General features: G+C 49.5%; 52 protein-coding genes (1 of these 52 running past the window's edge). 20 read left to right on the forward strand and 32 right to left on the reverse strand.

Translation table 11 applies throughout. The features are described 5' to 3' along the window. From AC6R1A_RS05880 to AC6R1A_RS05895, 4 genes are all read left to right on the forward strand, one after another. Positions 1-1,407: ABC transporter substrate-binding protein (locus tag AC6R1A_RS05880; protein WP_500646157.1), on the forward strand; the 1,407-nt coding region annotated here is incomplete at its 5' end. A gap of 202 nt (positions 1,408-1,609) precedes the next feature. Further along, complete coding sequence (locus AC6R1A_RS05885) at positions 1,610-2,599, forward strand: ABC transporter substrate-binding protein (RefSeq protein ID WP_500630231.1); 990 nt, start codon at positions 1,610-1,612, stop codon at positions 2,597-2,599. Between the two features lie 80 nt (positions 2,600-2,679). After that, complete coding sequence (locus AC6R1A_RS05890) at positions 2,680-3,579, forward strand: ABC transporter permease (protein WP_500630232.1); 900 nt, start codon at positions 2,680-2,682, stop codon at positions 3,577-3,579. Beyond that, the gene (locus AC6R1A_RS05895; protein ID WP_500630233.1) at positions 3,572-4,804 is read left to right on the forward strand and encodes a quaternary amine ABC transporter ATP-binding protein; all 1,233 of its coding nucleotides are present in this window, start codon (positions 3,572-3,574) and stop codon (positions 4,802-4,804) included. The genes AC6R1A_RS05890 and AC6R1A_RS05895 overlap by 8 nt, the downstream gene beginning before the upstream one ends. 132 nt (positions 4,805-4,936) lie before the next feature. On the opposite strand, the gene AC6R1A_RS05900 is transcribed toward AC6R1A_RS05895, so the two are convergent. The 3 genes from AC6R1A_RS05900 to AC6R1A_RS05910 are packed head-to-tail and all read right to left on the reverse strand — an operon-like array spanning position 4,937 to position 6,680. Then, positions 4,937-5,773 (reverse strand): CsgG/HfaB family protein, encoded by an 837-nt coding sequence (locus AC6R1A_RS05900; RefSeq protein ID WP_334552853.1) that lies wholly within the window; start codon positions 5,771-5,773, stop codon positions 4,937-4,939. Between the two features lie 14 nt (positions 5,774-5,787). Further along, positions 5,788-6,192 (reverse strand): curli assembly protein CsgF, encoded by a 405-nt coding sequence (locus tag AC6R1A_RS05905; RefSeq protein ID WP_500632417.1) that lies wholly within the window; start codon positions 6,190-6,192, stop codon positions 5,788-5,790. Positions 6,193-6,215: 23 nt separating this feature from the next. Next, on the reverse strand, positions 6,216-6,680 hold the full coding sequence (locus AC6R1A_RS05910; RefSeq protein ID WP_500632415.1) for a curli production assembly/transport protein CsgE: 465 nt from the start codon (positions 6,678-6,680) through the stop codon (positions 6,216-6,218). Positions 6,681-7,089: 409 nt separating this feature from the next. On the opposite strand from AC6R1A_RS05910, the gene AC6R1A_RS05915 reads away from it, so the two are divergent. Both AC6R1A_RS05915 and AC6R1A_RS05920 read left to right on the forward strand, forming a co-directional pair. Continuing rightward, positions 7,090-7,707: a curlin subunit CsgB gene (locus AC6R1A_RS05915; protein WP_500632414.1), complete on the forward strand. Its 618-nt coding sequence runs from the start codon at positions 7,090-7,092 to the stop codon at positions 7,705-7,707. A 54-nt stretch (positions 7,708-7,761) separates the two neighbouring features. Continuing rightward, entirely contained in the window at positions 7,762-8,475 is a 714-nt protein-coding gene (locus AC6R1A_RS05920) for a hypothetical protein (RefSeq protein ID WP_500632413.1), read from the forward strand. A gap of 527 nt (positions 8,476-9,002) precedes the next feature. On the opposite strand, the gene pstB is transcribed toward AC6R1A_RS05920, so the two are convergent. From pstB to AC6R1A_RS05940, 4 genes are all read right to left on the reverse strand, one after another. Continuing rightward, complete coding sequence (pstB, locus tag AC6R1A_RS05925; RefSeq protein ID WP_334552864.1) at positions 9,003-9,752, reverse strand: phosphate ABC transporter ATP-binding protein PstB; 750 nt, start codon at positions 9,750-9,752, stop codon at positions 9,003-9,005. A 33-nt stretch (positions 9,753-9,785) separates the two neighbouring features. Continuing rightward, positions 9,786-10,649 carry a phosphate ABC transporter permease PstA gene (gene pstA / locus AC6R1A_RS05930; RefSeq protein ID WP_500632412.1) on the reverse strand — a complete coding sequence of 288 codons (864 nt, stop codon included), beginning with the start codon at positions 10,647-10,649 and terminating at the stop codon, positions 9,786-9,788. A gap of 16 nt (positions 10,650-10,665) precedes the next feature. Continuing rightward, positions 10,666-11,598: a phosphate ABC transporter permease subunit PstC gene (pstC, locus tag AC6R1A_RS05935; protein WP_500632411.1), complete on the reverse strand. Its 933-nt coding sequence runs from the start codon at positions 11,596-11,598 to the stop codon at positions 10,666-10,668. Positions 11,599-11,690: 92 nt separating this feature from the next. After that, entirely contained in the window at positions 11,691-12,512 is an 822-nt protein-coding gene (locus AC6R1A_RS05940) for a phosphate ABC transporter substrate-binding protein (protein ID WP_487902909.1), read from the reverse strand. A 375-nt stretch (positions 12,513-12,887) separates the two neighbouring features. On the opposite strand from AC6R1A_RS05940, the gene AC6R1A_RS05945 reads away from it, so the two are divergent. After that, positions 12,888-14,531, forward strand: coding sequence for a methyl-accepting chemotaxis protein (locus tag AC6R1A_RS05945; protein WP_500628884.1), 1,644 nt, complete (start codon positions 12,888-12,890; stop codon positions 14,529-14,531). Positions 14,532-14,595: 64 nt separating this feature from the next. Here AC6R1A_RS05945 and AC6R1A_RS05950 read toward each other — a convergent pair whose 3' ends face one another. Then, positions 14,596-15,939 (reverse strand): DEAD/DEAH box helicase, encoded by a 1,344-nt coding sequence (locus AC6R1A_RS05950; RefSeq protein WP_500626249.1) that lies wholly within the window; start codon positions 15,937-15,939, stop codon positions 14,596-14,598. Between the two features lie 394 nt (positions 15,940-16,333). Here AC6R1A_RS05950 and AC6R1A_RS05955 point away from each other — a divergent pair, with 394 nt between their 5' ends. Continuing rightward, complete coding sequence (locus AC6R1A_RS05955) at positions 16,334-16,582, forward strand: Lpp/OprI family alanine-zipper lipoprotein (protein ID WP_334552872.1); 249 nt, start codon at positions 16,334-16,336, stop codon at positions 16,580-16,582. 140 nt (positions 16,583-16,722) lie between these two features. Here the strand turns inward: AC6R1A_RS05955 and AC6R1A_RS05960 are convergent, their stop codons facing one another. Genes AC6R1A_RS05960 through AC6R1A_RS05975 form a run of 4 tightly spaced genes read right to left on the reverse strand, consistent with a single transcriptional unit; the run spans position 16,723 to position 20,772 of the window. After that, a complete protein-coding gene (locus AC6R1A_RS05960; protein ID WP_500632410.1) occupies positions 16,723-17,628 on the reverse strand; it encodes a L,D-transpeptidase family protein in 906 nt (301 codons plus the stop codon). Next, a complete protein-coding gene (gene phrB / locus AC6R1A_RS05965; RefSeq protein ID WP_500632409.1) occupies positions 17,629-19,044 on the reverse strand; it encodes a deoxyribodipyrimidine photo-lyase in 1,416 nt (471 codons plus the stop codon). After that, positions 19,041-19,832, reverse strand: coding sequence for a MerR family transcriptional regulator (locus tag AC6R1A_RS05970; protein ID WP_500632408.1), 792 nt, complete (start codon positions 19,830-19,832; stop codon positions 19,041-19,043). The genes phrB and AC6R1A_RS05970 overlap by 4 nt, the downstream gene beginning before the upstream one ends. After that, positions 19,822-20,772: a YbgA family protein gene (locus AC6R1A_RS05975; RefSeq protein WP_500626213.1), complete on the reverse strand. Its 951-nt coding sequence runs from the start codon at positions 20,770-20,772 to the stop codon at positions 19,822-19,824. Before AC6R1A_RS05975 ends, AC6R1A_RS05970 begins: the two co-directional genes overlap by 11 nt. A gap of 355 nt (positions 20,773-21,127) precedes the next feature. Between AC6R1A_RS05975 and deoD the strand changes: the two genes are divergently transcribed. The 6 genes from deoD (at position 21,128) to AC6R1A_RS06005 (ending at position 28,260) form a co-directional block, all read left to right on the forward strand. Next, a complete protein-coding gene (gene deoD / locus AC6R1A_RS05980; RefSeq protein WP_334552881.1) occupies positions 21,128-21,838 on the forward strand; it encodes a purine-nucleoside phosphorylase in 711 nt (236 codons plus the stop codon). A gap of 55 nt (positions 21,839-21,893) precedes the next feature. After that, on the forward strand, positions 21,894-23,363 hold the full coding sequence (locus AC6R1A_RS05985) for a transposase (protein WP_500632407.1): 1,470 nt from the start codon (positions 21,894-21,896) through the stop codon (positions 23,361-23,363). A 139-nt stretch (positions 23,364-23,502) separates the two neighbouring features. Further along, entirely contained in the window at positions 23,503-24,957 is a 1,455-nt protein-coding gene (locus AC6R1A_RS05990; RefSeq protein WP_500626215.1) for a hypothetical protein, read from the forward strand. 12 nt (positions 24,958-24,969) lie between these two features. Next, on the forward strand, positions 24,970-26,550 hold the full coding sequence (locus AC6R1A_RS05995; RefSeq protein ID WP_500632406.1) for a diguanylate cyclase: 1,581 nt from the start codon (positions 24,970-24,972) through the stop codon (positions 26,548-26,550). Between the two features lie 205 nt (positions 26,551-26,755). Then, positions 26,756-27,130 (forward strand): DUF3302 domain-containing protein, encoded by a 375-nt coding sequence (locus tag AC6R1A_RS06000; protein WP_334552889.1) that lies wholly within the window; start codon positions 26,756-26,758, stop codon positions 27,128-27,130. Then, on the forward strand, positions 27,130-28,260 hold the full coding sequence (locus AC6R1A_RS06005; protein WP_334552891.1) for an HlyD family secretion protein: 1,131 nt from the start codon (positions 27,130-27,132) through the stop codon (positions 28,258-28,260). The genes AC6R1A_RS06000 and AC6R1A_RS06005 overlap by 1 nt, the downstream gene beginning before the upstream one ends. A 79-nt stretch (positions 28,261-28,339) precedes the next feature. Here the strand turns inward: AC6R1A_RS06005 and AC6R1A_RS06010 are convergent, their stop codons facing one another. After that, positions 28,340-28,696, reverse strand: coding sequence for an acyl-CoA synthetase (locus AC6R1A_RS06010; protein ID WP_334552893.1), 357 nt, complete (start codon positions 28,694-28,696; stop codon positions 28,340-28,342). A gap of 183 nt (positions 28,697-28,879) precedes the next feature. Here AC6R1A_RS06010 and AC6R1A_RS06015 point away from each other — a divergent pair, with 183 nt between their 5' ends. Then, a complete protein-coding gene (locus AC6R1A_RS06015; RefSeq protein ID WP_500632405.1) occupies positions 28,880-29,809 on the forward strand; it encodes a DMT family transporter in 930 nt (309 codons plus the stop codon). A gap of 22 nt (positions 29,810-29,831) precedes the next feature. Here the strand turns inward: AC6R1A_RS06015 and AC6R1A_RS06020 are convergent, their stop codons facing one another. Continuing rightward, positions 29,832-30,287: a GNAT family N-acetyltransferase gene (locus AC6R1A_RS06020; protein WP_500626218.1), complete on the reverse strand. Its 456-nt coding sequence runs from the start codon at positions 30,285-30,287 to the stop codon at positions 29,832-29,834. Positions 30,288-30,633: 346 nt separating this feature from the next. Here AC6R1A_RS06020 and AC6R1A_RS06025 point away from each other — a divergent pair, with 346 nt between their 5' ends. Next, positions 30,634-32,067: a methyl-accepting chemotaxis protein gene (locus tag AC6R1A_RS06025; RefSeq protein WP_500632404.1), complete on the forward strand. Its 1,434-nt coding sequence runs from the start codon at positions 30,634-30,636 to the stop codon at positions 32,065-32,067. A 101-nt stretch (positions 32,068-32,168) separates the two neighbouring features. Here AC6R1A_RS06025 and AC6R1A_RS06030 read toward each other — a convergent pair whose 3' ends face one another. Further along, complete coding sequence (locus AC6R1A_RS06030; RefSeq protein ID WP_500632403.1) at positions 32,169-32,933, reverse strand: ferredoxin--NADP reductase; 765 nt, start codon at positions 32,931-32,933, stop codon at positions 32,169-32,171. 173 nt (positions 32,934-33,106) lie between these two features. Between AC6R1A_RS06030 and AC6R1A_RS06035 the strand changes: the two genes are divergently transcribed. Next, positions 33,107-33,547, forward strand: a complete 441-nt coding sequence (locus AC6R1A_RS06035; protein WP_500632402.1) for an acyl-CoA thioesterase — start codon at positions 33,107-33,109, stop codon at positions 33,545-33,547. An 81-nt stretch (positions 33,548-33,628) separates the two neighbouring features. On the opposite strand, the gene glgB is transcribed toward AC6R1A_RS06035, so the two are convergent. The 3 genes from glgB to AC6R1A_RS06050 all read right to left on the reverse strand — a co-directional run bounded on the left by glgB (position 33,629) and on the right by AC6R1A_RS06050 (position 40,746). Continuing rightward, the gene (gene glgB, locus AC6R1A_RS06040) at positions 33,629-35,812 is read right to left on the reverse strand and encodes a 1,4-alpha-glucan branching protein GlgB (protein WP_500632401.1); all 2,184 of its coding nucleotides are present in this window, start codon (positions 35,810-35,812) and stop codon (positions 33,629-33,631) included. Between the two features lie 199 nt (positions 35,813-36,011). Then, positions 36,012-38,192: a 4-alpha-glucanotransferase gene (gene malQ / locus AC6R1A_RS06045; RefSeq protein WP_500626223.1), complete on the reverse strand. Its 2,181-nt coding sequence runs from the start codon at positions 38,190-38,192 to the stop codon at positions 36,012-36,014. A gap of 100 nt (positions 38,193-38,292) precedes the next feature. Continuing rightward, positions 38,293-40,746: a glycogen/starch/alpha-glucan phosphorylase gene (locus AC6R1A_RS06050; protein ID WP_500632400.1), complete on the reverse strand. Its 2,454-nt coding sequence runs from the start codon at positions 40,744-40,746 to the stop codon at positions 38,293-38,295. Positions 40,747-41,302: 556 nt separating this feature from the next. Here AC6R1A_RS06050 and malT point away from each other — a divergent pair. Continuing rightward, complete coding sequence (gene malT / locus AC6R1A_RS06055; RefSeq protein ID WP_500630250.1) at positions 41,303-44,011, forward strand: HTH-type transcriptional regulator MalT; 2,709 nt, start codon at positions 41,303-41,305, stop codon at positions 44,009-44,011. A 120-nt stretch (positions 44,012-44,131) separates the two neighbouring features. On the opposite strand, the gene AC6R1A_RS06060 is transcribed toward malT, so the two are convergent. Beyond that, positions 44,132-44,488, reverse strand: a complete 357-nt coding sequence (locus AC6R1A_RS06060; RefSeq protein WP_334552909.1) for a YibL family ribosome-associated protein — start codon at positions 44,486-44,488, stop codon at positions 44,132-44,134. Between the two features lie 370 nt (positions 44,489-44,858). Here AC6R1A_RS06060 and AC6R1A_RS06065 point away from each other — a divergent pair, with 370 nt between their 5' ends. Then, complete coding sequence (locus AC6R1A_RS06065; RefSeq protein ID WP_500632399.1) at positions 44,859-46,520, forward strand: methyl-accepting chemotaxis protein; 1,662 nt, start codon at positions 44,859-44,861, stop codon at positions 46,518-46,520. Between the two features lie 81 nt (positions 46,521-46,601). Here AC6R1A_RS06065 and AC6R1A_RS06070 read toward each other — a convergent pair whose 3' ends face one another. After that, positions 46,602-48,215: an NAD(P)/FAD-dependent oxidoreductase gene (locus AC6R1A_RS06070; protein ID WP_500632398.1), complete on the reverse strand. Its 1,614-nt coding sequence runs from the start codon at positions 48,213-48,215 to the stop codon at positions 46,602-46,604. Between the two features lie 190 nt (positions 48,216-48,405). On the opposite strand from AC6R1A_RS06070, the gene fdxA reads away from it, so the two are divergent. Beyond that, positions 48,406-48,729 (forward strand): ferredoxin FdxA, encoded by a 324-nt coding sequence (fdxA, locus tag AC6R1A_RS06075; protein ID WP_334553421.1) that lies wholly within the window; start codon positions 48,406-48,408, stop codon positions 48,727-48,729. A gap of 13 nt (positions 48,730-48,742) precedes the next feature. Here the strand turns inward: fdxA and AC6R1A_RS06080 are convergent, their stop codons facing one another. The 12 genes from AC6R1A_RS06080 to urtC all read right to left on the reverse strand — a co-directional run. Then, a complete protein-coding gene (locus AC6R1A_RS06080; RefSeq protein WP_500632397.1) occupies positions 48,743-49,477 on the reverse strand; it encodes a TrmH family RNA methyltransferase in 735 nt (244 codons plus the stop codon). Between the two features lie 98 nt (positions 49,478-49,575). Further along, positions 49,576-50,208 carry an urease accessory protein UreG gene (gene ureG, locus AC6R1A_RS06085; RefSeq protein ID WP_500628902.1) on the reverse strand — a complete coding sequence of 211 codons (633 nt, stop codon included), beginning with the start codon at positions 50,206-50,208 and terminating at the stop codon, positions 49,576-49,578. Between the two features lie 41 nt (positions 50,209-50,249). Next, positions 50,250-50,924 (reverse strand): urease accessory protein UreF, encoded by a 675-nt coding sequence (locus AC6R1A_RS06090; protein ID WP_500632396.1) that lies wholly within the window; start codon positions 50,922-50,924, stop codon positions 50,250-50,252. Between the two features lie 15 nt (positions 50,925-50,939). Continuing rightward, a complete protein-coding gene (locus tag AC6R1A_RS06095; RefSeq protein ID WP_500632395.1) occupies positions 50,940-51,509 on the reverse strand; it encodes a HupE/UreJ family protein in 570 nt (189 codons plus the stop codon). A 101-nt stretch (positions 51,510-51,610) separates the two neighbouring features. Continuing rightward, entirely contained in the window at positions 51,611-52,066 is a 456-nt protein-coding gene (gene ureE, locus AC6R1A_RS06100; protein ID WP_334552921.1) for an urease accessory protein UreE, read from the reverse strand. Positions 52,067-52,076: 10 nt separating this feature from the next. After that, positions 52,077-53,780, reverse strand: a complete 1,704-nt coding sequence (gene ureC / locus AC6R1A_RS06105; protein WP_500632394.1) for an urease subunit alpha — start codon at positions 53,778-53,780, stop codon at positions 52,077-52,079. Between the two features lie 95 nt (positions 53,781-53,875). Continuing rightward, the gene (locus tag AC6R1A_RS06110; protein WP_500630256.1) at positions 53,876-54,208 is read right to left on the reverse strand and encodes an urease subunit beta; all 333 of its coding nucleotides are present in this window, start codon (positions 54,206-54,208) and stop codon (positions 53,876-53,878) included. 46 nt (positions 54,209-54,254) lie between these two features. After that, positions 54,255-54,557 carry an urease subunit gamma gene (gene ureA / locus AC6R1A_RS06115; protein ID WP_487903048.1) on the reverse strand — a complete coding sequence of 101 codons (303 nt, stop codon included), beginning with the start codon at positions 54,555-54,557 and terminating at the stop codon, positions 54,255-54,257. Between the two features lie 113 nt (positions 54,558-54,670). After that, positions 54,671-55,585, reverse strand: coding sequence for an urease accessory protein UreD (locus AC6R1A_RS06120; RefSeq protein ID WP_500646158.1), 915 nt, complete (start codon positions 55,583-55,585; stop codon positions 54,671-54,673). Next, on the reverse strand, positions 55,582-56,277 hold the full coding sequence (gene urtE / locus AC6R1A_RS06125) for an urea ABC transporter ATP-binding subunit UrtE (protein ID WP_500628908.1): 696 nt from the start codon (positions 56,275-56,277) through the stop codon (positions 55,582-55,584). The genes AC6R1A_RS06120 and urtE overlap by 4 nt, the downstream gene beginning before the upstream one ends. 1 nt (position 56,278) lies before the next feature. After that, positions 56,279-57,118: an urea ABC transporter ATP-binding protein UrtD gene (gene urtD / locus AC6R1A_RS06130; protein WP_500630266.1), complete on the reverse strand. Its 840-nt coding sequence runs from the start codon at positions 57,116-57,118 to the stop codon at positions 56,279-56,281. Between the two features lie 2 nt (positions 57,119-57,120). Continuing rightward, positions 57,121-57,671, reverse strand: partial view of an urea ABC transporter permease subunit UrtC gene (gene urtC, locus AC6R1A_RS06135; RefSeq protein WP_500632343.1) — the end only. Its footprint extends 613 nt past the window's final position; the window shows 551 of its 1,164 coding nt (coding positions 614-1,164); its start codon lies beyond the right edge, outside the window — the gene reads right to left on this strand; its stop codon occupies positions 57,121-57,123.

Below are 57,671 nucleotides of genomic sequence, written 5' to 3' on the forward strand. Positions count from 1 at the left end.
GCGACGCTACGTGAAGGAAGGCTGCATATACAGTTAACTTACAAACGTGCTTTTGAGCGGTTAGTACCCCATCAATTGCAACGCTCAAGTGAGCGCTATCTGATTCGCCAGATCTACTGTTGCCTGGTTGGTTGTACCAATGACGGTATGCTCACTCCTCAACTGGCTCATCATTGGCACTATGATGAAGACGCGTTGACATGGACGTTTTATTTACGTCCTGGGCTAACGTTTCACAATGGTGCGCCAATCGACGCAAACAGTGTCGTGGCACTGTTTGAGCGATTGCGTGAGCTTGGTCATTACCGCAGTGAATTGTCCCATTTAAAATCCGTGCACTCGCCCGGGCACAATAAAGTGATGTTCGAACTCTCTCTTCCCGACCAAGGATTTGGTGGCTTACTCTCTGGCGTGAAGTATTCCATTCAACCGCCGAGCCAAGTCCACGACACGAAACAATCACAAGTTATCGGGTCGGGCCCCTTCGAAGTAAGCGAACATTCCAGTGCCAAACTGAACCTGCAAGCGTTCGAGCGCTTCTATGCCTGCCGAGCGCTTACCGACCAAGTGACCATCTGGCAAATTGAAGAGCCCACTGCCCACAAAAAACAAATCGAGACAAACCAACCGGGTGCGCAATATCCCTGTCATCACTATCTCTCACATGCGGTGAGTCATGAACCGCACACCGACATCAAGCGCTCTCGGGTTGAAGATGGCTGTATGTTTGTCCTATTTAATCAAACGGCGTGCAATACGCTCAACGATGCTCAACGCCGTTTTCTTTCGACCTTTATCACCCCTCTGCGAGTGCTCAAGCAGTTACAAGAGAGCGGACGTGCGTTCGGTTGTGAGGTCGCGCAAAACTTACTGCCGATGTGGCATAAAGTGATTCGACCCACGATGCCTCGTGTACCGCTGCCCAATCACATCAGCATTGCCGTTTACGACTACACCGCGCTGCAAAGCTGCGCACTCGCTATTCAGTCGTTACTCGAAACCCTTGGCGTTGAAGTCACGGTTCACTCCTATTCTTATCGTGAGCTGACTGCGCTCGCTGAAAGTGGTCAGTTACAAGCGTCTCTGATCGTCACCAATATCAACCTCGATGACAATCGCCACGCCTCAGCGTTCAACAGCCTCTACCACAACCCAATTGTCCAAGCTTGCATTGGCGAAGACTCCAAACGCTGGCTGCTGCGCACGCTAGATGATCTACGCAGCACGACACCACTGGCGAACTACTTAGAGGCGCTAGAGCCCATCGCCTCCGCGCTCATCAATCAGTTTTGGCTGTCGCCACTGTTCCATCATCGGCAAACACTCAGATTTGAGGGTGTGCTCAAAGACGTCGAGCTCACCAACTGGGGCTGGCCAGACATTAAAAACGTTTGGTCCACGGACTAATTCATTTGAACTCAAACCAAAACAAGACATTCATCACACTAGCTTTATGCAAATTTAATGGGCAACATGCATACAAATGCGATTTCTCTCACGTTAACGAGCGAAAAATTACTAACGACAAGCACACTGCGTGCCACTTTTATTTGAACTCTAACCATTAATTCACTATTCTATTGATGGATTCATTTAGAAGGGAATTATAATGAAACTCAAATCCGCGACTCTAATTGCGCTTTCCGCCGCCACATTTCACACACAGGCAAGTGAATGTGGCTCTGTTACCATCGCTGATATGAACTGGAACTCAGCCAGTTTGATGGCCAACATCGACAAATTTATTTTAGAACATGGTTACGGCTGCGATGCCGAACTTATCCCAGGGGACACCATGCCTACTGGCACCTCAATGATTGAAAAAGGTCAACCTGATGTGGCTCCAGAGCTTTGGAGTAACGCGCTAAAAGATGCGCTAGACAAAGGGGTTGAGGAAAAACGTCTGCGCTACGCAGGTAAATCCCTCGTTGATGGCGGTGAAGAAGGTTTTTGGGTACCTGCGTACTTGGTGGAACAGCATCCAGAACTTGCAACAATCGAAGGGGTGAAAAAACACGCGAAGCTGTTTGAGCACCCTGAAGATGACGAATTAGGCGCTTTTTACAGCTGTCCTGCGGGCTGGAACTGTCAAATCAGCGCTGGGAACCTATTCCGCGCACTGAAATTAGAAGAAGCGGGATTTGCCATCATTGATCCAGGCTCAAGTGCCGGTCTATCTGGCTCTATCGCCAAAGCCTATGAGCGTGAACAAGGTTGGTTCGGTTACTACTGGGCCCCGACGGCCGTTTTGGGTAAATACAACATGGTCAAAGTCGATTTTGGTAGTGGTGTTGACTTAGATGAGTTCGTCAACTGTACTTCGCAACCGGAATGTGCGGAGCCTAAAGCGACGATGTACCCACCTTCACCCGTCCACACCATCACGACAGAAGAGTTCGCTACTCGCTCACCTGAAGCGTATGACTACTTCACAAAGCGTGGCTTTACTAACGCTGACATGAACCAGTTGCTCGCTTGGATGGAAGACAACCAAGCAGACAGTGAGGAAGCTATGTTCCACTTCTTAGAGTCCTACCCACAGATCTGGCAAGCTTGGGTACCTGCAGACGTTGCGGACAAAGTGACCAAAGCACTCTAACCCCCCTCCTCCCTTAACTCTGTTATAAGTTGTACTCCTTCACGCGCGACGCGTGAAGGAGAATAAAAGGAATAAACACGATGTCTAGTGATAGTTGGTTTAGCAGCTTTCCAGAAATGGAACGCTCAGATTTGCGAGCGATTCGCAAAACACTCGATGGTGCCTACCGCGAGTTTTCTCGCGAATACGGTGAAATGATCGAGTCTTTCTTTGACCCACTGCTCTCATTTTTAATTTGGTTTGAAAAACTGCTCCTCTCCACGCCTTGGGTTATTGTTCTTGCGGTCTGTACCGCGCTTGTTTATCTGGCCAGTCGCTCTTGGAAATTGGGTGTCGGGTGTTTTATCTCACTGATTTTCATTGGCTATTTTGGTATGTGGGAAGATACTATGCGAACGCTGAGTATCATCACTGTCTGCACCATGCTATCTATTGTGCTTGGTATCCCTATTGGTATTGCGATGGCGCGTTCAAATCGAGTCCAATCGATCGTCACGCCGATGTTGGACATCATGCAAACCATGCCCGCGTTTGTGTATCTCATTCCGGTCGTAATGCTACTCGGCATCGGTAAAATACCGGGGCTCATTGCCGTGGTGATTTATGCGATCCCTCCGGTTATTCGCCTAACCAACCTCGGTATCCGCTTGGTCGACAAAGAGGTGCTCGAAGCCGCGACGGCCTTTGGCGCTAGCGCCAAACAACGCCTGTTTGGCGTGCAACTCCCACTGGCGATGCCCACCATCATGGCAGGCATCAACCAAACCATCATGATGGCGCTATCGATGGTGGTGATTGCCTCTATGATTGGTGTAAAAGGCCTAGGGCAACCCGTGCTTAAATCCATCACCAACCAATACTTTACGTTAGGCCTACTTAACGGATTTGCCATCGTCGTGCTGGCTATTTTGTTTGACCGAGCCTCACAAGCGTATGCAAAGCGCACCCAAGCTCATCTAGGAGATCTGAAACATGACTAAACCACTTATCGAGATCAGTGGCTTGTACAAGGTCTTCGGTGCCAAGCCACACTCTGTCATGGAGCGTGTTAAGCAGGGTCAAAGCAAAGACGATGTACTCGCCGAAACTGGCCACACTGTCGGGCTTAAAGAGATCAATCTCCAAATTAATAAAGGGGAGATTTTTGTCATCATGGGCCTGTCAGGCTCTGGAAAATCCACCTTGATTCGACACTTTAATCGACTCATCGACCCTACCGAAGGCCAGATTTTGGTCGAAGGGACGGATGTGATGAAGCTCAGTCAAAGTGAGCTTGAAGAGTTCCGCCGCCACAAAATGTCGATGGTATTTCAGCGCTTTGGCCTGCTGCCTCATCGTACGGTTGTCGACAATGTCGCGTACGGGTTAGAAATTCAGGGCATCGCAAAACCAGAGCGCTTAAAAAAAGCCAATGAGTGGCTCGATACCGTCGGGCTGTCAGGCTATCAAAACCAGTACCCTTCTCAGCTTTCTGGGGGACAGCAGCAACGTGTCGGTTTAGCACGTGCCCTGTGTACGGATGCCGAAATCCTGCTTATGGATGAAGCGTTCTCGGCGCTCGACCCTCTCATCCGCAGTGAAATGCAAGATCAGCTTATCGAGCTGCAAGAAAAGCTGCACAAAACCATCGTGTTTATTACTCACGATCTGGATGAAGCTCTGAGATTGGGTGACAGAATTGCCATCCTCAAAGATGGCGAGTTAGTTCAGCAAGGCACACCGGACGATATCCTCTTGAACCCTGCTGATGATTACGTTGAGGCGTTTGTCAAAGACGTCAATCGTGCTCGCGCGCTCACGGTGGAAACCGTGATGAACCCACCCGCGTATCGCATTACCGCCACCACAATTCAAGACGCCATCAAACAGATGAAAGGCTTCAAACAGGATTACGCCTATCATGTCACTGAAGAGGGGTATCAGGGCGTGTTGACCAAAGAGGGTCTGATGGATGCCGCCAAAGAACATGGCGAAGATGCAATCAATCAGGAAATCTATGAAGAAGTGCCGACGGTCTCTGCCGATTCTGCCATCGAAGAGGTGTTGGTCGACACCATGTCGTACGACTACTCTCTACCCGTCGTTGATGACGAAGGGAATCTGCAAGGCGAGTTAGAGCGCAGCGCAGTAGCGGAGATATTTGCCGACACGGGCGAGGACGCCTCTCAGGATGACAAGGATAAACCCGCCAACACTCCCTCCTAGGTGATAGTAAACACCACTCGCCCTCAATCACGATTCAGCACTTAAGTGATACGAGCAGACAGAAAAACGCCTATACGATCTGTATAGGCGTGACTTTTCTGAATAGACAGGCTTTTGGCCTTAGATTTGCTTTTATAAAATCTGATGTGTCTGTTTGGCGTATTTTTGTAGCAACGCGTTATTTCTGTCTTCTGGGTTAGCCGGTTGCCAAAGTCCTTGACTGATACCTCGAACAATGACGTGAATGACCGCCGCATCTATCGCAGACATCACAGCGACGTTCACTGGCTCGTTGTTCGTGTACCCCGCTTCGACTTCAAGTAAATCTTGGTAGTCAATAAAACGAAACGCCCCTGCCGTCAGTTCATGGGAAAATATCGTCTTGCTCGTGGTGACACTAAGCAGAATCTGCCCCGTACGAACATTCACCGCACGCAAGTTCACTGTGACTTGGTCTGTTCGGTATGTCCCCGATGAGCCAATACCAAGATAGCGTGCTCCCGCACCGCCGGTTTTAATGTTTGAGTCATAGGCGACAATACCGCCCTCAATCACGACGTTAGCAGAGCTCAGTGCACTCAAATCATCACCGTGGTTTTCTGCACCTGAGCCCTTATTTTGTGCTGCTCGAATGATCTTTCTCTCGGTCAACAAGTTTTGTAGACCTTCACGCTCAAGCGGCACAAACCATTTGGAGTCAAGCAAAGACGCAGTCAACAGCGCCGTACCACCTTGGGGGACCGCGGTCGAGAAGTTACTGTTAGGTTGAGGCTTATATTGACCGGTTTGATCGCGGAAGTCGTAGACAGAAACCAAAATCTTACCTCGAGGTTCAGGTAGGTTGACCAAGTCTTGGTAAGTTGCCCCGCGTGGCATCAAAGTGGGTGCTTCGTCAGTATCAGGCATATCCATAGAAATGGCACAACCGGATAATAAGCCACAGAGTAAAGTGAGAGTGATCAGGCGCATGGGCAGTCTCCGTTCTAATTATTATCCGGGTTTAAGCCCGCAACTTTTATCTCGGTGGATTCACCGGAGATTTTATCCACAATTTGCACCGACAATGTGCCACCGTTGTCGACAATATTGAGATAAAAGTCGTCCGTCTCTAACTGACCCGTATTCCCATTCCCTACGTCTGATAACAGTTGGCTAATCAAGCGTGATTCTAAGCTATTCGCTAGTCGATCGAGCGCCGATTCCTCTTCAAAATCTAGCCCGTTGTCTGGACCTTCATAACCATTGATCGCATTCGCCACACCAAACAAATGTGAACTGTTGAGCGGGTTACCACCAAAGCTAGGATTCACTGGCGTATACACCAGTTCCGTTGCGTAAAGACTGCCAGTAAAGAGGCAGGCTAACGTTACACACTGCCGAAACATCATCTTTATTTTCATCATTATTCCCTTCAGAACTCATCACGTTCGAGATCAAAAGTATCTTGATACTCACGCTGAGCTTTCCATCTCAATAAATAGTTAGTGACTGCACTAAGTGCATCTTTGGCTTTGTCCTGTGCTGTTTTTCTTCCCGGGGACAACGCCGTACGATAAATAACTTTGTCTCGATGAAGAACGCTGATAATACTGCCAGACAACGCAGTAGGGCGCTCCTTGACTACTAAGTTTTCTTGTAATGAACCATGGCGATCATTCATGTACTGAGTGAAGAAAAAATAAAAATCATCTCCTAGCCGCGTCATTGTTCTATCCACGATCAGCCCTTCAACCTCATCATAAAATTTGTTGCTTTCTATATGTTGACTGCCACTCGAATTCTTCACATCTTCTATCTCTTCTGCAAAGCCCAAGTGGTTAACTAAGCAAAGAAAAAAACCAATACACATAGACGTAAAGGTGTTTATTCGATTCATTCTAATTGTCCACTTTTGCATGAGAAGTATGATCATGTTTAAAACTTATATGATCTTTAAAAAAGATAAAAGGATACTATTCAAACAATCTTAGCCATCTCAATATTGAGACTAAACCAGCCATCTATGTAGAAGACAATCGCCAGCCCTCTAACTCATAGCCTATTGGGCATCAATTAAATTTATTAAATATCAATGGTTTAAATAGAAAATAAACGAAACAACTAATTATAAAACAAGTTTAATTAAACTTTAGATTGCCCATTACAAGAAACCGTCTCATTAAAAAGAAAATTGATCTGATTAATTTTCAATTTTAAGTTCATTGTATTTAGTGGTAGTGCGAGCATAATTAATCGTGAGTTATGGAGACAGCAACTCGCTGAACACCTAAATAACGGAGGTTAAGGTGCAAAATCTCAACTATATCAAGAAAGGTTTTGTCGTCTTATCTTTATTATCCATGGCTCATGCATATGGTGGTACACGACATGATTTCGACGAAATGTCGAAGGTCTTTGGAGAGTTTAATAATTCAGATAGCTTTATTGAATTTGATGAATTAAACACCTCTCCAGGTAATTATGCAGAGGTCATTCTGAATAACAGTGTTGATTCAAATGTTTTTATTAACCAACATCACATTGGGAACGGAAAAAATAAGGCCAAGGTAATACAAGATAAAACTGATTCGAGTACAGCAATTGTATCTCAGACAGGCTCAGGTAACACCGGGATGGTGGAGCAATCTGGACGAAAAAATGTCGCCGTACTTGTACAAACTGGTCAAGACCATACTGGTTATATCAAACAAGATGGGGATTTCAACCTGGCTTATCTAGCACAATGCAGCGGTCGAAAATGCTTGTCTAGTTATGGCAGTGACATCAGCATTTCACAAGTCAATGATAATAACATTGCCGTTGTGATTGATAAAAGTAATGCCAGTTATGGAATTAATCAGGATGGAGATGACTTTATCTTCATAAAGAACTCAATGCATCGCAGTATTTACGTTGAGCAATGACGCACAACGTAAAGGATAACATCACTATAAATGGACAAAAGTAAGGATCTATTCATGAAAAAGTTAGCAATCACAATCACAGCTATTTTGGCATCATCGGCTGTTTATGCCGAAAATGATGCAACTGTAAACATGCAAAATGCTCAGAGAGACGAGGTAACCATTTACCAAGAATCACCTAACACTAGCAACACTCGTGACGAAGGTAACATGGCCACTGCGACATTAAAAAATACCTACAGTAATGAACTTTATGTAAGACAAGTCGGTCGATTCAATGAGTCTACTCTATACCTCGATAACGCTGATGATAACGTGATCAAAACCAGACAATTTGGTTCAGACAGTACGTCTCTAGTCAGCGTTAAAGGGAATTCAAATCGAAACAAAGTTAACGTAACTCAATACGATACTGTACCAGCAGATAATGACTCAAAGGTTTACTTGTCTACCGGTTCAGACTCGAACCTTATTGATGTCACACAAAAATCTGATGCAGGCAACAATTCAACAATAAGCGTTTACTGGGGTGATCATAATGATATTGACTTGGTTCAAGAAACAGACAACGACGCAACCATCTCTGTAAGGGGCAGCGATAAAAACAGAATCAAAGTCGATCAAGTTTCATTTGACTCAGAAACGAAAGTTTATTTGAACGCAGGTTCGGATCACAACAGAATATACGTTACTCAAACGGCTTGGGATATGGCTACAGTCAACGCGTCTGGCTCATCGAACAACTATATTAGTATCACGCAATACTAACTTTTGTTATGAGCTTATTGCGAATAGTAGTTTTTAAAGCGATACCTTCGGGTATCGCTTTCCTCTTATCTTTCAATGCACTGGCGGCGATCCCCACCCTTCACTCTCTTCCTCCATATGTGACACTCCACTGTGAGCACAATAGTCCTACCTCTATCCATCTCACTATCACTGCGCTGCCCACAACCCCCTCTGGCAGCAAGATTAAACTGCAAGGTACAAACACGATTCAAAGCTCGTTGAGCCCAGGTTCGCGCGTCACGGTTTCCCTCGATACGCTTCCCGTCACACTGTTACTGAGCGCCCCTCAAGTGGCACCGCTTCATTTGTCCTTACATCAAGACTGCACATTGTCAGAAAACCAATCACGTTAGTTTAAAAATCTCAATCTTCACTAATGCCATGAGCAAAAGACTGTCATGAGTAAAAGACGGGCACAAAAAAGCCCCTCTAAAAGAGGGGCAAAGTACCATCGCATATTATTATAGTGATATTGCCAGTAAATTCTGTTAGTTAGCCGCTAAGAATTAACCAAAGTCGCCGTTCACGTAACCTTTGGTGCGATCGTCTTTAGGGTCGCTGAAGATAACTTGTGTATCGTCATGCTCAACTAACTCACCCATTAAGAAAAACGCCGTGCGATCCGAGATGCGACGTGCTTGTTGCATGGAGTGCGTCACAATCACGATCGTGTAGTTCTTTTTCAGCTCTTCCATCAGTTCTTCGATTTTGTGAGTCGCGATTGGGTCAAGCGCGGACGTCGGTTCATCCATCAAGATCACATCCGGTTCCATCGCAATCGTACGCGCGATACATAAACGCTGCTGCTGACCACCCGACAAGCCAAAAGCATGGGATTTCAGGCGATCTTTGACTTCATCCCACAGAGCTGCGCCACGCAGTGAACGCTCTACCACTTCATCGATGTGCTTTTTATCTTTGATACCCTGAGCGCGCAAACCGTAAGCCACGTTTTCATAAATGCTCATAGGGAAAGGGTTAGGCTTTTGGAACACCATCCCAACACGAATGCGCAAATCCGCCACGTCAATGTTGCCGTAGATGTCTGTGCCGTCCATCTCAAGCGAGCCTTTGATAGTCACACCTTCAATCAAGTCATTCATGCGGTTTAAGCAGCGCAACAGCGTCGATTTACCACAGCCTGAAGGCCCAATCAACGCCGTCACCTGACGGGTTGGGATCGGAAGGTTGATCGATTTAAGGGCTTGGTTCTCACCGTAAAACAGGTCTAGATTTTCAATGTTGAATTTGTTCATGGTCTTAATCTCTTAAATTTGGTCAGTCAGCGATCAGTAAGTCGCGGTATTGAAGCGGCGAGCAATCAGTTTAGTGATCATGTTGATCAATAGAACAACCACAATCAGCACTGTCGCAGTTCCATAGGCCTGATTCCACTCATCTATCGTGAAGAGCTCTGTAGTGAGCTTGTACAGGTGTACCGTCAGCGTTCTGCCTGAATCGAATAACGAATCAGGAATACGCGCGACCATACCTGCGGTGAGAAATACAGGGGCAGACTCACCAATCACACGACCAATACTTAGAATGACCGAGGTTAAGATACCTGGCATTGCGCTTGGCAAAATTAGGCGCCAGATAGTGTAAATTTTCGATGCGCCAAGGCCATATGAGCCTTCGCGGTATGTTTGTGGTACGGACATCAACGCCTCTTCCGTGGTACGGATGATCACGGGAAGAATTAAGATACTCAGCGTCAATGCACCCGACAGGATAGAGAAGCCCAGTCCCAAAATCGCCACAAAGAATGTCATACCAAACAGACCAAAGATGATCGACGGGATACCCGCCAGTGACTCAGTACAGAAACGGATAACTTTTACCAGTTTACTGCCCACTTGGGCGTATTCTGTTAGGTAGATGGCGGTCATGATGCCCATTGGGGCCGCAACCGCAATTGATGCGATTACCATGTAAATGGTCGATACAATCATCGGAAAGATACCTTGCTCATCACCGGTTCGAGTGTAATCGCCAGAGATAAATTTCCAATCAACATGCTGTAGGCCATTCGAAAGAATGTACCAGATAATCCAAAATAGGAAGCCAACTGTCAGCGCAGCAGACAACCAAACAAACGCATTGAGGATCTGATCCTTACGCTCTCGAGACTGTTTTAATTTCACGCGGTCCATAATCTTCACCTATCGCTTATTTCGCTTTTTCGCGGTTTAAGTACAACAATGCACCGTTTAACATCATGATAAACGCCAGCAGTACCACGCCCGTTGCGTAGAGAGCGTTCGCATGAACACCGCTTGCGTAGGACATTTCAATCGCAATATTAGCGGTCAACGTACGCGCGGAATCTAAAATGCCTTGTGGCATCGCTGGTGCGTTACCCATGACCATAATGATCGCCATCGTTTCGCCCAATGCGCGACCAATACCTAAGATAACCCCAGTCATGATGCCGCTTCGCGCCGCTGGAACGAGAAGCTTAAATATGGTGTAGATTTTTGACGCCCCCAGCGCTAACGACCCTTCTTTGTAGGAACGAGGCACAGCGCGAATAGAGGTTTCAGACACAGTAATGACCGTAGGAAGGATCATCACCCCAAGTACAATGATACCGGCCAAAATGGTGTTACCCGCAGGCACATTGAAAATGTTTTGAATCAGCGGAACGATGATGACGAGGCCAAAGAAGCCGTAGACGACCGAAGGGATACCCGCTAACAGCTCAACCGCTGGGCGAATCACATCCGCTAAACGTTTAGGCGCGATTTCCGCAATAAAGATGGCAGTCAATACACCAATCGGCACACCGACAATCACTGCGCCAAAGGTGGACACAATCGAAGCGACAATCATGGTAGCCACACCATACAGTGCCGGTGGCAACCAGTCTTGGCCTAGAACAATGCCGCTAATCCCCGCTTCTTGAAAGGCAGGAATGGACTCTTTAAAAATGAAGTAAGCAATGATGGCGAGAGAAACAATGCCGATAATAGCACTGGTTAAGAATAAGCCATGGAAGATCCGCTCTTTCCAATCAACGCGCTTTTTGGCACGAAGACTTGGCTTAGATACTTGAGTCGCTTGAGTATTCATAAGCTTTTCACTACTTGTTGCGATGGTCATAAAATCTTACCGAGATAACGAGTGAAACACTCGTTTCAGAGTGAGAAAAGGCTCAGCCCAAAGGGGGCTGAGCAATTAATATCTTACTGGCGTTACTTAACTGAGATGTAACCTTTTTGGTCAACAAGCGCTTGTGCGTCGTCAGACACCATCCAGTCTAGGAACTTCTGTGTTGCCGCAGTAGGTTGACCTTCACGGTAAAGAACTAGGAAAGGACGCGCAACTTTGTAAGAACCGCCTTTCACGTTGTCAACTGTTGCATCGACACCATCAATCGCTAGTGCGTGAACCGACTCGTCAACGGTACCTAGAGAGATGTAACCAATCGCGTATGGGTTAGAGGCAACCATGGTTTTAAGAGCACCGTTACCATTGGCCACTTGAGCACGCTGAGAAATCGCTGACACAGTTTTGCCCGAGATCTTCTTCTTGAGGCTCATGATGTCTTCGAACGCGCCACGTGTACCTGATGCAGTATCGCGAGTGATCGCTACGATAGGCTTGTCTGCGCCGCCTACGTCTTTCCAGTTCGTCACTTCACCCGTGTAGATAGCCGTTACTTGCTCAGCAGTTAGACCTTTAAGATCGTTCTTAGGGTTCACCACAACAGCGATACCGTCGAGTGCAACTGTTAGCTCTTTCAATGTTGGCTCTTTCTCAGACTCTTTCAGGTTACGAGAAGACATGCCAAGGTCAGCACTGCCGTTCTTCGCCGCTTTCACGCCCGCAGAAGAACCTGGTCCTTGAACTTCGATAAACACATCAGAGTTTGACTTCATGTATGTTTCAGAGAAAACTTCCATCAGTGGAGTTACGCTGCTAGAACCTACAGCAGAGATTGTTTCTTTAGCAGAAACAGGAGTCACTGCCATGGCGCCTAGAAGTGCGATTGCACCGATTACTGTCTTTTTCATCACAATTTCCTTAAGTTGGCTTTATTGCCGTTGTGTTTCACTTGAACGCTGCTCACTTTAGGACTCAAATGTGACAGTTGTGTTTCACTTCGTTGAAGCCTATATGACACATTGGTCTTATTTCTCAACGTCAGCACATTACTGACGCCCTTACCACTTTAGCCGCTCTCGGTGTGCCCTTCTCTTTATCATCAATCTAGTGGGCAAGAATTAACCAGCTGATATTAATGCAAATATAAGTTGCATAACGTGGGGTCAAACTTATCTATGTAAGATAAATTTGATTATTGAAATAAATCAGAGACAAATTAGAATCATTCTCCTTAACTATAAAAACAACATATCTTATTCAGTTTCGTATGTAGAGGACCACTAATGCGCCAGTTACTCAGTAACCTTTCTATCAAGGTACAAGTTGTTGTACCTGTGATATTCACTCTGATCTTGCTCATCGCAGGCATCACTTATAGCTCAAATAGCCTGACTCACGCGTTTGGCACCGTCAAAAGCTCCACTGAACATCTCGTCAATCACAAAGAAGAACTCACTGACATTATCGACAACACCTACGGTATGCGTATCAAAGCTATCTACAGCTTGTTTCGAGCAGAAGATGTTGATGGACTCGCCAGCACCTTGTTAGAAAAACAGAGCGAAAATCAACGTCTGCTGGACTCACTCAATACAGTAGAGGGCTTGCAAAAAGAAGTCTCGGCTATGAAAGAGGCCATCGAGCACTACGTTCGCTACTCCATCAATACTATGGTGCCGCTCCTCAATCAGAAACATCAACAGACCCAATCCAGTGCGGCGTTTGACCAACGTTTTGAGCAAGCTTCGGCAGTCTACCGCCAGGCCGGGCAAGAGATGGTATCAGCCATTGACCACCTCTCCACTAAGCTCAATGAACTGGCATTGGATGACCTGCATCGCAGTGAGGCAACCCACTCTTCGGTGATGAACAGCAGTATCATCGGTCTTGTCGCTGTGCTCGCCATCGCGTTGATATTAAGTTGGTTGCTAGCCGGAATCATCGTCACGCCGATTCAGCGCCTACAACAAGCCATGACACAATTGGCGCACGGCAATCTACTCGTTAGCGTGCAAGAAGAAGGCAACAACGAGATCACTGCACTCTCTAAAGACTTCAACAGTACCGTGAGCAAACTCCAGCAAACCGTCGACTCATTGGTTCGAATCAGTGTGGATGTCGCGTCCGCCTCTACGGAGTTAGCGGCAGTGATGACACAATCGAGCGTCAACTCCGACCAAGAGAAGAACGAAGTGGAGCAAGTGGCGTCGGCGATCAACCAGATGGAGGGCACGGCAACCGAAGTGACGCAAAACGCCAATCTGGCCGACTCTGCAGCGCTTAAAGCAGATAAACTGGCAAAAGAGAGTTTGGCAGTCTTTGATGAGAATACTCGTGAGAGCGAGAAAATGGCGCGTCAATTATCGGATGCTGCGCAAGTGGTTCACTCACTCAAAGATCAATCTGAGCAAATCGGCAAAGTGATTGAAGTGATTGAGAGCATTTCTGAGCAAACCAACTTGCTTGCCCTAAACGCAGCGATTGAAGCGGCGCGTGCAGGTGAAAGTGGTCGTGGTTTTGCTGTAGTCGCCGATGAAGTTCGCATGCTGGCTGCACGCACACAGGAGTCGACAAAAGAGATCCAGACTATTATCGAAGAGTTGCAAAAACAGTCGGGCAGTGCCAATGACAGCGTGAATTCAAGCCTTGAGATGATCACTCGCAGTCAAGAGCAAGCAAAGTTGGTCAGTGTCTCGCTGCGTGATATTTCCACATCGATTTCCGACCTGTCGAGCATTAACGCTCAAGTCGCTATCGCGTCTGAAGAGCAAGGGCAAGTTACCTCGGACGTCAACAACAACCTCAGCAACATCTATGAGTTAGTGAGCCAAAACGTCACTGGTATCACTCAAGCCGCCGCCGCCAGCCAAGAGCTCTCGGCACTGGCTGAAAATCAAAAGCAGCAGCTTGGATTCTTTAAAGTCTAAAGCGTGAGATAGACAAAGGGACTGCCTCGGCAGTCCCTAATTATTTTGTGCGTTTTCGCTAAGATTATTCGTCGTCGCTACTCGGCGCGACTTTCTTCTTAGGAATAAACACTGAATCGCCCACCGCCACGTTTTGGTAGAAACCTTTATCACGCTTGACAGGCTTAGTTGACGCCTTTTTCTTAGTCGTGGTGGCTTTCTTGTTCGGTTTGGGTTTGTTACGAAAATCGGGCTTACGCGGCTTCAAACCTTTGAACTTGCCTTTCAAACCTTCCAGCTCAGAAAAGGCAATGTCTTGCTGCAGATAAGCTTCCACACGCTTAAAGCTGTCCCAATCTTTTGGTCCTACTAGCGAAATGGCATCACCCTTGTTACCCGCTCGACCCGTGCGGCCCACTCGGTGCACATACTCTTCAGTATGCTTAGGCATATCAAAGTTGACCACGTGGGTCACGTTGGCAATATCAAGACCACGTGACGCCACATCGGTGGTCACTAGAATCTTAAACACGGCACGTTCAAACTGACTCATGATGGTGTTGCGTTGAGTTTGATTCAGATTCCCGCTCAGCGCTACCGCTTTGAGCTTGCGCTCGTTCAGCTTGTCAGTCAAACGCTCAGTGTCGACACGTGTTGCAGTGAAGATGATCAGCTGCTTGTACTGCGCCTCTTCAAGAATGCGATCTAAAATCGCTTCTTTATGATCAAGATGGTCACACAGGTAGAACTTCTGTGTGATGTCCTTGTGCTCTTCATTGGCCACGCCTACAGCGATCCGCTTAGGCGCATTAAGCATTTCAAAAGCGATGTTGTTGACTTCTGCGTGATCTAACGTGGCCGAGAACATCAAGGTTTGACGACGACGATGCTTGGCTGCATTGTGGATACGACGTAGCTCAGGCGCGAAACCCAAGTCCAACATACGATCCGCTTCATCCAGTACCAAGGTTTCCAAGCCATCAAGGAACAAGGATTTGTGTTGCAAGTGGTCGGCTAAACGCCCTGGTGTCGCCACAATGAATTTAGGGTAGCGCTTAAGCGCTTTGACTTGGTCGTTAAAGTTTTCACCGCCTAAAATCAGGGTGGCGTCGTACGTTAAACCGCCCAACATAGAACGCAATTCACCGTACACCTGCTTCGCCAATTCACGGGTCGGCGCTAGAATCAATGCGCGTGGGTCTTTGGCGGAAAACGATTTATTTTTTAGAGACTTGTGCAAAATCGGCAGAACAAACGCCAGTGTCTTTCCTGAACCAGTCTTCGAGGAGGCGAGTAAATCCTTACCAGCAATCGCCACGGGGATCGCTTGCTTTTGAATGTCAGTCGCCTTGGTAAAATTAAAATGGTTCAAGTTTTTTAATAAGCGATTATCTAAACCTAAATCTTTGAACTGCAATGTTGTCTCCAATAAATCCACATTGAACGGTAAACAGTGACGCCCGCTACATCGAGCGACGAAATCAAAACGGTACATGATACCTAGAATAGACGGTGATGGGTAGAGTATGGTCAAAATATCGATCAAACCCTCTTGACTCTCAATCGCAAGCGTACTTTCTCACTGGATGAGTTTCAGCAGCCCTACTATTGATAGATGCTCATTATTGACTTCACTTGCATTATTTACTCTCACGAATGAGACATTCGTCAACAAATTCGATAATTACCTAAATTCTTGGGTTTTTTTGACTTTTCTCTACTTTTGGAAGTTAATATTTAGCACTACACTGTGGAATGTCACTATATGATGAAGAATGTATAGGGCAATCTAAATGATACTCATATAAGCAAGGAGTTCTAATATGAACAAAATGTTGATCGCAGCTGCAGCCTCTTCTGTTCTTCTACTAGCAGGTTGTGCTTCTGGTCCAGACGAAGCAACAACAGCGAAACTGGACGAGCTAAGCAATCAAGTTAGCCAGCTAAGCCAAGACGTTTCAGCACTGCAAGCAGACGTTCGTAAGTCAGGCGACGCAGCAATGGCAGCGCAAGAAGAAGCCGCTCGTGCAAACGAACGCATCGACAACATTGCTCAGTCTTACACTAAGTAATTCAGTCAAGTTTTAAAGAAAGGGTCTGCATATGCAGACCCTTTCTCTTTTCTCATCGTTGAGCGTATCAGCACGTTGACAATCCTGCTCTCACGCTGACCATTCTAGCTACCGTTCATTCTCGATAAGCAAGTCATTACCTACAAATAATCTGGCGCGACGATTTCTACCGGCACACCATTTTGCGCAAGGATCGCTGCTTTCGCTTTGGAATCAGAATGCTGAAACTCATCGAGCCACCAAGTGAGCTCTTGCGGAACAGTCAGCACCGTCTTGCTGCCATCACTTCGTGTCAGGGGCTCATGCGCTTCAATAAAGACGCTTCTGTCTGGCTCCAACGCCACTTTCACTGGGTCATTGATGACTTGCACCTTAGTGCCCACATTGACTTGAGAGAAAAGCCACTCAATATCTTTGGGCTCCATTCGAATACAGCCAGCACTAACACGTAGACCGATGCCAAAGTCTTTGTTGGTTCCGTGGATCAGATAGTCTCCGACACCATAGGCCAAGCGGAGCGCGTACTCACCAAGCGGGTTTTCAGGGCCTGCGGACACCACAGGCGGCAACTCAATCCCCTTCGCCAAATACTCTTTACGAATGGAAGCCGGCGGCGTCCAAGTTGGGTTGGCGCGCTTTTGGCTAATGCTGGTTGTCATGGTGGGAGTATCACGACCGATTCGACCAATCCCAACCGGGAAGATGTGCACCACGCCTTTTTCAGGTTCGAAATAGTACAACCTCAGCTCCGCGAGATTGATCACTACGCCCTGTCTCTCGACATTGGGCAAGATCACTTGCGTAGGAATCGTCAACACATGGTCGGCGGCGGGCAAAAAGGGATCGACCCCTTTATTCGCGGCCATCAAGGAGAGAAAACCAACATCATAACGTTTAGCAATTTCCGCCAATGTTTCACCTTCAACCACTTGGTGATACTGAGTACGCCCGACAAGACGACTCTCTTCACCGGGTAATTCGTAGGTCGCAGAAAACGCAAACCAGGGTGTGACTAGGGCACACAAAGACACCCATTTACGCAGCATTTAGTTTCCCTTTGCTTCTTTGTAGATCTCTAAGGTTATCGCTCTTGCACTCTTATGATCAACTATTGGTTGAGGATATTGACGACAATTTAACCCCGGGTCAGACCAGGGTGTGTGGATGTATTTGTCTGGCACTGAACTCAACTCTGGCACCCAGCGGCGAATAAACGCGCCACGAGCATCAAAGCGCTCACCTTGAGAGGTCGGGTTAAAAATACGAAAGTAAGGCTGACCATCACACCCCGTTGACGCGCACCACTGCCATCCACCATTATTTGCAGCGTAATCACCATCAATCAGTTGACGCATAAAGTAGCGCTCGCCAATACGCCAATCGACGTGCAGATCTTTAACCAAAAAGCTCGCCACAACCATGCGCAGTCGATTGTGCATCCAGCCCGTTTCATTCAGTTGCCTCATCGCCGCATCGACAATAGGGTAGCCTGTCTCACCGCGCTTCCAAGCCTCAATGTGTTTGGGGTTATTTTGCCACCTCAGCTCCTCTCCCCAAGCATTAAAACTCTCCCCTCTCGACAGTTTGGGTTCAAAGTGGAGCAAGTGCTGATAGAACTCTCGCCATACGAGCTCGCTTTGCCACACTTCTCGCCCACCACTGAGTGGCAGCGTTTGCTGATACATTAAGCGCGCCATGCATTGACGCACAGACAGCGCCCCAATCGCCAGATACGGGGACAGCTGGCTGGTATTATCCAACGCCGGGAAATCCCGCTTGTCACCATACTCATCCGCTTTGCTCTGCACAAACTCTCTCAAGGTAGCGATGATGTCTCGAGTCTTGACACTGTATCGCTCGCTCGGTTCACGCGGGTAACTGAACGGACTCGCCTCATCCAACAAGGCGACATCTTGGTGTTGCAACACCCCTGCACACGGCGTCGCTTTGAAGGTCTGGATGTGGAATCCTTCACTATAGAGTTTACTTAAATAAGCGCGCTTGTAAGGGGTGAAGACTTTGAAATAGTCGCCTTGCTTGTTGCGCACTGAGCCAGGCGGAAAAATACATTTATCATCAAAGCGATGCACGTCCACAGAAGTTGAACTCAATGCCTCCTCCAGCGCTTCATCGCGGCGACGTTCATTCAGTTCATACTCATTATTTAGATACAGACCCGTTGCTTTGGCTTGCAGTGCCAACTCAGCCACCAGCGCTGCGCTGTCTGCGAAGGTCTCGACTTGCGCATAATAAAGCGGGATGTCGAGTTCGGCTAATTCCGTCTTTAACTCGTGCAAGCGACGGTAGATGAGATCCGCTTGCCTTGGACTATGATCATGGGTTTGCCAGGTACCAGGCGTTGCGATGTATAACGCCACGACCGGTTGACCTCGATTCACGGCGCTCACTAAGGCATGATTGTCTTCAACACGTAAATCACGGCGAAACCAAACAATATTCAAAACGCTCTCCTTACCAATTCGATCATTTCTGACAGCGAGACTTGCCCATGCTGCGCTTCTAACTCTTTGATCACGCTGAGCTGAGATTCACTCGGTTTCGTGGCACTGTAAAACGCCAGTTGTTCAAAGCGGTGAACGGCGGTGTGCTCTAAGAGGCCCGACAGATCCTCGACGCCATCAATCATCAAGACCCGATAGCCTTGACTGACCAGACTCAGGGCCCACAGTTGGGTGTGAATATCGCGCGCCGCATCGAGATTGATTGCCAAACATTTACCGCGATGGGCCACCTTGTTTTCCGCCTCAATGATCTGGTTGAGCTTGGTGACCATCAAGGTATTAAACAGACCAAGATGCAAAGATCGCAGACTTTGTTTCACTAGAGCGAGCGCATTGAGCGTTGGCGTGATGAACTGACGCTCAACCAACTCAAGAGGATACTCTTTCAGCACACCATTAATCACACTCTCTGCACGCTTGGTGTTGAGGTTAGTCAGCGCTTCAAGCACCTCCTCTACTGCCTCTAAACTGCCGACATCTAGCGCTTCATCTGGCAAATCAGACCCGATCAGGGCTTTGACTTTACCAATCGAAATCCCTTTCGCGAGCCAGCCTTGAATCTCATTGATGAGTGCAATGTGCTCATCCGTGTAGAGTCTGTGGCCTTTTTCAGTGCGCTCCGGTTGGATCAAGTTATAGCGACGCTGCCACGCTCGCAGCGTCACAGGCTTAACGCCGGTTAAATCCGAGACCTCTCGAATCGCATACCAATTTTTTTCACAGACCATAACGCAGTCTTAACTCCTGTGGGTGGGGCTGCAGGAACTTTTGCTTTGCCAAGTATTCATCGGGATGAGTGGATAGATAATGTTTAATGAGCGTTAGCGGAGCCAACAAAGGCAGCAAACCCACACGGTATTCGTCGATCACTCGGCGCAGCTCAGACTTTTGTTCTTTGTCGAGATGACGCTTAAAGTAACCTTGGATGTGCATCAGCACGTTGGTGTTGTTTTTACGACTGGCGCGATTGGCCACCGCTTGCATCAACGCGGTACGGTACAAGTGGTAAAACTCTTCGATGTCGTACTCTTTGATGTTGGCAACCATGCGCCCAAGCTCTTTGTACGCTTCAGGGTGATGAGCCATTAAGGTCAACTTGTAACGCGAGTGGAAAGCGATGATTTTGCCACGGGTCGGCGTCTCACCCATTGAGTCATAAAAATCACGTAGGGTATAGACGCGGGTAATGAAGTTCTCTTTCAACACAGGATCATTGAGCCGTCCATCTTCCTCAACGGGTAGCCATGGCATCTGCTCCATCAACTGCTGTGTATACAGTCCGACCCCGATATTTTCCGCACCAGCTTTACGGTACACTTTAACGCGCTCCATTCCACAGGTGGGCGATTTAGCACAAACGATGTAACCGCATAGCTCTTCATCAACTAAACTGGCAACCTTCTGTTGGGAATAGCGAATCATGGCGTCCGTGTGATCTTTACTCGAATCTTTGGTCTCCACCAGCGCAATGCGCTCGTCGTTTGACATCAATCGAATCGTCGGCCTAGGAACCGGCATCCCCATTCCCACTTCAGGGCATATCGGCATAAATTCAAAAAACGGTGCCAACTCTTTCGTGACAAACTTGCTGATCTTATGACCCGAGTCGAAACGGACTTTTTCTCCCAGCACACAAGAACTGATACCGATCGTAATTTGCTTTTCCATGTTGAGCTCCCATCACCATCAAATGTGTACAACTTAATTTCTTGTATAACTTAATTTCTCATATAAGTAGTAGCACAGCACTTGAAACATGTACAAAAAAATTATTTGTACAATTTTACGCAAACACAACCATTTTGGTTCACTCCCCAAGCAAACGTTTTTGCAAATCGATTGCCAAATCACTTTCAACACATTTGGTTATCAATACCTCTAAATTGTCATAGCACACCCTATTTTGTGAGCAACCTCTCAAGGAACAATGGCTGACAAGGCTAGTATTGCCTCAACACAGAATTGAAGTTCAACATAATTGGTAATCAGCTCAGCGATTACTGACCCATTTGGAGTAATGACTATGGCAACCCCACACATTAATGCTCAGCCAGGCGACTTTGCAGAAACCGTATTGATGCCAGGCGATCCGCTACGCGCTAAATACATCGCAGAGACATTCCTTGATGACGTCAAACAAGTTTGTGACGTTCGCAACATGTTTGGCTACACAGGCACCTACAAAGGCAAAAAAGTGTCGGTGATGGGTCACGGCATGGGCATCCCATCTTGCTGTATCTACGTTCATGAGTTGATTGCCGAGTTCGGTGTGAAGAACGTGATTCGTGTCGGTAGCTGTGGCGCGGTACGTGACGACGTAAAATTGATGGACGTCGTGATTGGTATGGGCGCCTCCACAGACTCAAAAGTCAACCGAATCCGTTTTAACGATCACGATTTCGCAGCCATTGCGGACTTCGGTCTTCTTGAAACCGCCGTTGCTCAAGCTCGCGCGCAAAACGTGCCAGTCAAAGTCGGTAACGTATTCTCAGCGGATCTCTTCTACACACCAGAAGCAGACATCTTCGAGAAGATGGAAAAACTCGGCATCCTTGGTGTGGATATGGAAGCTGCAGGCATCTACGGCGTTGCCGCTGACCTTGGTGCAAAAGCGCTCACCATTCTGACTGTCTCTGATCACATCATCCGTGGTGAAAAGCTGAGCTCAGAAGAGCGTCAAAAATCGTTCAATGACATGATGAAAGTGGCGCTAGAAACCGCCATCAACCTGTAACGATATTGCAGCCAAGTGACCGCTTGGCTGCCCAGATAGTCCCGAGGGGGAGAGAGTGACAACTGGCAAACTGCCAAAGGAAGCAGATGGGTTACAGCTCAATTTTTGTAAAACATTGGCGTGTGACAACTTTGGATTGAGTGATGCGCATCGTTACGTTGTGCAGCACGCTAACCCTAAACGACCTGCGATGGTATGTCGGGAGTGCGGTGCTTTCCCCCCCTTACTTAACAATCAAGATGTGCTGACTGAACTGCAACGTTTACGCCAGCTACACAGCGATGGGCTGCCCGCTTGTCGCCAACCTGATTGTCCCAACATGGGCCTTTCGGTCCACACACATAAACACCTCTACCACGCGTTTGGCTACAGTGGTGATAGGCAACGCTATCGTTGCAAAGCGTGCCAATCGACCTTTGTCGATAAGTGGTCAGGGGCGAACAAAAAACGTCAATTTCAAGAAAACCTGCTTGGGTTACTGTTTACGGGTTATTCCGTGCGTGAAATCTGCCGCAAGCTTTCCATCAACCCCAAAACCTTTTATGACCATGTTGACCATATCGCCAGCCGCTGCCGACGCAAGCTTGCCATGATTGACGCTCGTTGGGTCAACCACGCTAAACACTACGAACTCGCATCTCACTACGTCACCCTGCAACCGAAAAGCAATAACGGCGTATTGTGGTTTGCCACGGGTGAAGCCCACAGCGGCTACATTTTGTGCCAACACGTCAACTACTCGGCCAATGAAGAACCCGTTGGTGGTATCGATCATGACCCGTACCAAACGCCTGCGCGTTTTGTCTCACGCGATCACTGCTCTGAGGCCAACCTGCCCGTGCCAACGCCACCGAGCGATCTTCGCGAGCGCATCGACCAGCAGTACCAAACCATTTTGGCGCGAGGCAATGTGGAAGACCCCATGGGCAACCTCACCGTCTTCCATTACCCCTCTAAAGGGGCATTAATCAGAGCACCGTACACCTCATACGCCCATTTCTTACATGTGCTGGATTTGTGTCAGGGCGACCGCCAAGTTTCCATCTATCTACCGCAAGACCCAGTGCTTCGATCTGCAGCACTTAGCATATGCCTACCTAGAATTCAGCGTCAAAATATCGACCTTATGTATGTGGAAGAAGATCCACAGTGGTCTCTGAACCACAGTTTGGACAAAGTCGACATCGTGCACATGGGTTGGTGGCGCGATCGCTGGGCGATTACTTCCGATGGTCAATACGCCAAGGGCATTTGCTATCTCGCAGGACAAGATAATCGACCTAACTACTGGCTGCGCAGGGCTTCCATTCGTCAAACGGCGTTTTTCCAGTCTCGTTTTCAAACGCTCTTTAGCGGTTTTATCAATGAGCCGCGTCGCAAACTCAGACCGGGTGGCCTGCTGCCTATGTTGGATATTTTTAGAGCGTGGCATAATTTGTGCTACCAAGACAAACAAGGCATGACCGCAGCGCAACGGCTTGAATTGACTCAATCCCCTTTGACACTGCGTGAGCTGCTTTCATAATAAATAGAAGTGTGACGCATCCCTGTAAAAGGTGGAATGTTTGATGCTTTTGATAGTCGTAAACCCGTCAATGTTCATATTATACTGGGGTTTAGTACTAAAGTTTGATAGGTTTACTTAGCGGTAAGGGATTGACTCATTGGAAAAAAGCCAACGCCTACTCGACACTGAGCTTGAACAGCTAAAAAGTAAGATTGAATCCGATCCGGACAAAGTCTTCGCTTCCGCTGAGCAGTGCTTAGCGCGCGCCGCCCAAATCCTCTACCCACCCGCCGAGGTGAAAAGCCTCATCGTAATGGCGCGATGCGCGTGGGCATCGATGGACTACCGCAAAGGACTTCGCTACATCAAAGAGGCGCACACTAAACACAATGCCCTCGATACTGATGACCTGCTTCCTGAAATTCTGCACGTCTATGCGCTCCAATATTGGGGCCAAGCCAAATACTACTCCGCTCAACAATACTGGATTAACTGCCTTGAGCAGTCCGCACTGGTGGATGAAATTGAGTATCAAATCGAATCTTTGATTGGGTTGGGCAACATTTGGCGCATTACCCAAGAGTACGGCCTTGCCCAAAGTACTCACGAATTAGCGGTCATGGTGGCCAACCATAATCGCATCGCTTGGCTTGAGGGCAAATCGCGTATTTTGCTCGCTTGGGATCTCTACCTACTCAACAACTACGTTGAAATGCTTTCTGTTTTGGATGGCGCCTCAGACTTACTCTATGATCACGAAGACAAAACCTGGCTGGCAGAGATTTGGGATTTCCGCGGACTTGCGCTGCTGGGGCTTGAGCGTATTGAAGACGCAGAAGAAGCCACGCGAAAAGCGCACGATCTTGCGGTGAAACACGATTTGGTGTGGATGAAGTCTCACTCCTACATTAGCCGAGCGAGACTCGAACTACTACGAAAAAATCCACAAAAAGCGACAGAGTTACTGATTCAAGCTGAGCAGTCCGCCAAGTCGTTTGATAATGGCGAGCTGTTATCACAAATCTGTTTCCAGCAGTCGCGCGTCGCAGAAGAGAGCGGTCAATATCAAGCGGCACTCGCATCATTCAAAAAATACCGTGACCACTCCATTAACATGCTGCGCGAGCAAACCGCACGCGTATCAAACGATAAAGCACGCGCATCAAAACGTCAGCTAGAGCAACGAGCGCGCAAACTGATCAACCGCATCAGACGTCAACACGAGTACGACCCAGAAAAACACCTCACACAAATGGTGTCTGAGACGTTTTGGTGGGAACAATTGGTGCTGTTTAAGACAGAGTTGAAGCACGCCAATCACGCGGTGATTATGATCCAGCACGACGATCCGCTCTATTTGGATGTGTGCGCCGAAATCGCCCATTCACTGTGTAATAACCGCGATTTGTTGTCTCGCTTGAGCAGTCAACGCCTTGGCTTATTGATTGCCGAAAAAGGTAGTGACGCCATCAGCGTTTTTCAGGTTCTCACCAAAATGATAGAAATGTACCCTTGGCATCGACGCGGATTGAGCCAATCGCTGCCAAAAGTTGTGTTCAGCGACATTCTCTCCTTCCCGTTCACACTAGAACAGCTCGAAGAAAACGTGTAGGAGGAAAACAGCATGGAAAGACTCCTCAATAAAATTTCAGATTCTGGCCTTGATCCCTCCTCCGTCTCTGGCGAAGAAGCGCTGATTTTTTGGGACCACGTTCGCCGACATATCGCCACCACACCCCAAGAAAAAGCCCAGGCCTTATTCATTAGCGCCGAATACCGCAGCGAGCTCAAGCAATTGCAGGCGAGTATTGATGAGCTGCAAACCTCGCTGAAGTTTCTCGCTCTGCCCAAAGATGCCGAGATGGTGCTCGAAGTGCGCAATAATTTGGCTGAGCGTTTGGTCGAAAACGGCGATTACTATGGCGCGTTAAACCAATACGCCAGTGCCACAACGATCGCAGTAGAGAGCAGTAACATTGATGCGTACGTACTCGCGGTATTGGGGATGGGTAATCTGTGTGATGCCTATGGCGATCACAATCGCGCGCTGCGCTACTACCAAAAAATCGACAGTATTGACCATGCGATCCAAAGTCGCTCGCTACGATTGCGCTATAAGCTCTATATGCTGGCTTGCTATATCGAGCTCAACCGTCTCACCGCTGCCACCGATTTGATCAAAGAGTGTGAAGAGCTCAGTATCTTGGTCAGCGACAAAGTGTTGGCGGGGCAGATTTTGCTCTATCAAGCTAAGCTGTATAGACAAAGCGACGAAGCAGAATTGGCGCTTAAATCACTGGGCGACGTGCAATACTCAGCAGGCAACATTCACTCCGCCTGGCTCTCTACCATGATCAAAATCGAGCTTGCTTGTTGCCTCAATGACTTTGGCAAAGGCCACTTGGCCAGTTGGGTACTGCACCAAGCGCATCGCCGTATCGAGCGTCAACCCTCACCGTTATTAAACCTTAAGCTATCCAACTCGATGGCTCATGTTTCCGAGCAGCAAGGCGACTTTAAACGCGCCCTCGAATTTCAAAAACGCGCGTATCGCATCGAAAGCGATTTGATGAAAAAAATCCCTATTGGTGAGTTGGGCGCGAGTCAACTGCGCAAATTGTCACGCTTTGAATTGCAGCTCAAACTGATCCTCTCTGAGCTTGAGAATCGAGAGCTCAAAGAGACCACTGAGAGCCAAAAACACACTGTGGCTCAGCTTCAGCAAGACGTGTTTACCGATCCGCTCACCTCCTTGCACAACCGTCGCTGGCTCGACGTTAAGCTGAAAGATCTGCTATTACACGAAACCCCCTTTGCCCTGTTAGTCGTCGATATCGATCACTTTAAGTCCATCAATGATGAGCTCAGTCACCTAGTCGGTGACAAAGCGATCGTCAATGTGTCTCACGAACTGGCGGCCTACTTTAAGTTTCGTGGCGCCTCCTGTGTGCGATTTGGTGGCGAGGAGTTTTTGGTGATTCTGGAAAACGCTTCCCTTGAACAAGCTGCCCTGCATGCCGAAAATTACCGCGAAAAAATCTACCAGTTTGGCTGGCATGAAATCCTCGGAGAGCGTGGCCTCACCGTCAGTATCGGCATTACTTTGCACCGAGAAGGGGAAAACACGCAGCGTACCTTCTACCGAGCTGATAAAGCGCTCTACCGCGCTAAAGCCAACGGCCGAAACCAAGTCTGCACCGAATAACTCTCTTCAGCGCGAATAGCGGCACTACCACGGCCTTGTTCGCGCAGTCCATCCTCTTGCTCTGCTCTTTTTGTCTGAATATTCTGATGTTAATAATCGTGAGCGAGTTTGCATCTAATTTGTTGTTTTTATTTCTATACTTTGTAGATAACTGACAGTACCCTGTATGGATTGTTTTCATTAATAAAGAGATAAGGACGTTGCCATGTTTTTAGACTACTTCGCACTTGGTCTACTCGTCTTTGTTGCCTTAGTGATTTTCTACGGCATCATCGTCATTCATGACATTCCCTACGAAATTGCCAAAGAGCGCGAACATCCCCATCAAGATGCGATTCACTACGCGGGTTGGGTGAGCCTATTCACACTCCATGCGTTGTGGCCATTTCTATGGATTTGGGCCACGCTGTGGCGCAAAGAACGTGGTTGGGGTTTTCAGAAATTGGAAGCCGAACAGCATGATATGCACCACCGCGTCGATGCGCTGATCGACCAAGTCAGTCAACTGCAAAAAGAAGTGGCTGAGCTGAAAAAACAACAATCTGACCCAGTCGCATCAACGGATGAGGAGCGTAGCTAATGGATCTCTTACTGATATTAACCTACGCGGCCATTTGTATTACCATCTTCAAAGTCTTCAAAATTCCGTTGAACAAGTGGACTGTACCGACAGCGGTATTAGGCGGCGTGGTACTGATTGGCACCTTGATCTTGTTGATGAACTACAACCACCCGTTTACCCAAATTGGTAACCAAGTTTTCTCTAGCACGCCGATTGTTTCCGGTGTACGCGGTCGAGTCATTGACGTTCCAGTAGAGCCAAACGAGCCATTGAAACAAGGGGATGTCCTGTTCCGCATTGATCCCATCCCTTACCAAGCCGAAGTCGACAAGATAAAAGCGCAGATCAAAGAAGCGAGCCAAGACGCATTGGGTCTTGAATCCAATCTTCAAGAAGCCGTGGCAGACAGAGAACGAGCCATTGCTGATCGAGATAAAGCGGAGCGCGAGTTTAGCCGTTATCAACGTGGGTTTGACAGAGGCGCGTTCACCGAGCAACAACTCGATACCCGTCGCCAAGCGTTTAAAGCCGCACAAGCTGCTGTCGCTGCCGCCGAAGCAAACGTTCAGCAAGCTCAAATCTCGCTCGATTCAGAGATCGGTGGTGAGAACACCACAGTTGCGCGCTTGTTAGCCGAACTTCGCCAAGCCGAATTTAACTTAGAGCAAACAGTCGTGCGTGCGCCAACTGATGGTTTTGCCACTCAATTGGCTCTGCGCCCTGGGGTCATGGCTGTGCCGCTTCCGCTGGCGCCCGTGATGACGTTTGTCCATACCGAAGAGATCATCTACACCGCGGCATTTCGCCAGAACTCGTTGCAACGTTTAGAGCCTGGATACGAAGCCGAGTTTCTCTTCCGCGCCTTACCGGGCAAAGTGTTTAAAGGGGAAGTGGTGGATGTGCTACCAGCGATTGGTGAAAGCCAGTTCCAAGCGCGTGGCGCCCTACTAGGGACAGATGCACTGCGCACCAGCGGCCGTGTGTTTGTCACCCTGCGTATTACCGATGATTTATCGGATTACCATCTGCCACTGGGTACCGCTGTCGAAGTTGCGGTCTACTCGGATCGATTTGAGCACGTGTCTATTATGCGGAAGGTTTTGATTCGCATGAAGAGTTGGCAAAACTACCTCTATCTCGATCACTAACCGTCAATAACGATTCAGGGGCCAATTGGCCCCTGAATTTTTTGCTCTGTCCGTCATTAAAAGCGACGTGTAGACATCGCTAGGCAATATTGAGAAATAGCTCATCGTCTGTCATGTATTTATGTCGACTACCGCTGTTTCTAAGATGCATGAACATAAACTCTGGAAAGCCTGGTGCCAACAGATCATTGGGTTCCCATACTATGCCGCCGACAAACACGTAGCGGCCTTGTTTTTCTTCTTCATGCAGTGGATTGTTTAACGGCGTCGAAAGTTCCGGTCTTACGCCCTCAATCACACACACCACCTGCCCCTTCGCAATACCAATCACTCGCTTAACCAAGTTTGCTTTCACGCCACATTTCCATGCTTGGCGAGTGGCCATCTCAAAGCCTTGCTTTTTTACGCCTTTTTGAATGTTTACGATGAGGTTCATAGTGGGGAGTCTCTTTGTCATACTGCGATCACTCTCTGAGCATATAGTAACCTTAGCGCCTCACCTAATAGTATTTCTTCCCGTGTCGATAGAATTGGCCAGAATCGGAACCTGCATTCATTATTTCATTGCCTTATTCAGTCACTTGCGTCACATTGAGTTGACCAATGGAAGGAATCGACAATGAGTTGTGCCAGTTTTATCCGTCTAATGATGCTTGCTGCTATTTGGGGTGGCTCATTTCTTTTTATGCGCATTGCGGCCAATACGTTTGGCCCCGCCTATTTGATTGAATGCCGCGTCGGCTTTGCGGCGCTGAGCTTATTGTTGGTCTCTTATTCTCTCAAGCGTTCTCTGCCCTTTCGCCAATACTTTCATCACTTTATGATCATTGGCCTGTTTAATACCGCGTTACCGTTTCTACTGTTTGCCTATTCAGCACAAACGCTCAATGCCTCGACGCTTTCTGTTCTCAACTCAACCGCTGTCATTTGGGGCGCGCTTATTGGTGTGGTCTGGCATAAAGCACCGCTGACCAAACGTGTAGTTCTAGGCATGGCACTTGGCATCTTAGGCGTAACCGTGTTGGTCGGCGTTGACGCAATTCAGATTGGTACACAAGCGCGTTTACCCATTATGGCCGCACTGATGGCGGCGTTCAGCTATGGGATCGCCACCAACTACACCAAATCGGCGCCAAACGTCGCCTCCTTCGACAATGCACATGGCAACATGTGGGCTGCGGTGATCTGGATACTACCTTTGCTGCCTTTCATCCCGATGCGCGGTGCACCGACGGAAGTTGAGATGGTGTCGGTGGTGGCGTTAGGCGTCGTCTGTACTGGGGCGGCGTACCTACTCTACTTTCGCCTGGTTGCCGACGAGGGTGCGACCTCTGCCCTCTCGGTCACTTTTCTTATTCCGGTATTCGGGATTTTGTGGGGCGCGTTGATTCTCGATGAGCCTGTCGGCTGGTCTACCGTATTCGGCACTGGTTTAGTGCTAAGTGGCACCATGTTGGTGACTCATTTTTCACCCCTCTCCTTGCTGAAAAAAAAGGACCTTAGATCAAGATCTCGCCGCCAAATGACGGCGGGACATAAGTTGCCATGACACCTATCCCATAGACATAACATCATAGGGTTAAAGTCATAAAGCGGCTATTCGGATCGGGGGTATACTCAGCAAACGGTTCGCAATAGTGAAAACCAAACTTCTCATATAAGCGGCGAGCGGGCTCAAAAAACGCCATGGATCCAGTCTCTAAACTGACGCGATGCAACCCAATGTCACGCGAGTAATCCAGTACGTGCACCAATAAACGAGACGCGACGCCCTGTTTGCGAGCTTGATCGCTCGTGCGCATCGATTTCAGCTCACCGTGTGTGTCATCAAGCTGTTTCAATGCTGCACAGCCGAGCAAAACGTCTCCGTGCCAAGCCGTCCAAAAGGTCACTTCTGGCGACCGCAAGCGGCTCACATCCAATGCGTGAACGCTGTCTGGCGGCGATGTCGCGTTCATATCCTCAAGATGTTGGGCAAGCAAGGTGATAACCGATTCGTGCTCCAACTGACCTATCATTATTTTCATTGACGTTCCTACTCACTTCAATCGTGTGTTTTTATCCTGATGCCGAAGACCTATCGACATAAGCACAGATAAAGCAAGTTTAGAGCCAGAGACACGACGTCTATCGTTCGCAATCGACCAACACTCGCAGTGATGAATTGCTTGCTGTGATAAATAGGGATCCAAGTCTCAATAAACGAAAAGTTCACTAAACATTTTTCAAAAATACGCGATGATACTCACATAAATATAAGTTCATTGCTTATTATTTACATGGATTTGCCGATGCAGTGGTAACCCACTCACCACCGGGTGGCTAGGTAGTAGCAGAGCAAACCGTGCGACGAACAAGAATAGGAAGTCACGAATGAAAGAAGTTGATTTTAGAACCATTGATAGACTTTTCATCAAAATGTCTATCAACGACAAGATGTGGACGATTTTCGCCATTTTTCTTGTTGCCTTAACTGCGATTGCAGGTGGACGTTACTACGCGACGGTTGACGCGCTAGAGCACAACGCCATCTACGCCGCGGAGCAAAGATTGGCCGGGATACTCGCTGCGGGCACCCCTGAGAGCATTAGTGCACAGAAAAATGTGTCTAAATCGACTTCGATAGCGCCTGCTAGCCTAAATAATGGTGTCGTGAAGGTCACCGCGCGATCCGCGGATGGCAGCCACTATCAACTGACGGTCAATGCCACTCAAAGCCTTGAGCAAGGCAAATCTGCCGCACTGACCAGTTTCGCACTGAGCTACCTTTGGGTCATCCCGTTTGCGCTGTTCAGCTATTGGGTCGCTACGTTTATTGGTGGCGCGCTTTGGGTGCTCTATACCACTACCGAGCGTATCGGTGAAGGCGATTTAACGTCGCGCTTAGGCTTCCACCCTGGTCGTGATGAATTCGGTACCATTGGCTGCGCGCTGGATAAAGCCATGGATACCCTGACTGAACTCGTGGTAACGGTGAAAGAAAATGCGACCACTCTCAGTGAAACCTCTGCCTCCTTCGAGCAAGAAATGAAATTGAGCGAGTCACAAATTTCAAGCCAGTATGCCTCACTTGATTCGGTGGCGACCGCGATGGAAGAGATGACGGCATCAGCGAAAGAGGTGTCGAACATTTCTCAGCAGGCGACGTCGCAAACTGAGAACGATACCCAACACATTGATGGCAGCCACAAGCGTGTCTTGTCTGCGATTCAAGAGATCGACAAGCTTTCTAGCTACATTGAGCAAGCGTCTTCTTCTGTATCTAGCCTGAATGAGAACACCACACAGATTAATGAGGTGATCACCACCATCAATGCCATTTCTGAGCAGACCAACCTCCTCGCGCTCAACGCGGCGATCGAAGCGGCGCGTGCCGGTGAACAAGGTCGCGGCTTTGCGGTAGTGGCCGATGAAGTTCGGACACTCGCCAGTCGTACTCAAGCGGCGACCGTTGAAATTCAATCAATGATTGAGAAGCTGCAATCAGAAAGCCACAACATCGCCAATATTACTGAGCAAACCGTTGCCCAAGCTAAAACTAGCAGCGATTTGATTGCCGAACTAGGCAGCGATGTCCAATCCATCGCCGACTCAGCCCGCTCTCTCATGGATATGAGTATTCAGATCTCGACCTCAGCAGAAGAGCAAAGCGCCGTGGCGAACGACATCGCCTCAGAGCTCAGTGATATTCGCACCCAATCGAATACCATTCGTAGTGTCGCAGAGCAAAGCTCAATGGGCGTCGCAAACCTGACCAAAGCGTCGTCATCACTGGCAAGCATTCTCAAGCAGTATCGTACGCAGTAAACCTTCGCGTATTACACTGCCTAAACATCGAAAGCCGAGCGCAGTTTTCTGCCGCTCGGCTTTCTTTATCCTTATTCTGCTGTTTATACTTACCTGCGTTGCTACCAATACCGCTCGAAGATGATGTTGCCACCCGTGGCGCGTCGATACTTATTCAGCCCCATCTCCACCAGCGTTTGTTGAGTATCTTTAATCATTTCAGGATTACCACACAGCATCACAAAACTCTGTTCGGGCGCCAAACAAACATCCGCACTGCGGAGCAGCGCACCACTTTGCAGCAATTGAGGAATTCGGCCGCTAAGATGTGTGGTGTCAGGGTCTCTTGATACGACCGGCAAGTAGCGCAGACGCCCTTCGTATTGCTGTACCAATTGATCAATCAAGTAGCGATAGACCAACTCTTTCTCATGACGCACCGCATGAACCAGCACAATCTCATCACAATTGGGGCGAAAATTCATGTCATCCAACAGAGAGAGAAACGGTCCAATGCCGGTACCTGTCGAGAGCAGCCAAAGGTTTTGAGCCTGTTTGGGTATGATGTCAAACGTCAGGTCGCCATAGGCCTCTTTGCCCACGTAGACACCATCACCGGTTTGCAGCTGTTGCAGTTTCGGCGTCAGTTTACCTTCTGGATGCGCGACGATTAAGAACTCCAGCATATCACTGGTATTGAGCGGTGCATTCACCAATGAGTAGGCGCGCGAAATCATGTTGCCTTCGTCATCAAGCAGTCCCAATTTAGTAAACTGCCCAGCCTTGAAGGTCAGGGGGGCGCCGGTTAATCGTAAGCTAAATACGTTCGGCGTCCAGTCAGTCCGACGTTCTAATCGCGCTAAGTTGAAACCATCAAGTACCGCCATGCTACGCACCTCTTCTGGTTAACATTCCATTAACTTACTCTTTCGCACCTTTGAAGTAAAACTGGAACATGATTTAACCATCTAAGATCACAAATAAATAACAAAATAAAAACAACCCGACGCTGAAGTTCTAGAATATTTACTCCATCCACAATAAAAATTAAGAGAACCCTATGAGTGATCTGTTGAACGATTTTCCTGTCATCACTGAAATTCCCGTCGCATGGGGAGAGATGGATGCCTTGCAACACGTCAACAATGCGGTCTATTTTCGCTACTTTGAAACAGCGCGATTGGAGTATTTTGCCAAGATTGACTTGCTCGTGAACATCCAAAAAACCCAGGTTGGGCCCGTACTGAGTGAGACACAGTGTCGCTATAAACTGCCCGTCACTTACCCGGACACACTGTTGGTAGGCTCGCGCGTCATCGACCTCCAACAAGACCGCTTTACGATGGAATACCAAATCGTGAGCAAAAAACTGGGTAAAATTACCACCACCGGACGCGCCACCTGCGTCATGTTCGACTTCAAACACAACACCAAGGCCACCTTGCCAAGTCATGTTGCGCAGTTGATTCTCGCCACACAAGAATCGCATCCCGCCTCATAAACGGCAAAAAGCCCGCCACAAAGGCGGGCAAGATCAATAACAGGAATGGCGGTGAATTCAACGAATCACCGTTTATCGACGTTACTGCAGTTTGTAGAACACCGTCGAAAGCGGCGGCAAACTTAGAAGAAGTGAGTGATCCAACCCTTCGCTGCTGACCTTCTCTGTCTTCACTTTGCTTTTCACCTCAAAACCACTTCCATGGTACTTATCATCGTCGGTGTTGAGCAACAACGCATACTCACCCTTGATTGGTACGCCCAAACGGAATCGCTCATGCGGCACTGGTGTAAAGTTCATCACCACCAAGATTCGCTCGCCGTTTTCGCTTAAGCGTTCGTGCGCCAAAATGGAGGCGTCCGCCGCATCTTGCAAGCGCCATTCAAATCCTTTTGGCTCACAATCCCACTCATGCATCGCCGCTTCATGCTTGTAAAGCAAGTTGAGGTCACGCGTGAGAGCTTGTACTCCTTGATGGCGCTCAAAATCGAGCAAGAACCATTGCAGTTGATCATCATGATTCCACTCACCGGTCTGACCAAACTCTGCGCCCATAAAGTTGAGTTTCTTTCCAGGCTGACCGTACATGTAGCCTAGGTAGGCACGCAGGTTTGCGGTTTGCTGCCACTCATCACCGGGCATTTTGTTATGGATTGAACCTTTGCCGTACACGACCTCGTCGTGAGACAGTGACAGCACGTAGTTTTCACTGTGCGCGTAAATCAACGGGAAGGTAATGGTGTTGTGATGGTATTTGCGGTGCACAGGGTCTTGTTGAATGTAAGAGAGCGAATCGTGCATCCAACCCATATTCCACTTAAAACCAAAGCCGAGTCCACCCATAAAGGTCGGTGCTGAGACGCCCGGAAACGCCGTCGACTCTTCCGCGATGGTCATGGCGTTCGGGAAGTGTTTGTAGACTTCTTCGTTCATCCATTTCAGGGTCGCGATAGCATCGTAGTTTTCGTTGCCACCATCGACGTTCGGAATCCACTGATCGTGACTGCGCGAATAATCGAGGTAAAGCATCGAGGCTACCGCATCAACGCGGATACCATCAATATGGAATTGCTCAAACCAGTACAAGGCGTTGGAGACCAAGAAACGACGGACATGCTCGCGACCCAAATCGTAAATGAACGAGTTCCAATCTTGGTGCCAACCGCGACGCGGATCTGGATCGTGGTAAAGAGGCGTACCATCAAAATTCGCCAGACCATGATCGTCAGAAGGGAAATGGGCGGGCACCCAGTCAAGCACCACACCTAGACCTGCAAGGTGACACTGCTCAACAAAATATTTGAAATCATCGGGCGAGCCAAAACGGCTGGTTGGCGCAAACAGACCGACCGGTTGATAACCCCAAGAGCCATAGAATGGGTGCTCAGAGACGGGCATCAATTCAACGTGGGTGTAACCCATATCAACAAGGTAAGGAACTAGCTGATCGGCGAGTTCTCGGTAATTAAGGAAATCACCGTTGTCATCTCGGCGCCAAGAACCGGCATGCAACTCATAAAATGACAGCGCTTCATTGCGTTTTTGCGTGACAGGGCGCTGCTGCCACTCACTGTCTTGCCACTGATAGCGAGAGTGATCGTAGGTGACGGAGGCAAAAGAGGGGTATTGCTCTGCGTACGCGCCCCACGGGTCGGCTTTGTGCGGTAAGCCTTCGCCATTGGGCCCTTTGAGTTCAAACTTGTAGCTGGTGCCTTCAGGTAGATTAGGCACAAACAAGCCCCAAATACCGTAATCTAAGCGCTGCATAGGATGACGGCGGCCATCCCACTGGTTGAACTCACCGACCAAACTGCACGCAGATGCGTGCGGTGCATAAACAAGAAAACGCGTCCCTGAGATGGACTTGCCGTCACGCTCTAAGGTGACAAACTGCGCGCCCATGTGGTGATACATCTGCTTGGGGGTATGCAGTTCTTCGTATTCTGCGTAAATGGTGTGATATTGGTATGGATCATCCACCCATTGCTCTGTCCCCTGCCAATCAACCACGAGTTGGTAGTGGGTAAAGCGCAAATCTTTGGCCTCGGTTAATACAAAGCCTGAATCTTCTTCTCGCTGCAACTCAATGCGCGGTTCACCATCAATCACTAACTCGACTTTATCGGCTCCCGGCATCCAAACGCGCAAACTTGACGTTTTATCCTCAATAAAAGGCCCTAGAAATGAAAATGGGTCTGCAAATTGAGCGTGAGAAAGTTGGTTATATTTTTGTGTTTTTTTGTCAATCTTGGTCACTTTTTTCAAGTTATTCTCTCCCTAACCTAACCTTCCGACTGCAAGTATCATTGGTATCAATCATCCCATTATTAGCTGGGGGTACCACTAATATAAACAAAGCCCGCGGGAATAATGCGGGCTTAGATAGCTTAATGAAAGTTTACCGAATTGCTACCTTACATAGAGTGACGCATTCGATACTTTTTTACGTAACTTAAGCAAGTCCTTACTTACTCACCTTAGCACGTACTTCCGTAAGTTTACGAGCGATACGGTTTACCCCATCATTGGCGAATACTTCATCGAGATTCATTGATAATTTACGACGCCAGTTCGGGTATTCGTTCACGGTTCCTGGGATGTTAACCGGCTTATCCATTTCTAACCAATCTTCCAGCTGCACGCTGAGCAAAGTCGAAGAACCCGCAGCGACATGCAGTTGCAACGCTTCGGCTAGGTAAGAATCCATCGGTACGTACTGCGCATCTCGACCAACGCCTTCAGGCAGATAACCGTGCCATGCGACCGAGTCCAAAATCCCTTGTTTGCACTCCAAACGATCCGCAAACAGACCTTGTAGCTGCGCTTCGTTCGGATACAAACCCAACTCTTTACCCAGTTTCAAATCATCACAGTGCCAGAAACCGCGAAGCGTCGGCATGTCGTGAGTACACAACGCAGACATTGACTGCTCAGCGTAGTGCTTAGGTGAGATAAAGCCGCCATCCTCTTCTGAAGTTTCGAAGAAGAATACTTTGTATGAGTGCACGCCCGCATCGCGCAGCAACTCAACGATTTCGTCCGGCACCGTACCTAAGTCTTCACCAATCACACTGCATTGATGACGATGTGATTCGAGCGCAAGGATCGCCAACATATCTTGGACAGGGTAGTAGATGTACGCCCCTTTCGTTGCGTTCTCACCCTTAGGGATCCACCATAGACGCAGCAATCCAAGCACGTGGTCAATACGCAGAGCGCCACAATGCTTCATATTGGCACGCAGAAGCTTAACGTAAGCGTCATACCCCGTTGCTTGCAACACTTGTGGGTTGAGCGGTGGTAAGCCCCAGTTTTGACCAAGCGGCCCTAGTACATCCGGCGGCGCACCAATGCTGGCATCTAAGATCAGGTTGCCATTGTCGGCCCAGGTTTCTGCACCTGAATCGGCCACACCAACCGCCAAGTCGCGGTATAGCCCCACCGACATGCCTTTTTCTTCTGCTAGAGCCTGCGCTTCGTTAATCTGTGTGTCCGCGACCCATTGCAGATACATGTACAAATGGACTTTGTCTTGATTCTGCTTGATGAAGGTTTGCACCGCGCTGTTATCAAAGTGGCGATACTGCTCAGGGAACACCGGCCAGCCCCAGACGTTACTGTCTTTGGCGTGCAGTTCACTGTGCAAGGCATCAAACGCGGCTTGGTGAAGTAGGCTGTCTCCACCCTCTTCGACAAACGATAAGAACTGCTGAGCGCGCTCGGTGTTCTTATCGAGATGGCGCTTTTTAAATTCCGCAAACAGCAGCGGTAACACGCTCAGTTTGAGCTCCGCGACTTCGCTGTAGTTTACCCAGTGAGACTCGCGCGCTTTTTGTAGGCGTTGCTGGAACTGAGCACTGCCCACTTGCTGCTGCGCCTCAACACTGAGCGCAAACTCAGGCACCGAGCTCACATCGATGTATAGGATGTTCAACCAGCGGCGAGAGGACGGGCTGTAAGGACTTGCCCCCTCAGGGTTGGCTGGGAACAAGGAGTGAATAGGGTTAAGACCCACAAAATCACCACCGCGCGAGGCGATATCGGCCACCAGCTGTTTTAGATCGCCAAAGTCACCCATTCCCCAGTTGTGTTGGGTACGCAGTGTGTAGAGTTGAACACTCGGGCCCCACATCTTCTTGCCCGACAAAATCGAATCTTGCTTGTAACACGCGCTTGGCGTCACAATTAAGGTTGCCTCATACGGGGCTTTACGACGCTTACGAACAATCGTGAGTTTATGGTACCCCCACGCTAAGTCGTTCGGTAAGGCAAACACTAAAGGGCCACCCTCGCTGCGCTCATCTCGCACGATTTGCGATTGAAGATAGCCTTCAAGTACCTCTCCTTGCTCAGTATCCAAACGCCAACTGAACTCACTTTCACGTGCGCTCGCGCCTAGATTCAAAGCCACTTCAAATGGGTCGCCATCGCGCACCACGGTCACAGGGTCCAACACATCTTTCTTGTGTTTACGCTCTGCGGACTTAAGAAGAGTCTCGTCGTTGGTTGTGTCATAGCCTAAAGAGTTTAGTAAGTGGAGAATGGTGGCCTCTTCCACTTTTGCCTCATCTCCCCACGCGCTCACGTAGCTGTCGGCAATTCTAGCCATTTCAGCGACTTGTTTTAATGCATTGTGATGTTTCATCGCTCTCTCCGAAGGACTGCTTATACCTTCAAATGTAGGGTTATTAAATCGTTATAAAGAATTGAGCCAAGGCGCGAACGCCTTGGCTTTTTGAGTCGCTTTAGCGTTTAACCGCTTCCAACTTCCAAATATTATTGACGTAATCTCGAATCGAGCGGTCGGAGGTGAATTTACCGACCAGCGCCGTGTTCAAGATGGCTTTCTTCGCCCAGCCTGCTTGGTCTAGGTACTGTTTGCCCATCGCCTCGTGCGCTTCCACGTAAGACGCGAAGTCCGCAAGACAGAGGTACGGGTCACCGCCGTCGAGTAGGCTGTCATAGGTCGCGCGCAGTAGGCCCGGTTGACCCGGCGTGAACTCTTCACCCGCCAGTAGATCCAGTGACGCTTTGAGCAGTGGGTCCGCGTGGTAGTAATCGTATGGGTTGTAGCCTGCTTTCTTCAGTGCAACCACTTCGTCGACTTCAAGACCGAAGATGTAGATGTTGTCGTCGCCGACCTCTTCACGGATTTCAACGTTTGCCCCATCCATAGTACCGATAGTTAGCGCACCGTTGAGTGCCATCTTCATGTTACCCGTACCGGACGCTTCTTTACCGGCCAACGAAATTTGCTGAGACACGTCCGCCGCTGGGATGATGATCTCTGCCATGCTCACGCGATAGTCAGGGATGAAGACGACTTTCAGCTTGTTGCCAATGCGTGGGTCGTTGTTGATCTTCTCAGCAATCTTGTTCACTGCGAAGATGATCTCTTTCGCCAAGTGGTAACCCGGCGCCGCTTTTGCCGCGAAGAAGCAGACGCGTGGCGTACACTCAAAACCCGGCTCATTAATGATGCGGTGGTAGAGAGACAAGATGTGCAGCAAATCAAGGTGCTGACGCTTGTACTCGTGCAGACGTTTGATTTGCACATCGAAAATCGCGTTGGTATCGAGCTCGATGCCCATGTTGTCTAATACCCACTTAGCCAAGCGCTCTTTGTTCTCTTTCTTCACCGCCATAAACGCTTGTTGGAACTCGGCGTCATCGGCGTATTTCGCGATACCTTCAAGCTGCTCAAGCTTCGCTGGCCATTCACTGCCGATTTTGTCAGTGATCAGCGCGGATAAACCTGGGTTACAGAACTTCAGCCAACGACGAGGCGTAATACCATTGGTCACATTGTGCAGACGCGTTGGGAACATCGCGTGGAACTCTGGGAAGAGATCTTTTTTCACCAACTCTGAGTGCAGCGCCGCTACACCGTTCACCGCGTAAGAACCGATCACACACAGGTTTGCCATGCGAACCATACGGTTGAAGCCTTCTTCGATGATCGACAGTTTCGCTTGCTTCTCACCATCACCCGGCCACATTGCGCGCACTTCTTGTAGGAAGCGATGGTTGATCTCAAAAATGATCTCCATATGACGTGGTAGCAGACGTTGAATCAAAGACTCTGGCCACGTTTCCAATGCTTCTGGCAATAGTGTGTGGTTGGTGTACGCGAAGGTTTGCGAACTGATTTCCCACGCTTTATCCCAAGATAGCCCTTTTTCATCGAGCAAAATGCGCATCAATTCAGGGATAGCAATCGTTGGGTGAGTATCGTTAAGCTGAATTGTTTCTTGCTTTGGAAGATCCGCAAGTGCAAAACCCGCTGCTTCGTGACGACGTAAAATGTCACGTACCGATGCTGCTGAGTGGAAGTACTGCTGCATCAAACGCAGTGTTTTGCCTTTCTCATGGTTGTCATTCGGGTACAGCACTTTAGTAATGTTGCCGGCGTCAATCAGCGCGTGCTGCGCTTCGAAGTAATCGCCGTTGTTGAAACTTGCCAATGAGAATGGCGCAATCGCCTGACATTCCCACAAACGCAGCGGGTATACCGTGTCAGATTCATAACCGACAATCGGTAAGTCCCAAGGCATCGCTTTCACGCTCATGCCCGGTACCCATTTGCGTACTTCTTTGCCGTTCTCGTAACTCACTTCAACGCGGCCGTAGAAGCCAATTTCTTGCGCTAATTCTGGGCGCGCGACTTCCCACGGGTAGCCTTCGACACCACGCCAAGCATCCGGCGCTTCTTGCTGACGTCCGTCAACAAAAGATTGCTTGAACAGACCGTATTCGTAGTGCAAACCGTAACCAACGGTTGGGAACTCTTGCGCTGCACAAGAATCCATAAAACACGCCGCCAAACGACCTAGACCACCGTTACCCAGAGACGGGTCGCGCTCTTCTTCCAACAAGTCGGTCAGGTTTTGGCCCAGTTCGGCCATTGCATCTGTGATCTGCTCGTAGAGACCTAAGCTGATTAGGTTGTTACCGGTTAAACGACCGATAAGAAATTCAAGAGATAGGTAGTTGACGCTTTTCGCGTTCTTGATGCATGGGTCTTGCTCGGTTTTCAAAAGATCCAGCGTTGTGATCTCTGCCAGGGCTTTACCCATAGCAAGGTACCATTCACGCGGAGTTGCGGTGTCTACGGTTTTCGCGTAGGTCGCAGAAAGGTGCATTTTAACGTCAGCTTGAAAGCTGGCTTTATCAAATTTTTTCTGTTGAGTAGGTTTCATTAGAGAAATCTCACTTATCGGTTTCAATCCATCTGAGACATATCGTGCAATGCTCTGTCTTGCAAAACATCCTCCTACTTCGGTAGCGATTTAGGAGGAGGAGTCAGGGCGTAGAGGGCGTAATTCACAACAAGCAGTGATCCAACTCGCAATAAACCGATGAGTGAACTGGACTCTGTTGATTAAGATCACACCATGACCCTAAACGACCTTACCTAAGGTGTATGAAACTTCGTCGAAATCAAAAACTGGCAAATGAAAAATATGCAGCGTGAATCACAGAATGTTTTCATCCTGAGTGCAAATTACACTATTTTTCGTGCAAAGAATGAGTTGAGACAAGTTTTACTGAATAGATTTATGTGATTTACATCACAAAACAAGGGCGTAGAGACGCACAAAATGTGAAATATGCGAAAAAGTCGCTCTCCTCACATAACAATCCCACCAACTCTTAAGTAACATCCCACTCAACAACAAAGATCGAACAAAAAACAACCCATCTTGACGTCGTGCTCGCTGACACGTTCACTGACAATAAGATAAGGATGAGAAGATGTGGATTCCTTCGAAACTCACGCGTCCTGGCCGTTTACACAACGCCATCGTACGCCCAAGAGTTCTTGATTTACTTCAGCAAGCACCCTGCTACAAACTGGTGCTGTTTCGCTCACCTGCCGGATACGGTAAAACCACCATGGCCGCCCAGTGGCTCGCCGACAAACCTAATGTCGGCTGGTACAGCATCGATGAAAGCGATAATGACCCGTTCCGCTTCATGAACTACCTGCTGCAAGCCCTAAACAAAGCGACCAATCAGGCTTGTCCGAATTCGCAGAAATTGGCCGAAAAGCGTCAATTTTCCTCACTTCACTCCTTGTTCAGTGAAGTATTTGCGGAGATGTCCGAGTATTTTAACGAGTGTTATGTGGTCCTTGATGACTACCACCTTATTTCTGACGATGAGATCCACGAGGCGATGCGCTTTTTCCTCAAGCACATGCCCGACAACCTGACATTAGTCGTCACCAGTCGCGCCGCGCCGCCACTCGGCACAGCCAACTTACGTGTGCGCGATCTGATGATTGAGATCGGTGACGAGTTGCTGGCGTTCGATACCGAAGAGACCACCCGTTTCTTCAACCAGCGCATCGCCGATGGCATTGATGATGCCACGGCAGACAACCTGCGCAACTACGTCGAAGGTTGGCCATCGGCCCTGCAGTTGATCGCCCTTCAAGCGCAAGGTCAAAATCGCACGTTGGCGCAATCGGCTGAGTCTTTTTCGCAGTTTAATCACGCGCATCTGTGGGATTATTTGGTTGAAGAAGTGTTTGATCTGCTCGACCAAGAGACACGTCAGTTCTTACTGCAATGCTCGGTGCTGGATCACTTCAACGACAGCATGGTGGCGGCGCTGACTCAGCGTGATGACGCTCTCAGTATGATTGAGTCTCTCAACCGCTATGGGCTGTTTATCCACCCGCTTGAAGGTGAACAAAACTGGTATCGCTTCCACAATCTATTTGCCGAGTTTCTTGCACATGAGCGCTCAGCGCGTATGCCGCAAAAAGAGCAAGAGCTGCACCAAGTCGCCGCGCGCGCTTGGCTCAAACAATCCTCGCCCCATGAAGCACTCAAACACGCGCAAGAAGCCAAAGACAGCCAACTGATCGCCGATATTTTGAGCCAGTTTGGCTGGAAAATGTTCAATGGTGGTGAACTTAAAGCCCTAGAGCAGGCCATTGATTCGTTATCGCCGGAGCAGCTCTACAGCGAACCGAAATTGTGTATGTTGCAAGCGTGGCTCGCGCAGAGTCAGCACCGTTACAACGATGTCGGTGACTTACTTGCCAAAGCCGATGAGCAAATGCGCCAGTTCAACGTAGTACTCAACAGCAAAGAGCAAGGTGAATTCAACGCCCTGCGCGCGCAAGTCGCCATCAACCAGAACCAACCAGAAAAAGCGTTGGAGCTGGCTGAGCTGGCACTGAGCCAAGTTGACAGCACGGTCTATCGAAGCCGCATTGTTGCAACCTCGGTCGTCGGCGAGGTCAATCACGTCCTTGGCCGTCTCAGCCGCGCGTTGCCTATGATGCAGCAAACAGAGAAACTGGCTCGCCAGTATCAGGTCTATCATCAGGCGCTGTGGGCGATGTTACAGCAAAGCGAGATTTTGATAGCACAAGGCTATGTGCAAGCTGCGTACGAAGTGCAAGATAACGCCTTCAAACTGATTGAAGAGCAACAACTGCAGCAAGTACCGATGCATGAATTTTTGCTGCGAGTACGCGCGCAAATCCTCTGGTGTTGGAACCGTTTGGACGAAGCCGAAGACTGCGCGTTCAAAGGCATCGATGTACTGGGCAAACAGAGCCCAAGTAAGCACTTACATAGCTATTCGATGCTGGCTCGCATTGCAATTGGCCGTGGCGAGCTCGACCGAGCCGCGAAATACATCGACCATATTTTGCATCTACTCAAACAATCAACCTATCACGTCGATTGGACTGCAAACGCATCACTGTCGTTGATTCTGTTTTGGCAAGCACGCGGCGATCTTGACTCAACGAAGCAGTGGCTCGATACCGCCGTGAGACCAGAAACCGCCTGCAACCACTTTACTCAGTTGCAATGGCGTAATATTGCACGAGCGCAGATCAATTTGGAGCAATACGAAGACGCGCAGCAAACGCTCGAGTTCATTCAGCAAGAAGCGGCAGACAAGCACTTGCTGACCGACACCAACCGTAATCTGATTGTCCAAGCGGTATTGGCGATTTCCAAACAAGATGAAGAGAAAGCGCGTCAATTGCTCAAAGAAGCCCTAAAACTCACCAATCAAACGGGAATGCTGGGTAACTTCTTGGTGGATGGCGCCAAAATTGGTCACATCCTTAATAAACTCAACACCAAACAAGAGCTTGGTGACCTTGAACGTCACCGCGCGCAGCAACTGCTGAAAGATATTTCCACCACGCAGCGCAGCCGTTCGGTTCATTTTGATGAGGAGTTTGTCGAGAAGTTGGTCAATCACCCGAACATTCCTGAATTGGTGCGCACCAGTCCATTGACGCAACGTGAGTGGCAAGTGCTCGGACTTATCTATTCGGGCTTTAGTAATGAGCAAATTGCACAAGAACTCGATGTGGCGGGCACCACCATCAAAACCCACATCCGTAACTTGTATCAGAAGCTCAATATTGCCAACCGCAAAGAAGCGGTCAAAACCGCAGAGAATCTGCTGCAATTGATGGGCTACTGATCCTATCGTCCAATGCAAAGAGGTCGCCCACATTGGCGACCTCTTTTTCATTTCATCTTGTCACTGCCTAGCCTCATATCACAGAAGCTCAGGATTGCGCACTGTGGAATTGTCCCAGTGCTAGAATGATTTCGGTGCGAAGCCTGTCATCACTTCCAAACGCAGCTCTTTGCCGAGTTTTGTCATCGGGTGTACCACCACCAAGCCACGAACGGATTTTTTCAGCTTACCGAGATCCGCTTGCTCAGCCTTGGTAATTTCACGAGAAAACGGCATGTCGAGCAAGCTTTTGCGCTCTTTGTTCATGTCGTATTTCTGCTTACCTTTTAGAGAGTTCAACTTCTTGGTCAAAGACTCCACGTCATCAGTAAATTTACTGATCATCTCATCGTCTTGACGGCTTTTTGCTGCATCAAGTTTACGATTAGCGCTGTCTAAACGGTTGTGAAGTTGCTGGATCTCTTGCTTTAAGCTCATGGTGTGGTTCTCTGCTGGCACTTGGGGGCGGCGAGTGTAGCATAGTGAGGCAGCCCGACCTAGCGCTATCGTTCAATCACGACTGTTTCACCCCGAACCACCGCTGTACTGTCGCCGTGATTTCATATGAGATCACAAGCATTTACAACAAGATAGAACTGCTCCTACCAGTGATAGAATCGGTGATATTCCACACAATTTGTTCAAAAAACAGTAACACAACTATTCAGCGTCACATTGCGCTGTCGATATATAGACTACTCTTAACTCATAAACCTTTGGTTGACCAACACTACTTCCATAACAACCAAGGTATGACAACGACTAGGTTACATTAGATAACCGCATGATAATAAACAGGAAGTTTTGTATGAGTCTAACAATCAAAAGCCGCCTATACATATTAGCGCTTGTACCCCTTATCGTTATAGCACTGGGCATGCTTAGCTTTACGTACATCAAAACCACAGAACTCAATCAAACACAGATTGAGGTTACTCGTGAGAACATGATGAACATGAAAAAAGCCGAGCTGAAAAACTACGTGCAGATGGCGCAATCTGCGATCCAGCCGTTTCTTGACCAAGGCGCTTCGCTTGAAGAAGCGATCCCAACCTTGAAACAGCTCGAATTTGGTGATTCAGGCTATATCTTTGGTTATGACTCCAAAGGTATCCGTGTTGTGGTCGGGAAAAGCGATAAAGGCATTGGCGACAACTTTTACAATCTACAAGATCAGCAAGGCAACTATTTGGTTCAAGACTTGCTGAAAAACGCCAAAACCGGGGATTACACCACCTACTACTTCCCTAAACCAGGCGGCACCGTCGCACTGCCGAAGTTAAGTTTTTCCATTTTTATCCCACAGTGGGATTTGATGCTCGGGACGGGTTTCTACACCGATGACATCGATGCGATTATCGCTGAAATGGAGATGGCGACCACCTCAGCACTCGAAACCACCTTGTCTGCCATCGCCTTGTTCTGCTTGGTGATTGCCATTTTGGTGGCGATTTTTGCTGTCACCGTGAACCGCACCATCATGTCACCCATCGAACAATTTGATGCCTCTATCAGCTCATTTGCCAGCGGTGAAGCGGATCTCACCGCACGTATGGAAGCATTCAAAGTACCTGAGTTTGCAAAACTCAGTACCAACTTCAATGCGTTCGTTGCCAGCTTACAACAGATCATTCGCAGCGTGAGCGACGTCGGTCAGCAAGTATTGGCTGAAACCAATAACATGACTCAGCGAGCGACGCAGGTCGATGAACTGGCTTCAGGTCAACGTGAAGAGACCGAACAAGTGGCAACGGCGATGACGGAAATGACCACAACCGCGTCTGAAATTTCCAACAACGCAAGCCAAGCGGCGAACTCCGCCAAGGAAGCCGACGACAACGCGAAAGAAGCGCGTCAAATCGTCAACTCTGCCGCCAACTCAGTGGAAGCGCTGGCTGAAGAGGTGATGCAAGCGGCGTCGGTGATTTCGCGTCTAGAAGCCGACGTACAGAATATCTCTTCATCGCTGGAAGTGATTCAAGACATCGCTGAGCAGACCAACTTGTTGGCCTTGAACGCCGCCATCGAGGCTGCGCGTGCGGGCGAACAAGGTCGGGGCTTTGCGGTGGTAGCCGACGAAGTACGTAAACTGGCCAGTCGTACCCAAGACAGCACCGGTGAAATTCACAGTATGATTGAAAAACTGAAAGCCGCTTCCGATGACGCCGTACGCGCGATGGAATCGAGCCAAAAACGGGGTTCAACCACTGTTGAGGAAGCCAATGCGGCCACCAAAGCGTTGATCCAAATTCAGGAATCAATCGATACCATTATGGACATGAACTCGTTGATTGCGACTGCGACCGAAGAGCAGAGCCTTGTCGGTCAGGAGATATCGCAGCGCATCGTGGTGATTTCAGACCAAAGCTCGCAATCTGCGGATCTGGCCAATGAAAACCGCCAAGGCAGTAATGAGCTCAATGGTCGCGCCAACGAGTTGTACCAGCTAGTGAGCCGATTTACGGTGTAAATTGCCCTCAAAAAAACGGCCCATCGCAAGATGGGCCGTTTTTATTGGATGCCGTTCTGAGGACGCGCACTTTAAAAGCGCTTAGTTAGCCTCTGACTGCGTCATCGCAATAGCGAGCGCTTCCGCAACCTTGATACCATCAATGCCCGCAGACAAAATTCCGCCCGCATAACCCGCGCCTTCCCCAGCTGGGAAGAAACCTTTTAAATTGACACTTTGGTAATCTTTACCCCGTGTAATACACACCGGCGATGACGTTCGCGTTTCTACACCAGTGAGTAGCCCATCTTCTGTCGCAAAGCCTTTGATTTTCTTGTCAAACGCAGGGATTGCTTCACGAATCGCTTCAATCGCAAAATCCGGTAACGCTTTGGCTAAGTCGGTCAATTTAATACCCGGAGTGAACGATGGCTCCACCTCACCCAGTGCGCTCGGATCGCGACCTTTAAGGAAATCACCGATCTTTTGCGCCGGCGCATCATACGTCGCGCCGCCAAGCTCATAAGCCGCCGACTCTAATTGACGCTGGAACTCAATCCCAGCCAGTGGATGGCCTGGGTAGTCTTGCTCTGGGGTAATCCCTACCACAATCGCACTGTTGGCGTTGCGCTCTGCACGAGAATATTGGCTCATGCCGTTAGTGACCACGCGGCCCTCTTCTGAGGTCGCAGCCACTACCGTGCCGCCCGGACACATACAGAAACTGTAAACGGTGCGACCATTTTTACAATGGTGCACCAACTTGTAATCTGCCGCGCCTAAAATCGGGTTACCGGCATTTGGACCAAAGCGCGCTTCATCGATCATCGATTGTTTGTGTTCGATACGAAAACCGACCGAGAAAGGCTTAGCCACCATCTCCACACCGCGCTTATAGAGCATTTCAAACGTATCGCGGGCACTGTGACCTACGGCCAGCACCACATAACGAGACTGAATTTTTTCGCCATTGGAGAGCGTTAACCCCGTGATCTGGCCATTATCAATGTGGATATCATCAACGCGCGTGCTAAAACGAATCTCACCGCCGAGCTCAATGATTTTGGCGCGCATCTTTTCAATCATGGTCACTAGCTTAAACGTGCCAATGTGCGGCTTACTCACGTAGGCGATCTCTTCTGGCGCGCCCGCTTCCACAAACTCTTTGATCACTTTGCGACCATAGTGTTTTGGATCTTTGATTTGGCTGTAGAGTTTACCGTCAGAGAAGGTGCCTGCGCCGCCCTCACCAAACTGCACGTTCGATTCAGGATTCAGCGCGCGTTTACGCCAAAAACCGAAGGTATCTTTGGTGCGCTCACGCACCTCTTTACCGCGCTCAACAATGATAGGTTTGAAACCCATTTGCGCCAGAATCAAACCCGCAAACAAACCGCAAGGGCCAAAACCGATCACCACAGGGCGCTCGGTCAGGTCCGCGGGTGCGTTGGCGACAAATTTGTATTCCATATCCGGCGTTTCTTTGACGTGAGGATCGCTGACAAACGCCTCAAGCACCGCAGCTTGATCCGCCACTTCAACATCCAGCGTATAAATCAGCAAGATTTGCGTTTTTTTGCGAGCATCGTAGCCACGTTTAAAGACATTAAAGGAGAGGATCTGATCAGCGGGAATCGCCAGTTTTTTCACGATCGCCGCGAAAATAGCGTCTTCCTCGTGATCCAAAGGAAGTTTAATTTCAGTTAAACGTATCATACGAGTATCTCAGTTAGGATGGTGTCTTAGCGGCGCTGTCTACCTACACCGCTCACAATGGCGCGCATTTTACGTCAACTCGATTGGCCTGTCATACGAAAACCACTTTTTGTCTCGGCTGAGGATTGCTCAAACGCAGCGGGATGGGTATTATCGCCGATTCGAAAATGAACCAAGATGAGTGCGCACCATGGCCTTTGTCGTGACTGATAACTGTATCCAATGCAAATACACAGACTGTGTCGCGGTCTGCCCTGCTGATGCCTTCTATGAAGGCCCGAACTTCATGGTGATAAGCCCTGTAGATTGCATTGACTGCGGCTTGTGTGTGCCTGAGTGCGACGCCAACGCCATCTTCCAAGAAGAAGAACTCGCGGAAGATCAGCAAGTCTTTATTGAGTTAAATGCCGAACTTGCCGAACTGTGGCCCAATCTCACTGAAGTCAAACCCGCCATGGACGAGGCTGAAAAGTGGAATGGCGTGCCCAATAAGCTCGGCATGCTGGAGAAATAGACCGACGCTTGGCCTACTGATGCTGCCTGCGCAGGTTGTCTAAAATAATACCCGTCGCCATAGCGACATTCAGTGATTCTGCCCCGCCAAACGCCGGAATGGTGATTTTGTCACTCACATGCTGAGCGGCGTGCTCTCGAATACCGTGCGATTCACTGCCCATCAAGATGATGCCTTGCGGCGAAAACTGCGTCGTGTGCACACTCTCGCCCTCTAGAAATGCGCCATAAACGGGTAAATTGGCACTGGCAAGATAGGCAGGCAGGTCGCACTGCGTCACGCTGACGCGGCCAAAACTGCCCATGGTCGAACTGATGGTTTTCGGGTTGTAGGGGTCGGCGCAGTCCTGACTGGCGATGATGTGTTTAATACCGTACCAGTCGGCGACACGAATGATGGTCCCGAGATTACCGGGGTCGCTGACGCCATCTAATGCGATGAGCCAACCCTGCGCTTTTGGCACTGGCAAGTTAGGGATCGCCACCACGGCGATGGCCGAATTATTACTCACCAATGTGCTGGCTTTCGTCAACTCATCCAAACTCGCTTCGACACAGTCGTAATCGCTCAGCGCCTCTTGATGCTTGTCGAGAAAGTCTCGGGTGGCGAAAATCTGTTTGACCTCAAGATCACTCACGATGAGCTCTAGGACGTTCTTTTCACCTTGAACTAAAAACAGTCCATTGGCTTTACGCTGCTTCTTTTGTCCCAATGCGCGCAGTAATTTGAGTTGGTTTTTCGATATCATTCATCGCCCCGACGTGCGTTAACCCAGTAAAAAACTCGGGGAGTATAACCCTAAACCGCGCCGAGATGCGAGCGTTGACACCTAGCCTTTCAAGCACGTCAAACTGACGTGCTTTTCATGGTCAACATCCCTTGTGTCACGATGAAATCGATGATGGTGCTCAGCCCTTGGCTCTCTTTTAAGTTAGTAAACACAAACGGTTTGGTCGGGCGCATGCGCTGGGTATCCGACTCCATCACTTCAAGAGACGCTCCAACATACGGCGCAAGATCGATTTTGTTGATCACCAGTAAGTCAGAGCGTGTGATGCCTGGCCCGCCTTTACGCGGGATTTTTTCCCCTTCCGCCACATCAATGACGTAGATAGTCAGATCAGCGAGCTCAGGGCTAAAGGTCGCACTGAGGTTGTCACCGCCACTTTCAATGAACACCACATCGAGATTTTGATGGCGTTTGGCCAACTCTTCCACTGCGGCGAGGTTCATGGAGGCGTCTTCGCGGATCGCCGTGTGAGGACAGCCGCCGGTTTCAACACCGATAATACGATCAGGCTCAAGCGCCTCGGCGCGAGTGAGGATCTTCGCGTCTTCCTGGGTATAGATATCGTTGGTGACCACCGCGATATTGAGCTTGTCGCGGATCGCTTTGCACAGCACTTCCAATAGCGCGGTTTTGCCTGAACCTACCGGGCCGCCAATGCCGACCCTTAATGGCTGCTTGTAACTCTCCATTGTCCTTCTTCTCCAATTCTATGTGCAAAACTGCACAGTCGTTATGAGCGAAATAATCGTGTGTATTGTGTCTCGTGTAAGCTGCTAGCGATGGAGACGCTGGGGGTAAAGCTGCCCATCATCCACTCTTCAATCTGCCGAGCGTGCGCGATGGCGTCCTCAAATTCGTCGCTAAGAGCGATCAGCGCTCGCTGGCCATCCGTTTGACCAAGGGGCACCAATTTCACCCCAGCCATAATGAGATTTTCCGCCCAGCTCCAAAGGTAGCCTTGTTTGAGTGATTCAGGTTCGATCTGCCACTGCTCGGCGGCGACACACAAACCGAGCAGTTGATTGATTTTCACTTCAGGGTGATGAAACGCGTCGTGATCCACCCCCAGTTGCACCAAAAGCGTTTTGAGGGCGAGTCCTCGCTGAGACTCTTCGGCGCGCAACTCCTTGGTTTCACGACTGGCGTACAGGGTGTCACTGAGTGATTGAATGCGGGCCATGTCCGCATTCCCGAGCGCCTCGAAGTATCTGTCAATCAACGGCAGTTCTAAGGTCGCCACGCTATTGAACAGCATGTTGCTCAACCATTGGTGCATGCTCTCTTTGTCGGTCACCCATTGTGCTTCGACTGCCCACTCTAGCCCTTGCGAGTAGGTGAACCCGCCGATAGGCAAAGAGGGACTGATCAGCTGGAACAGTCGATACACCGCGCGAGGTTCGCTCATCACTGGCTAAATCCGTTACGGCAGCAGAATCAAAGCGCTGGCAGACGCGACGCCAACCGATAACCAAGGGCTCGACAACGCTCGGCCAAACTGTAAGCCCAGCACCATCAAACCGGCAGCGGCGGTCAACATGCCACTGGCAAAGGGAAGAACACTGCCCGTTGATTCAACGCCATGCGCGTAACCATGGAAGAACATCAGCCCAACGCTGAGGCCAACCGCCAAATTCAATAGCGGCTTGGAGCGATTGAATGACTGCCATATGGCGCCGCTGACCACAAACAGTGAGGCCCCAATCGCCAGCTCGACGCCACCAAAGCCGCCAAACACTTTACCTGCGCTCAGCCCCAGTAATAACGTCGCGAGTGCCGCTAGCATCAGCGTTACTTTACCGCGCCAACTGACCGATAGACACGCGGTCAGCATGCCGAACGCAATTAACATGACGAGGTGATCCAACCCGGTCACAGGGTGTGTCAATCCGGCCGAAAAAGAGCTGCCCTCATGGCTGGGGTGAGCAAATACTGGGCTTGCCATCGTGGTGGCGGCAAATGCGCCGACGGAGGGAATAAAAGAGATTCGCATAACACTGTCCTTGTAAGTCATCTATCCGTTGAAATAGGTTGAAAGAGAAACTGGCCACGCTGTCGTCAACGTTGACAACGCGCGTGCCCTATCAAAGCCATTTAGTGATGGTGATGATGGCCCCCAGCAGAACGCCCGCCATAAGCACCACTTTCTGGCTCAAAGGCCGCTTGCTCGACCGTCACTTTCGCGCCGAGCCCAGTGACCATGTCATCGAGTACGTGATCATGCTGGTAACGTACCCAACCAAACGCCACTTGCAACGGCACATGGCGGTTTCCTAAGTGGTAAGCAACGCGCGTTAATAAATGCAGGTCACTGCAGTAGACGGTCGAGACACTTTCTGGCGCGGCAATCACCTCAACCACCAATCCGCATGGGCTTTTGAGCTGCTCTCCCCCGCGTAAAATGTGTCCGCGAGGAAGAAATAGTCCCGCGTCACGGCCATCATCCAATTTGACCTTTAAACGGCTTTTGATACGGCTGTCGATCGGCAAACTGAGAAATGTGTGGGGTTGAATGGTTATCTCCTGAGCAATTTCCGTCAGTTCGATCATGGTTGTTCTCCTAGAATAAGAAATAGCGCTGCGCCATCGGCAGAACGTCTGCAGGTTCACACACCAGCAACTCGCCATCCGCGCGAACTTGATAGGTTTGCGAGTCCACTTCGATGTGCGGCTGCCAGTCGTTTAACTTCATATCGGCTTTACGGATGTGACGACAGTGGCTCACCACGCCGATTTGACTGCCTAAGCCCAGTTCAGCGGCAATCCCGGCTTGGTGAGCGGCTTGCGAGACAAACAGCATCGAGGTCTTTTGCGCCGCTTTGCCGTAGCTGCCAAACATGCCACGGTAATGGACCGGCTGTGGAGTGGGAATGGATGCGTTCGGGTCGCCCATCGGCGCCATGGCTATCATGCCGCCTTTCAAAATCACGCTCGGTTTAACGCCGAAAAAAGCCGGTTTCCACAACACCAAATCCGCCAATTTACCCACTTCAATTGAACCAATTTCATGGGCCATCCCGTGAGTGATCGCCGGGTTGATGGTGTATTTGGCAATGTAACGCTTCAAACGAAAATTATCGCTGTAGCTTGAATCTTGTTTCAAACTGCCGCGCTGCACTTTCATTTTGTGCGCCGTTTGCCAAGTGCGTGTGATCACTTCACCCACTCGCCCCATGGCTTGTGAATCCGAAGCGATCATCGAGAAAGCGCCCAAGTCGTGAAGAATATCCTCGGCGGCGATGGTTTCTCGGCGGATGCGAGACTCCGCGAACGCCACATCTTCTGCAATGGATGGTGAGAGGTGATGGCACACCATCAACATGTCCAAATGCTCATCGACCGTGTTAACAGTGTACGGGCGTGTCGGATTGGTCGACGACGGCAGCACATTGGCTTCACCGGCAGCGCGAATAATATCTGGCGCGTGACCGCCCCCTGCCCCTTCGGTGTGATAGGTGTGAATAACGCGACCACCTATCGCATTCAGTGTCGATTCGACAAAGCCGGACTCATTGAGAGTATCGGTGTGTATCGCCACCTGCACGTCCATCTCATCCGCTACCGTCAAGCAGGTATCAATTGAAGCTGGCGTCGTCCCCCAGTCTTCATGCAGTTTCAACCCCACCGCGCCCGCCGCAACTTGCTCTCGCAGTGCGTCAGGTTGGCTAGCATTACCTTTACCAAGCAAGCCAAAATTCATTGGAAATCCATCTAGGGATTCGAGCATGCGATGCATATTCCACGGGCCTGGCGTACAGGTGGTCGCATTGGTGCCGGTGTTCGGGCCAGTGCCGCCACCAATCATGGTGGTGACACCCGAGGCGAGCGCCTCTTCAATTTGTTGTGGGCAGATAAAATGGATGTGCGAGTCAATGCCACCAGCGGTCAGAATCGCCCCTTCCCCAGCCAACACCTCAGTGCCCGGGCCAATCACTATGGTGACGCCGGGCTGAACATCGGGGTTGCCTGCTTTGCCAATCGCGTGAATGCGACCATCTTTGACCGCCACGTCGGCTTTGACAATGCCCCAATAGTCGAGCACAACGGCATTGGTGATCACTAAATCTGGGGTTTCTTGGCTTGGCCTTTGACTCTGGCCCATGCCATCGCGAATCACCTTCCCGCCACCAAATTTCACTTCATCACCGTAGACGGTGTAATCTTTTTCTACCTCAAGCCACAATTCGGTATCCGCGAGGCGAACTCTGTCTCCGACTGTTGGCCCAAACATTTCGGCGTATGCCCGTCGAGAGATGCTTGCCATGACTTATCCTTGTCTGTTACGTGTGCGCATTACCCATCTGTCTATCAACTTGTCAGTAAACATGTCTGTCAACTGGGTGGTATAACGCCATCGAGCTATAACTTGCCCATCACCTTGCCTTGAAATCCGTACACTTCGCCTTTTCCGGCGTATTCCACTAGCTCAACGCTGCGTGATTGGCCGGGTTCAAATCGCGTCGCCGTACCGGCGGGGATATTGAGTCGAAACCCGCGCGCAAGCGCTCTGTCAAACACCAAGGCTTCATTCACTTCAAAAAAATGGTAATGCGATCCGATTTGAACCGGACGGTCACCGACATTCTCAACGCTCACTTTGACGGTGCGGCGGCCCACATTGAGCGCAATTTCACCGGCGGCGGTCTCAATTTGACCCGGCGCCCAACCCTTGCCGATTGTCGTCCCTGCCATCCCTGTATCTCCTTATCCTATTGACTTTGCCTTTCCCCATCACTGACTACACTATCGGCTCGTGCACGGTGACGAGTTTGGTGCCGTCAGGGAACGTTGCCTCAACTTGCACGTCCGGAATCATACTGGCGACCCCTTCCATGACATCCTCTACCGTAAGCAACGTACGCCCGTAATCCATCAATTCGGCGACGCTTTTTCCCTCCCGAGCGCCTTCTAAAATGGCGCTACTGATCAGCGCAATCGACTCTGGGTAGTTGAGTTTTAGCCCTTTTTCTTTGCGACTTTGCGCCAACAGGCCCGCGCAAAAAATGAGTAATTTGTCTTTCTCTCTCGGGGTGAGTTCCATTGCTATCCCTCGCAATTCATCGCTTTGTTCCGCCGAATGCACTCTCATGCTTATGGTTGAGTGTGCTTGTGGATGGGTAAGTCAGCTTGCATCCACACTCTCAGTCCACCTTGTTAGGTAGCCCAGATCCTCGGAGGCTGAGGCTTCTCGCCACACCAGTGCAACCTGATCTGCTGCCAAATACGCTCAAAACTGGCCAGAATCACTTCACTCCATTGACCCAATGCCCTGACGACTATCAGGTTTTCCAGCTGAGTGGCACCAATGACCAACGACGCCTTACCCACATCATCTTGTATAGAGCAGAGCAAGCTCTGTACCAGCTCGATTAAGTCCTCGTCCTGTGAGGAGATATAAAACGTGCCCATCATTGGAAAGCCGAGCAACCCCTTATTTATCAGATATTTATCGCCGCCTTTCATATTGAGCCCTTCGCTGAGTATTTTGCTCCCTTGGTAGTAAACCTCTGTTTTTCCTACCAAATGTCCACTTAAAAAGCCCTCATTTAGTGCGGGTCTCCCAAAACAGTGCATCTCCCAGCCCATAAATTGTGCATCACGCTCTAAGTGGATCTGTGTGTCTACTCGCACGTGGGCATCGGGGAAAAAGATGTTCTCTTGCGGTAGCCACTCTAAGGTGGCGTTTGACGCCACGCGCAATATTTGCGTCTGGCAAGCAAAACGCGCCGATGAACGATAAAACTTGGTAGCGCCGGGGGTCGTGACCAGTGCATGCCCCCCCTCTCGCACCTGCGCCTCGATGGCTAACGTGTCGCCGCCGACCACTCCGCCAGGCGGGTGCAACAAATAGGTATGGCACACGGGCCCCTCAGGATAGAGCGGGCGCTGTATCGCCAGCGGGCCTTGCTGCTGGCGCTCTTTGATCACCGTTTTATCTCCTCTGTCGGTAAAGAGCAGAGCCAGTTTTGCTTTCCAGCCAGAGCGAGTATCAGAATCGAGTTTTTGTTCAAGGCTGGGGTTGTCATTGGCATCCGTCAAGGCAAATGCCACAGCAGGGTCACACATCATACAGTTAGATACTCCTTAATCAGCGCGTCATTGAGCGCCTCCATGGGGCCATTGGCCACCGGCCGGCCGCGATCCAAAATGCAAAACTCATCGCCCACTTTGCGGGCGAAAGGCAGCTTTTGCTCCACCAGCAATACCGTCAGACCATATTGCTGATTGAGCATGCGAATGATGTCGCCAATCTCTTGCACTATATTGGGCTGGATGCCTTCCGTGGGCTCATCCAAAATCAGTAGACTCGGGTTGACCACCAGAGCACGGCCAATCGCCAGTTGCTGCTGCTGCCCTCCCGACAGATCGCCACCGCGGCGATGAAGCATCTCTTTAAGCACCGGGAACAGCTCGAAAATAAATTCTGGGATCTGGCGATCACCTTTGGCGCGAATCGGCAATCCCACTTCAAGGTTCTCTTGCACGGTGAGCATCGGAAAGATTTGCCGTCCTTGCGGCACATAACCGATACCGAGTCGCGGGCGATCTTCGGCGTCACGTTTAATTAATGACTGATCACCCAGTTTGATGTCGCCACTTTGTACCTTCACCAGCCCCATAATGCACTGCAATAAGGTGGTTTTCCCCACCCCATTGCGACCCATGAGTACGGTACATTTGCCTTTGGGGATCGTCATATTCAAGTCCCACAGGGTGTGGCTTTCGCCATAGAATTGGTTCAATCCATTGATGGTCAACATACTACTCTCCCAGATAGACCTGTTTGACTTGCGGATGGGCCTGGACGTGGTCCATCGTCCCTTCTGCCAGCACATGCCCCTGGTGGAGCACAGTGACATGGCTGGCAATTGAACGGACGAAATCCATATCGTGCTCAACGACCACGACCGAGTGTTTCCCGGCGAGCGAGTTAAGCAGCTCAGAGGTGCGATCCATCTCTTGATGCGTCATCCCCGCGACCGGCTCATCGATGAGCAACAGCTTCGGGTTTTGCATCAAGAGCATACCGATCTCAAGCCACTGCTTTTGACCATGCGACAGGTTACCGGCGAGTCGCCTTGCACTGTCTTGCAAATCAATCAGCGTGAGCACTGACTCCAATTTGTCTTTCTGCTCGCCTGATAGCTGCGCGATGTACGTACCCCACACAGAGCGTACGCCCGCCATCGCCAGCTCAAGGTTCTCCCACACGCTTAAGCATTCAATCACCGTCGGCTTTTGGAACTTACGTCCGATGCCGGCATTGGCAATTTGCGCCTCATTCATCTTCAGGAGGTTGATGTTGGAGCCAAGCCACACCGACCCACTGTCGGGTTTGGTTTTGCCCGTGATGATGTCCATCATGGTGGTTTTCCCTGCACCATTCGGGCCGATGATGCAGCGTAGCTCGCCCTCTTTGATGTACAAGTTCAAGTCGTTGATGGCTTTAAAGCCGTCAAAGCTTTTGTTGACGCCTTCGACATAGAGCAAAATGTTGTGCCGCGTATCAATCAACGGGTGGGTCTCGGGCTTGAGAAACGAAAAGACTTCATCACGACGGGTCAGTTGCTTGACCGAATCAGTCAATGTTGTGTGGGTCATGTTCATGCCGTCACCTCTTTGCTCTTATCTCTTTCCTCATCGCTTTCACTGCGACGCTTGGGCGTGTCGCCCCTCGCGAGCTTATCGCTGACAAACCCCATCAACCCTTTCGGGAAGTACATAGTCGAGAGCACGAACATGCCCCCGAGGGCAAAAAGCCACACCTCTGGGAACTCAACGGTGAACCAGCTTTTGGCGTAGTTGATCACCAAAGCGCCAACAATCGCGCCGAACAAGGTAGCGCGGCCGCCTAACGCGACCCAGACCACCACTTCAATCGAGTTGAGCGGCGCAAATTCCCCGGGATTGATGATGCCCACTTGCGGGACATAAAGCGCCCCCGCAATGCCCGCTATCACCGCAGAAAGGACAAACACCCACAGCTTGATGCCGTCGACGTCATAACCCATAAATCGAGTGCGGGATTCGGTGTCGCGAATCGCCAACGCCACGCGGCCAAGACGGCTGGCCACCACAGTACGGCACACCCAGTAGCTCAGGGCCAGCATCAGACCGGTGGCCATAAACAACACGATGCGCGTGCTGTCTTGCT

The sequence above is a fragment of the Vibrio sp. R10-SG3-ISO3 genome (assembly GCF_059834225.1).

What these genes read in the sequence shown, in the direction of transcription:
- AC6R1A_RS05885 (WP_500630231.1), top strand. Translation starts at nt 1,610, where the DNA reads ATGAAACTCAAATCCGCGACTCTAATTGCGCTTTCCGCCGCCACATTT.
- AC6R1A_RS05890 (WP_500630232.1), top strand. Translation starts at nt 2,680, where the DNA reads ATGTCTAGTGATAGTTGGTTTAGCAGCTTTCCAGAAATGGAACGCTCA.
- AC6R1A_RS05895 (WP_500630233.1), top strand. Translation starts at nt 3,572, where the DNA reads ATGACTAAACCACTTATCGAGATCAGTGGCTTGTACAAGGTCTTCGGT.
- AC6R1A_RS05900 (WP_334552853.1), bottom strand. Translation starts at nt 5,773, where the DNA reads ATGCGCCTGATCACTCTCACTTTACTCTGTGGCTTATTATCCGGTTGT.
- AC6R1A_RS05905 (WP_500632417.1), bottom strand. Translation starts at nt 6,192, where the DNA reads ATGATGTTTCGGCAGTGTGTAACGTTAGCCTGCCTCTTTACTGGCAGT.
- AC6R1A_RS05910 (WP_500632415.1), bottom strand. Translation starts at nt 6,680, where the DNA reads ATGAATCGAATAAACACCTTTACGTCTATGTGTATTGGTTTTTTTCTT.
- AC6R1A_RS05920 (WP_500632413.1), top strand. Translation starts at nt 7,762, where the DNA reads ATGAAAAAGTTAGCAATCACAATCACAGCTATTTTGGCATCATCGGCT.
- pstB (WP_334552864.1), bottom strand. Translation starts at nt 9,752, where the DNA reads ATGAACAAATTCAACATTGAAAATCTAGACCTGTTTTACGGTGAGAAC.
- pstA (WP_500632412.1), bottom strand. Translation starts at nt 10,649, where the DNA reads ATGGACCGCGTGAAATTAAAACAGTCTCGAGAGCGTAAGGATCAGATC.
- pstC (WP_500632411.1), bottom strand. Translation starts at nt 11,598, where the DNA reads ATGACCATCGCAACAAGTAGTGAAAAGCTTATGAATACTCAAGCGACT.
- AC6R1A_RS05940 (WP_487902909.1), bottom strand. Translation starts at nt 12,512, where the DNA reads ATGAAAAAGACAGTAATCGGTGCAATCGCACTTCTAGGCGCCATGGCA.
- AC6R1A_RS05945 (WP_500628884.1), top strand. Translation starts at nt 12,888, where the DNA reads ATGCGCCAGTTACTCAGTAACCTTTCTATCAAGGTACAAGTTGTTGTA.
- AC6R1A_RS05955 (WP_334552872.1), top strand. Translation starts at nt 16,334, where the DNA reads ATGAACAAAATGTTGATCGCAGCTGCAGCCTCTTCTGTTCTTCTACTA.
- AC6R1A_RS05960 (WP_500632410.1), bottom strand. Translation starts at nt 17,628, where the DNA reads ATGCTGCGTAAATGGGTGTCTTTGTGTGCCCTAGTCACACCCTGGTTT.
- AC6R1A_RS05970 (WP_500632408.1), bottom strand. Translation starts at nt 19,832, where the DNA reads ATGGTCTGTGAAAAAAATTGGTATGCGATTCGAGAGGTCTCGGATTTA.
- AC6R1A_RS05975 (WP_500626213.1), bottom strand. Translation starts at nt 20,772, where the DNA reads ATGGAAAAGCAAATTACGATCGGTATCAGTTCTTGTGTGCTGGGAGAA.
- deoD (WP_334552881.1), top strand. Translation starts at nt 21,128, where the DNA reads ATGGCAACCCCACACATTAATGCTCAGCCAGGCGACTTTGCAGAAACC.
- AC6R1A_RS05995 (WP_500632406.1), top strand. Translation starts at nt 24,970, where the DNA reads ATGGAAAGACTCCTCAATAAAATTTCAGATTCTGGCCTTGATCCCTCC.
- AC6R1A_RS06000 (WP_334552889.1), top strand. Translation starts at nt 26,756, where the DNA reads ATGTTTTTAGACTACTTCGCACTTGGTCTACTCGTCTTTGTTGCCTTA.
- AC6R1A_RS06005 (WP_334552891.1), top strand. Translation starts at nt 27,130, where the DNA reads ATGGATCTCTTACTGATATTAACCTACGCGGCCATTTGTATTACCATC.
- AC6R1A_RS06010 (WP_334552893.1), bottom strand. Translation starts at nt 28,696, where the DNA reads ATGAACCTCATCGTAAACATTCAAAAAGGCGTAAAAAAGCAAGGCTTT.
- AC6R1A_RS06015 (WP_500632405.1), top strand. Translation starts at nt 28,880, where the DNA reads ATGAGTTGTGCCAGTTTTATCCGTCTAATGATGCTTGCTGCTATTTGG.
- AC6R1A_RS06020 (WP_500626218.1), bottom strand. Translation starts at nt 30,287, where the DNA reads ATGAAAATAATGATAGGTCAGTTGGAGCACGAATCGGTTATCACCTTG.
- AC6R1A_RS06025 (WP_500632404.1), top strand. Translation starts at nt 30,634, where the DNA reads ATGAAAGAAGTTGATTTTAGAACCATTGATAGACTTTTCATCAAAATG.
- AC6R1A_RS06030 (WP_500632403.1), bottom strand. Translation starts at nt 32,933, where the DNA reads ATGGCGGTACTTGATGGTTTCAACTTAGCGCGATTAGAACGTCGGACT.
- AC6R1A_RS06035 (WP_500632402.1), top strand. Translation starts at nt 33,107, where the DNA reads ATGAGTGATCTGTTGAACGATTTTCCTGTCATCACTGAAATTCCCGTC.
- malQ (WP_500626223.1), bottom strand. Translation starts at nt 38,192, where the DNA reads ATGAAACATCACAATGCATTAAAACAAGTCGCTGAAATGGCTAGAATT.
- AC6R1A_RS06050 (WP_500632400.1), bottom strand. Translation starts at nt 40,746, where the DNA reads ATGAAACCTACTCAACAGAAAAAATTTGATAAAGCCAGCTTTCAAGCT.
- malT (WP_500630250.1), top strand. Translation starts at nt 41,303, where the DNA reads ATGTGGATTCCTTCGAAACTCACGCGTCCTGGCCGTTTACACAACGCC.
- AC6R1A_RS06060 (WP_334552909.1), bottom strand. Translation starts at nt 44,488, where the DNA reads ATGAGCTTAAAGCAAGAGATCCAGCAACTTCACAACCGTTTAGACAGC.
- AC6R1A_RS06065 (WP_500632399.1), top strand. Translation starts at nt 44,859, where the DNA reads ATGAGTCTAACAATCAAAAGCCGCCTATACATATTAGCGCTTGTACCC.
- AC6R1A_RS06070 (WP_500632398.1), bottom strand. Translation starts at nt 48,215, where the DNA reads ATGATACGTTTAACTGAAATTAAACTTCCTTTGGATCACGAGGAAGAC.
- fdxA (WP_334553421.1), top strand. Translation starts at nt 48,406, where the DNA reads ATGGCCTTTGTCGTGACTGATAACTGTATCCAATGCAAATACACAGAC.
- AC6R1A_RS06080 (WP_500632397.1), bottom strand. Translation starts at nt 49,477, where the DNA reads ATGATATCGAAAAACCAACTCAAATTACTGCGCGCATTGGGACAAAAG.
- ureG (WP_500628902.1), bottom strand. Translation starts at nt 50,208, where the DNA reads ATGGAGAGTTACAAGCAGCCATTAAGGGTCGGCATTGGCGGCCCGGTA.
- AC6R1A_RS06090 (WP_500632396.1), bottom strand. Translation starts at nt 50,924, where the DNA reads ATGAGCGAACCTCGCGCGGTGTATCGACTGTTCCAGCTGATCAGTCCC.
- AC6R1A_RS06095 (WP_500632395.1), bottom strand. Translation starts at nt 51,509, where the DNA reads ATGCGAATCTCTTTTATTCCCTCCGTCGGCGCATTTGCCGCCACCACG.
- ureE (WP_334552921.1), bottom strand. Translation starts at nt 52,066, where the DNA reads ATGATCGAACTGACGGAAATTGCTCAGGAGATAACCATTCAACCCCAC.
- ureC (WP_500632394.1), bottom strand. Translation starts at nt 53,780, where the DNA reads ATGGCAAGCATCTCTCGACGGGCATACGCCGAAATGTTTGGGCCAACA.
- AC6R1A_RS06110 (WP_500630256.1), bottom strand. Translation starts at nt 54,208, where the DNA reads ATGGCAGGGACGACAATCGGCAAGGGTTGGGCGCCGGGTCAAATTGAG.
- ureA (WP_487903048.1), bottom strand. Translation starts at nt 54,557, where the DNA reads ATGGAACTCACCCCGAGAGAGAAAGACAAATTACTCATTTTTTGCGCG.
- AC6R1A_RS06120 (WP_500646158.1), bottom strand. Translation starts at nt 55,585, where the DNA reads ATGATGTGTGACCCTGCTGTGGCATTTGCCTTGACGGATGCCAATGAC.
- urtE (WP_500628908.1), bottom strand. Translation starts at nt 56,277, where the DNA reads ATGTTGACCATCAATGGATTGAACCAATTCTATGGCGAAAGCCACACC.
- urtD (WP_500630266.1), bottom strand. Translation starts at nt 57,118, where the DNA reads ATGACCCACACAACATTGACTGATTCGGTCAAGCAACTGACCCGTCGT.